This is a genomic window from Marininema halotolerans (genome assembly GCF_900116235.1).
Taxonomy (GTDB): Bacteria; Bacillota; Bacilli; order Thermoactinomycetales; family DSM-45169; genus Marininema; species Marininema halotolerans.
Genome location: NZ_FPAA01000017.1, coordinates 1 through 48,952, shown reverse-complemented (window position 1 = coordinate 48,952; position 48,952 = coordinate 1). Strand labels below are relative to the sequence as shown.

Sequence of the window (48,952 nt, the reverse complement as noted above, 5' to 3'; positions counted from 1 at the left end):
GCTAATTCCCCGCACTCTGATTTATCCCCGCTATATTCCATTGGGAGAGATTGTTCAATGACTTGTTTCATCTTACATTGAACGGGCTCACTCTTCACAGCGGATACCAGCGCACCACCCAAAGCAACCGCAAGACACATAATGATGACGTACTCAACCGTTTCTGCACCTTTTTTACTTCGAAATACATTCCATAATGATTTTAAAAACCTCAAATAACCACCTCTATTTCCTAAGAATTAGTCGGTGGTACTATTTTATCTGGTATGAACCTATAGAAAATATAGACTAAAAGGACTATTTTACATTTAAAGAGAGATGTATTCGTCACTTTACGTGTTCAGCATAGAAAAAACACCCGAAGGTGGCTACAAATAGCTATAGTATCGAGATTTAGTGTAACTTCAATCAAATTTATTTTAGTCACCTGAAACACAAATAGATCTCTTTTCGGAATTACTCTTGCCAATATGACATTCATTCTTTTAATTTATAGTTAAGGAGTGATTTATAATGAAAACCATATTTGAGACCACAATGAATCAGTATCTAAAAGAGCTTTCAAACCCATTTAAAAGTAACCCATTCATTAAATGGTATACAGGAGAAGCCATCGAGAACATTATATCTTCTGCTTCTATCGATCTAGAGAGATACATTGTATTAAGCTCCACTGGAAAAGGTAAATGGGCCGAAATACCCTGGGCAGCAATACTTGATAAAGATATCACCGAAACCCCCACCAAAGGTTATTATATCGTTTACCTTTTTAGAGCAGATATGAGTGGAGTCTACATTTCTTTGAATCAAGGTTGGACATATTATGAGAAAACCTATGGAGCTAAAGAAGGACGAGAAAAAATAAAAGAGTCCGTTCATATCTGGAGAGATGCACTCCGTTCATGTTTAAATGATTTCTCTTTTGAAAACATTGACCTGCATTGTAAACTAAACAGGGGAAAAGCATATGAACTGGGACATATATGCGGAAAATTTTATTCTCAAGAATTTCTACCTGATCAACCTACATTAATTAATGATCTCCGTAACTTACTTGGAGTTTATCGAGAAATGAAGGGTTATATGGGTAACCCACTTATTATAGAACCAAAAATAATTGAAAATCCCAATAGATTTAAGTTTAACAATGAATTAGATGACGTACATTATCAGGAAGAAATTCAAAGAGATCCTTTATCAAAATCTATCTCAGTACCACAACCTATACCCCATAGAATCACAGCGAATCACACATCTTGGGTTAGAAATCCTCAATTTGCAAAGGAAGCTTTATCAAAAGCACAATTTCAATGTGAGGTTGATTCTAGTCATGCAACATTTATTTCAAGGAGTTCAAGTTTGAATTTTGTAGAAGCTCACCACCTCATACCTCTGAATAAACAAGACCTATTCTCTTGTAGTTTAGATGTTCCAGGTAACATTATTTCTCTATGCCCGAATTGCCATAGGGCGATACATCATGCAGTTTTAAAAACTAAAGAAGAAATAATCAATAAGCTATACAATCAAAGAAAAGAAATACTGGCTACCTGGGGGTTAATTATTAGCTACTACGATCTTCTAAATTATTATGTTTAAGAATATCGGAAGGGAAGATAGGATAGCTTCCCTCACTATTAGTTGGCCATTGTATGACAATCTAAGTTTAAATTCAATCATTTTACTATGTCTATTTCTGATTTATATTATTTAATCTCGTGTTAACATTTATTTTCCCTGTTTCTACCAACTTAATTTTTGCATCCTCTTGTTTAATTAGCTTAATTTCTGATTCAACAGTAAGACTATTATCTTTTTTTATTTGCTTAATGGGCAATGTAATATACGAATCATTATAACTATCGACAACTAATCTGTTTTTATATTTATTCGGACTATCTATTATATAATGTTCACTTTCTGATGAAGATATATAACTATATCCATATAAATAAGCTGATGTACAAAGTAAACATATATAAAAAACAAACAAGCCAGTGTACTTAATAAAAACAGTAGTAGAACTCCCTCTTTCTATCAAAGCCTCTTTCACATGTCTTGATTTTACCAACGATTTTATGCTCTTATATTTCAAACTCCTCTTTCTGTGTTTGAATAAATAGTAAGTAAAGTGCAATACATAACTAGAACAATACGTATATAGAAATGTTAAAATAACTATAATTAAAAATTTTATATAATATTCCGTAAATTGATTAAGGTCATTAGTTGACATACTTAAAAAATACGGGGGCAATAATACATATACTATTATACTAGCAATGGATTTTGATATTTTCAATTTCCAACTTGATTTAACTTTAAAGTTATTAAAGGGGAGAAGTAATGTAGTGTAACTAAATATAAAGAAAATTACACACACACCCAGATATGTAAAGTAACCGAGTTCCGGAATGAATAACATTTTTAATTCAACATTAATAAAATTTGACGGTATATTATAATAAGCAAGAATACCAACTTGGTAATAATAGGAAAGAATGTACCACAGAACTATAATGCTCCCCATAATCAACTCTATGGATAAATATCTTTCAATATACGTTTCTAAATTATAAGTTCCACTTCTTTTTCCCATATTGTATCACCTCTATAATTATGATCTATATTATAGTAACATATTATATAGCGCGTATCACTTAGTGAAAATAGACAAAAAGAGACAAGCCTATCCCACAAGGAATAGGCTTGTCTCTTTTTGCCTCATCATCTTTTGCTCTGCCCTCTTCATCATAACCTGAACAGAACTCTTGCTATCCCCCATATATGCCACAATAGTCCCCATTGAAAAACCCTGGCCCACCTTCATCATATATTCATCCCGTTCCAACTTCGTCAGACCCGATAAAGCATCTTCGATTCGCCATTGTTTCCATTCACCAATCTCCTGAACTTCTTCTTTGTAAAATGCGGAGCGGAGCGCATATCTTTGAAAGTGATTCGGGTCAATCGGACGTTCACGTTGGTATGCTGCTCGCCTCTCTATCCCTCTTCTATTCCCTGGCTGCCGGCACTCCTGGACCAGATCCTCCATCAGTATCGCTCCTCCCGCTTCATGTCCAATGAATCATCACAACACGGAGTACACATCCCTGCCACTGATTCACTTTCAACTTCTACCCATCTAATCGACTTCCCAACTCCCATTTTGCGGACCCACCCAGCTGAATACTTCCAGTCACCTTATCTCTCCCTGCTAATCCAAGCATTCAGCATAGAAAAAACACCTGGCTTGAAATGCTCAAAAACGCCCCAAAGGAGCGTATTCATCGTCACAATCGGTTTTTTCATTATCGTTATGCTCACACACAAGAGCTCAATTCTTAACAACATTTAGAGATGATACCTTCATGGCTACTCTTCTTCAAAGGGAATCACGCTGACGGTGAACATACCGGTACTGGAATTGCCGTTGCTGTCGATGGCCGTACAAGTGACGGTCGTGGTACCGATGGGGAAGAAGGATCCGGAGGGGGGCGTACACTTAATGGTAATCGTTCCTGGGCAATTGTCGGTAGCGATAGGGACGGGGTAAGTGACGATCGTACCGATATTGTTATGAGCTTCGATATCGATATCATTGAGGCCCGAGAGAGTGGGGGGCTCCGTATCATTGACTGTGACGGTAAACGTACAGGTTTCTGTATTGCCAGGATCGATATCACTGGTAGCAGTACATGTAACCGACGTTGGAGTGCCGACTGTTACCGTCACAGGGGAGCAAACGGTAGTCACATTGGGGCATTGGGGGGTAGTTGGGAGGGGAACCGTCCCTTCACAGGTCCCGCGATCGTTTTCCAATGTGAGGTCGGGGCATGTGAGAGGGTTGACGCAGCTGTTAAGTAAGATGGAAACGGTATTTCTTTGTACATTGGCAACTGCCAAATCAAGGGTTCCGTCGCTATTAAAGTCCCCGGTGGTAATCCCAAACGGGGTCCCTTCAACAACAAAGGCGCTTTGCGTGCCAAAGGAGCCGGTCCCCTCCCCCAATAACACCGAGACGGTATTACTAAAAAAATTAGTCACCGCCAAATCGAGATTGCCATCGCAATTGAAATCCCCGGTGGTAATGATTTGGGGGATACTCCCAACGGCAAAAGTGATTTGGGGACCAAAGGAACCAGTTCCATCCCCCAATAACACTGAGACGGAATTATCAACCTGATTAACAACTGCCAAATCAAGGATTCCATCGTGATTAAAGTCCCCAGTTGTAATCCCAATTGGTCGATCCCCTGTTACAAAAGTGGTTTGGACACCAAATGAACCGCTTCCATCTCCCAATAACACCGAGAGGGTATCATCCTCCGAATTAGTCACTGCTAAATCCAGGTTCCCATCGTGGTTAAAGTCCCCGGTCGTGATACCCGCCGGGCCATCCCCTGTTCCAAAAGTGGTCTGGGCACCAAAGGAGCCGGTTCCATCTCCCAATAACACCGAGACGGTAGCATCATCAAAATTAGTCACTACTAAATCCAGGTTCCCGTCGTGGTTAAAGTCTCCAGTGATACACTCGAAGGGGTTATCTCCAACAGCAAAGGTGGTCTGAGTACCAAAGGAACCAGTTCCATCCCCTAATAATACCGAGACGGTATCATCACCCCGATTGGCTACTGCCAAATCAAGTTTTCCGTCGTGATTAAAGTCCCCAGTAGCGATCCCTTGTGGTCGAGTCCCTACTGCAAAGGTGGTCTGGGGACCAAAGGAGCCGGTCCCATCTCCCAATAACACCGAGACGGTATTACTAAAAAAATTAGTCACCACCAAATCAAGGGTTTCGTCATGATTAAAGTCTCCGGTAATGATCAAATCCGGAAAATTCTCAGTAACAAAAGTGGTTTGGACACCAAACGCTGGGCAGACCATTTTACTTCACCCTTCCCATTAAAAAACTCGACGGGCTATGTCTAGGGTAAGAGTAGGATCGAATCCCACCTCCGTCCCCGTATAAATCAGTATGGGTGATCAAATCATGCACAGATTGCCCCCTATAACGTATGCCAGGGTTCTAAAGGAGTGTCAGGCATGCGTATTTCGTATGATCTATCCTGCGGAGGAGAATCGCCTATGCGATGACAACGACAAGTATCAAATAAAAAAATAAAGGAACGGTAAAGATCACACACAAGAGGATCAAAACGATTCCCTCACAATTAAATGGCATGTAGAGACAAAAGTTAAAACTATCCTTAGCATACTAAAACCCCTACGAAACCCTAGGTACCCAGGTTTGCGTAGGGAAAAGTGTTTGATCCATATCGGGTCACCTCCCATGAAAAAGAATTCATTTGGGTTTCTTTTAACAATCAGGATCGTACATCATCCGGATTTCCCAATAGGATATCATCGTTACTCTCGCACGAAAATTCTAATTACTAACACAGTTTAGTACTATTATTCTCCTTGAAAAGGGATCACCATGACAGTAAACGTACCGGTACTGGAATTACCGTTGCTATCCGTTGCGGTACAAGTAACAGTGGTGGTACCAATGGGGAAGAAGGAGCCGGAGGGGGGCGTACAGGTAATGGTAATCGTTCCTGGGCAATTGTCCGTCGCAGTGGGATCAGGGTAAGTCACGATGATTCCAATCTGGTTATCGGCGATGATTTCGATATCATTGAGTCCGGAGAGAACCGGAGGTTCTGTATCATTGACCGTGACGGTAAACGTACACGCTTCGGAATTCGTCTGGTCGATATCGCTCGTGGCGGTACAAGTAACCGACGTAGGAGAGCCTACTTGAACCGTATCGGGATTACAAACAGTGATCACATTGGAACATTGTGCGCTCGTTGGCAAAGGGACTGTCGCTTCACAGGTCCCAGGATCATTTTCGAGTGTAAGATCGGGGCAGGTAAGCGGGTTGACACAGCTGTTAAGTAAGACAGAGATGTTACTATTATTTAAATTGGCAGTCGCCAAATCTAGGGCTCCGTCACTATTAAAGTCCCCAGTTGTGATTCCAAACGAAGCACCACCTGTTGCAAAGGTGGCCTGGGGACCAAAGGAGCCGGCTCCATCTCCCAATAACACTGATACGGTAGCATCATCAAAATTAGTCACCGCCAAATCAAAACTTCCGTCGCAATTAAAATCGCCGATCGTGATTATTTGCGGAAAAGTTCCTACGGCAAAGGTGACCTGGGTGCCAAAGGAACCCATCCCATCTCCCCATAATACTGAGACGCTAGCATCATTCTGATTGGCAACCGCCAAATCGAGGTTCCCATCGTGATTAAAGTCCCCAGTCGTGATCCCAACCGGGTTACCGCCTACGGTAAAAGTGGTCTGGGTGCCAAAGGAACCCGTCCCATCTCCCAGTAACACCGAGACGGTATCATCCCCATTATTGGTAACCGCCAGATCCAAATTTCCGTCGTGATTAAAGTCCCCAATCGTGATTCCAAACGGATTAGTCCCTGTCGCAAAGGTAGTCTGGGTGCCAAAGGAACCCGCTCCATCTCCCAATAACACCGAGACCGTAGCATCACCAGAATTGGTAACCGCCATATCCAGGTTCCCATCGTGATTAAAGTCCCCAGTCGTGATTCCAAGCGGGCTACTGCCTACGGAAAAGGTAGTCTGGGTACCAAAGGAACCCGCTCCATCTCCCAATAACACCGAGACCGTAGCATCACCAGAATTGGCAACCGCCAAATCGAGGTTTCCGTCGTGATTAAAGTCCCCAGTCGTGATTCCAACCGGGCCACTGCCTACGGAAAAGGTAGTCTGGGTACCAAAGGAACCCGCTCCATCCCCCAGTAACACGGATATACTAGTTTCACCACTATTCGTAACAGCCAGATCCAGGTTTCCGTCGTGATTAAAGTCCCCAGTCGTGATTCCCGCCGGGTTACTGCCTACGGGAAAAGTGGTTTGGGGACCATACGCAGGACAAACCATTTCACTTCATCCCTCCTATAAAATAAAATGTGTATGGGAATCGTAAGATCCAGAATGCCATCCCCGTTGAAACCATATGGATAATTAAACTGTGCGAATTCACCACTTCCTATAACGTATGATCAAAAGGAGTGTCTGGCATCACCTATTTGTTTGATCTCACTTCGGTATGAAGTTGCACTCGCAAGCAATGACAACTTCCACCCACCGTTAAAAATAAAGGCACAGGAGAAGAGGTGAGAGTAACGACCGCCTTCCACACAAGCCCCTCCCCCTAACTCCCCATAACCATCATACCGTCGGGAGTAAATAACTGACCATTACGCTTCTGACGCCAACTATATATAGTAATTCACCTTATCTATTCCAATTTATCTCCATGCTTCACTTTATGCGGGATATAATACCCACCCAACTTCCTCCGAAATGGCTCCATTGGCATAGGGGCTACGTACTTTGATTGACATCGAGTTACGCTCCATGAACAAAGGATTCATTTGGGTACGTTTAACCATCAGGATGGTACATTTTCTGTTTTTTTCGATAGGACTTTTGATCACCGTTACGTTCACGCGTCGATCTCAATTCGAACGAAGCTTAGAAATGCTTCCCTGACTACTACTCTTCTTGAAAAGGGATCACCATGATAGTAAACGTACCGGTACTGGAATTACCGTTGCTATCCGTTGCGGTACAAGTAACAGTGGTACCAATGGGGAGGAAGGAGCCGGAGGGGGGCGTACAGGTAATGGTAATCGTTCCTGGGCAATTGTCCGTCGCAGTGGGATCGGGATAAGTCACAATGGTTCCAATATCGTTATCGGCTGTGATTTCAGTATCATTGAGGCCTGAGAGAACTGGGGGTTCTATATCCTTGACTGTGACGGTAAACGTACACGCTTCGGAATTCGTCGGGTCGATATCGCTCGTGGCCGTACACGTAACCGGCGTAGGAGGGCCTACTTGAACCGTATCGGGATTACAAACAGTGGTCACATTGGGGCATTGCGTGGTGGTTGGAAGGGGAACCGTCGCTTCACAGGTCCCAGGATCATTTTCCAATGTGAGGTCGGAGCAGATAAACGGGTTGACACAACTGTTAAGTAGGACGGAGATGGTATCATCACCTATATTGGTAATTGCCAAATCAAGGGCTCCGTCGTGATTAAAGTCTCCAGTAGTAATTCCATTCGGACTATTCTCTGTTACAAAGGTGGTCTGGGTGCCAAAGGAACCCGCCCCATCTCCCAATAATACCGATACCGTATCATCTAAAATATTGGGGACCGCTAAATCAAGGTTTCCATCATGATTAAAAGTCTCCAGTAACGATAGTAACTGGGTTATTTCCCGTTGCAAAAGTGGTTTGGGGACCGAACGCTGGACAGACCATTTCACTTCATCCTTTCCACTAATAAAAAATCGATGGGCTATGAATGGGAGAGACAAGGCCTAGAATACCGTCCCCGTTGAACCAGTGTGGCTGATCAAACTATACGCCCATACGTATTCCCAATGTGAAAAATAAGTGTAAGACATCACGTAATTTGAATATTCTTACCTTGATATTTTCCGATATCCTCATGATTCTCAATGTCCATCACCCAACTTGTATATTACGATTTTGAGTGAGCAATCACTTGTAAATATATGGTACAATGATAGCGATTGCTTGCTTAGGAAAGGGGTTTTTCCATTGGTACATTCTGAACAAACGACGGATGTATTAATTGTTGGCGCTGGACCAACCGGGTTAATGGCTGCCAATGAGCTGTTGCACGGGGGGGTGGACTTTACCATCATCGAGAAAAGAGAGGCTCCCTCCATTTACTCCAAAGCACTCGGTATCCAACCCCGTTCCCTTGAGGCTTTGGATCGTTTGGGATTGGCTGAAACCTTTATTAAACAATCTTTTCTACTTCCAGGAGCGAAATTCCATTTAGAGAAGGCTGGGACCGTCACCGTAGAACTTTCCCAATTGGATAGCCGTTTCCCTTATTTATGTACCCTCCCACAATCGGAAACGGAACGCATTCTTGAAGAACATTTAAACCATCATGAGGTGACTGTCCAACGCCAATGGGAACTCAACCAACTTTCTCAAACAGAAGATGGGGTCACAGCTACTGTGAATCATGCAGAAGGAACCACACAAATCAAAGCACGGTATGTATTAGCATGCGACGGCTCCCATAGTCCCGTCCGCAAAGCACTGGGAATCTCCTTTCTAGGGAAGAAGGACAACATTTCCTTCGCACTAGGGGATGTATCCATTGAAGGACTCGAACACGGCTACTTAAACGCGTTTTTAACCGAACGGGGAATCGCCGCATTCTTCCCCTTTAAAGAAGGGCATTTCCGCGTCATTACCATTGACTTTTCCAAAATGGATCAATCCCATCATAAAGAACTACCCCTGGAAGAATTACAAAACCAAATCGATCATCTATTACCTGGACGTTTTCGCCTATCAAAACCCCGTTGGCTCGCTCGGTTTGGAACTGACCATCGCCAAATCCCATCCTACCGCACGGGCTCGACTTTCTTTTTGGGAGACGCCGCCCATATCCATAATCCCATCGGTGGTCAAGGGATGAATCTTGGACTACAAGATGCTTCCAATCTCGCCTGGAAACTGGCACTGGTTCTTTCCCACCAAGCGCCCCCCTCTCTCCTCGATACTTACCATACCGAACGCTACCCCGTTGCCCAGCAAATTATTAAAACAACCACACAAGCCCTGAAAACGATGACCATCAAACCCCCTTGGACGCTATTTCGCAATTGGCTTGGCATTGGTGCTTTATCCACCCCCATCGTGCAGAAAAAATTCATCAACAATTTGTCCAACCTATCGATCTCCTATCGATCGGCTCCTCACATTGCGACTCAAACGGATCATTCGCTTGCATTTACGGCTTTACAAGCAGGTGACCGCATTCCCCATATTCATTTTCTCGATAGAGACTATCAAGAAATACGCTTACACTCTCTCCTGCAACAACATCGCTTTCTTGCTCTTCTATATACCGAGGTAGCTGATCAATCGACCCTCTCCGATGCAAATGCTTGGGCACAAGCCATACGCGAGCAATTCGGCGATCTTATCACTCCTTTCTTAGTTGCCCGCGCAGGAAACCCTACCAACTATGACAATCAGCTCCCCACCCTTTTTGACTTAAAAAATGAAGCTGCTAACAAAATCGGCATGAGGGAGAGACATCTGATTGTCATCCGACCTGATGGGCATCTCGTATTTCATCAGTCGACCTTTGATATCCCTTCGAGCACCCATAAATTATCTACCTTTATTCAACTTAAAAAAATCTAACTCACCTCGCACAAAGAACCGTATCCTTTTCTCAAAAAGGATACGGTTCTTTCGATCCCACCGTCTTTTCATATAAACTAGAATCAAAGAAAGGTTTGATCAGTTATCCATACCCACGATCCCCTTTCAAAATACAATCGAACCACCAATCAAGTTCCGCCTAACGGGAAAGGAACACATTTATGAGCCATCTCATTGAAGTATCTTATGTCAAACTCCCTTTAATACCGATCCAGGATCTCATTCCCTACCTATCTTTATTAACAGATGAAGAGAAGGGGGTTTTCCATCGTTACAAAGTAGATCACAAGAAAGTAGAATTTCTACTTGGTCGGCTATTGCTCAAGTCCGCGCTAAGCTCACGACTCGGCATTCACCCTGAAGAAATCACGTTTTGTAAAAACGAATATGGCAAACTGTTTCTCACAAAAAATAGCCAACCTTCCGTCCATTTTAATCTCTCCCATACCCATGGCCTTTTAGCCTGTGCCGTGACAACCGAATGTGAAGTAGGCATTGATGTCGAGGGTACCCATGAAGATCATCTTGGCGTGATGAAAACCGTATTTGTTGAGAATGAGATCTCCTATATTCAACAGCAAAGGAGCGATGAAGAGAAACAAAAGGCTTTTTATCGCATCTGGACGCGAAAAGAGGCAGTGATGAAAGCCATAGGTAAAGGCTTTTCCCTCCCTCCTCTCTCCTTCTCTGTCCCTACTGAGACCGATGCGGATAGCCGCTTTTTCTTTTATACAGAATCACTCGCAGAAGGGTTTTTATTATCTGGAGCCATCAGCAACGTCGTCAATGACCCTACTTGGGAGATTGAAGAACTTACCTGGTCAACACTGCTCGAGCAATATCTCCCTTATGTATAATCATCCTATCATTCATTGAATCCGAAACCTCATCTCTTATTCTAGTAACACATTCCAATCCGATTCATATAATATGACATCCTATGAATGAATGGTACAAAGAGCCCGATGTTGTACCTGATGGTTGTGTAGGTTGAAGGAGAGGTTTTTTTGAAAAAGGAACCCATGAAAAAGAAAATAAAAATTAGCAGTGCGAACATAAAAGAGATTGCTCAATCTCTCGTTTGTGGGGTTGCTGTTGGCGTCGTTTATCTAAGTTCAACGGGTAGTACTGTCAATACCAACGGATTAGTGAGAGGGGTCTCAAGAGAAGCAATCCAAGTCTATCATTTAGACCCACAGGGAGTCTTCGCTGTAACGACGATCCCCATCAATAAGATTACCGCTTTACGAGTTTTAAATGTCACCTGCGATACCTAATCCTAATCGCGTTACGTATCAGGGAGATGGGTACAAAGCAGAGGCATTCCTGTCACCTTCTAAAAAATCACAGAGAGACAGATTTCCTCTAGGGAATCCGTCTCTTTTTGCGTTCATAGACAATTCCTTTACCATTCACGCCTTTGATTTACCGTAGAAAATGTAGTAATTAAAATCGGTCATTGGCGCATCCGTCAATCCGACATTCCGTCCCATCGTTACAATTTGTCCACGGTGGTATGTACCATGATTCATAATTTGAAGAACAAATTCACACAAGGGCTTTGTCTCATTAAACCAGGGTGTCTCCACATGACAATTTCGTCTGATTTCACTTTCCGTCAACCCATCTACATAACTGGCTAATTCCTTTGATTGTTGCATCAGGTTCGTATATAACGCTTCCATCGTGCCCGTATATTCTTCTTGGGTTAATTGGATCGGTTCTTGTTTTAACACCGACAGCCAAAAGGTTTCAACCTGAAGGATGTGATGCAATGTAAGCTTGATGGTCGGGAAACTCGATGGAACTTCCCGTTCCATTTTCTCTGCAGGCTTTGAACGCAGCCACGCAATCAACTGTGTATTGGCCCACAGATTATACGCTGCAAAATTTTTCGTCATCGATGCGAGTCCCATATCGCTGGTGTTCTTTTCATTCACCTTCATCTCTTCCTTCATCAATCCATCCCCTTTTTTGTATAAATTGACTCCGTTAGATAATTCACATAACTACTCCTGTTATCCTTCTATGTTATTCGCTTTTCTGGCTGACAAAGACCATTTCACCCCACAAATGAACCAAAATGCAGGCCGACACCCATCGCTGCATCGATCTCAACCGATGGCAATATTCCTCTTCAATCCTTTATCCTTCGCTGTCATCCTTACAGATCAATATCACCCTGCATATCCATGATGCCTGACACCCTTGTTACGCTACAACGTACCATAACGTATACCAGCAACGATCCTAATACTCATCTCTATGAGAATAACAACTAAAGTACCCCTCTCAATAGAAAAGGATGATGAAAAAATGGTTTGTCCTTCGTTTCTTACCCAAAGTACCTTTGCCGTTGGAAGTAGACCACAAGACCTTATCACCGGGGATTTTAATCAGGATGGCAATCTGGACCTGGCCGTTACCAATGGAAGTAATAGTACCGTATCCGTATTATTAGGCGATGGGATGGGTTCCTTTGGTACTCAGGCAACCTTTGCTGTTGGAGATTTCCCAGTTGGAATCTCCACTGGGGATTTTAATCACGATGGGAACCTGGATCTAGCGGTTGTCAATGGGCTTGATAATAACGTATCGGTACTATTGGGGGATGGAACCGGCTCTTTCGGCACTCAAACCACTTTTGACGTTGGTGGTGCCCCGAACCTGATCACGATCGGGGACTTTAATCACGATGGCAACTTGGATCTAGCCGTCGTTAATTTTAATGATAATAACGTATCGGTACTATTGGGAGATGGGACGGGTTCCTTCGGTACTCAAACCACTTTTGATGTGGGTGGATCCCCATTCGCTATTACTACTGGGGACTTTAATCAGGATGGGAACCTGGATCTAGCGGTTACCAATTTAAGTGATGATACGGTATCCATTCTATTAGGGGATGGGATGGGTTCCTTCGACACTCAGACCACCTTTCCCATCGGAGATACCGCCCAAGGAATTACGACAGGGGACTTTAATCACGACGGAAATCTCGATTTGGCAGTTGCTAGTAGTGACGATAATACTGTATCCGTGGTATTGGGCGATGGGACTGGAGGTTTTGGCACCCAAACTACCTTTGCCGCCGGCGATACCCCATATGGAATTACCACAGGGGACTTTAATTGCGATGGGAATCTGGATCTAGCCGTGACGAACAGTGGCGGCAATTCCGTATCCGCGTTATTAGGTGATGGAACCGGACTCTTTAGCACCCAGACCACCTTCGCTGTTGGAATGAGCCCTCAAGGAATTACCCTAGGGGACTTTAATCAGGATGGAAGCCTTGATGTGGCAGTTGCCAATAGTGATGATCTAATCATCTCTGTCTTACTTAACAGTTGCGTCAACCCGCTCACTTGCCCCAACCTTACCCTGGAAAATGATCCAGGCACCTGTAAAGGGACCGTCCCCCTTCCAACCACCGCGCAATGCACCAATGTAACCACCCTATGTACCCCTGATACAGTTCCTGTCGGCTCTCCAACTTTCGTTATGTGTTCCGCAACAAGTGATATCGACCCCACCAATATTGAAACGTGCACCTTTACCGTCACAGTCATCGATACCGAGCCCCCCGTTCTCTCGGGTCTCAATGATATTGAAGTCACCGCCGATAACCAGATTGGTACCATCGTGACTTACCCCGATCCCAACGCAACAGACAATTGCCCGGGCCCCATTACCATCACATGCACGCCCTCTTCCGGGACCTTCTTCCCTATTGGCTCCACGATCGTGACCTGTAACGCGATAGACACCAACCAAAATACCAGTACCGGTACCTTCACGGTTACCGTCATTCCCTTCCAAGAAGAGTAGAATAGCAAATTCAAGTTATGGAATGCACAACAAAAAACGAGCCCACTCGGACTCGTTTTTTCCAACCTATATGGTCGGGGTGACAGGATTCGAACCTGCGACCCCCTGCTCCCAAAGCAGGTGCTCTACCAAGCTGAGCCACACCCCGTAAAATTTGTGCGGTGTAGATATCAACCAAAATACATGTCGTTCGTTCAAGCACCCTAGCCGTTTCGATCACCGCAAGACCTATTATATACTGAGATCCATGAAAAACACAAGCCCTAAATAGCAGAAAATCAAATTTTTTTTGTTTGAATTTATTCTTTACACAAAAAAGGTAAACAGGAATAAATTGTTTCTCTTTATGACAGATCTACCTGTTACGGTTCCCACTCCTTGTGGTTTTGCTTCCTCTGTCTACAATTCCACCATTGGCACAGTCAGTGAAGGCATTCCCTAACAGGTTGTTCCGTTCAGAATTGGCATCCACATAAATTCCCGCTCCACCTGCACCTCGTACAACATTACCCACAATTGAATTTCCAAATGAACCGGTTAGAAGGATTCCATCTTTCTCCGGATACCGTATGCTATTCCCACCAATGGAGAAATAAGCGGAATCTCGTAGATGAATTCCCGTCTCCACTTTTGAGAAGGTATTCCCTTGGATGGAAACATGTCGATAGCGGTAAGCTTCGATTGCGGAGCCCGCCAAATATTCAAAATGGTTATTGATAATCCGGACATGTGCATGATAGACATCCTCCGCCTTTGAATGACTCCCGATTCCCCGATACCAATCACTGGTAAATGCACATCCTTCAATTAAGATGTTCCGACAATACGTATTGTCATAGGGACCAAACCAAGGAAAGGCATCCGTTGATATCATGATATCGAGCTGTATCGCTTCACTCCATTTTCGGGTGAGGGTAAAGCCGCTAAATAGACACCGGCTCACTTCTCCCCGATTCACCCCATTCAACTCAACCCCATGCCAATTGTACACATTCAGCACTTTTGTATCACGCACACGTACGTTAGTCGCATGTCCGATAGCGATCACGGTACATGAAATTGTATTGAGCTTCATATTGGCATCCCATGTCCCGCCAATGATTTCAATATCTTGACTTCCCAGATATCCACCTTGCCCATTGGTTCCATTTATAATCATGACACTGGCATCAGATTGACGACGAATCAGCGCATTTTTATCCAATTCCAGGGTAGTATGATCATAAATTTTAAGAAGGTTGCCCACATTATAGATACCACCTGGAACAAAAACAGTCCCTCCACCAGCCTCTCGCGCCGCCGTTAGCGCTTTTTGAATAGCAGGGGCATCATCTGCGGTGCCATTTCCCTTTGCACCAAAGGTTTTCACATTAAATTGAGTCATGACGGATTCCTCCTGTATTTTAAAAATTGTATGGAGTAGAACCATGCCGTCATTCAATTTTCAATTGATCATACCCATCTCCCACTCTAATACATAATATTACGATTATTGATCATAGGACAGGACTTTTTACCTGAAGGAGCCTAAAGCATGAATATTTGGATCCTCCGTCTCTTACTCTTAACGATACCGGGCCTTACTTTCCTTCCCACATTCCCTACTTCTACCGCGGTTGTAGCCACCAAAACACGAGCGACTTACTACACACCAACTAAGATCGCACATGCTCGACACAACATTAAGCGTTATAAATGGGCACAAAGAATCCGGGATAATGCGGTTCATGAGGCCAATCATTATCTGGGTTGGGGGTTCGAAAAGCTTTGGACAACCATCACTCCCCAAACGCTTCCCCGTAGCTATGCAGTCAATATGGAAAAAGGATCTCCCATCACAGGCAAAAAATTAAATGATCGCTATGGATACCGCGGATGGATCGCTGAGTCTGATCAAGATCCCTGGAAACTAAAGGATCCATCCAGTGGTTATCGTTTTCCTACCAACGATTTTGCCTCCTACTATATAAGCGGATTGGACGAGCATGGCATCTTCGACCGCAAGCGAGCAAACCCACATTTTTTAAAAAATGAACTTTACCCTGAAAAGGGCGAGAAGTGGGGAGTGGATGATGGGAGAGGATGGGTAGACGAACATGGTGACCGTTGGACCTTTATCGCCTACTATAATCATTGGCATATCTGGCATGGTGGCATGATTGATACTGCACTACGAGCATTTCGAGATGCTTACCTTTATACCGGGGATGACCAATATGCTGATGCGGGTATCATTCTTCTTGATCGAATCGCAGATGTCTATCCAGCAATGAATCTAGCTGACTACGATTCCTCCCTCTATTTAAATGCCAGTGGCGGCACGGGACAAGGCAAGATTAGAGGGAGCATTTGGGAAGCCACTGCTGTCACCGAATATGTCGCTGCCTATGATGCTTTTTTCCCCCATATGAATTCCCCTCGGGTCAAACATTTCTTATCGAAGAAAGCCAAACAATATCATCTCAAAAACCCCAAAAATTCCGGGGCACAAATTTGTAAAAATATCGAGGATGGTCTGGTTCGACAAATCTTTCTTGGGATTCAAAAAGCACAAATCCGCGGCAATTTTGGTATGCATCAACGCGCATTAGCCATGGCCGCTGTCGTTCTTGATGATCCGATAACATCAAAGACTTGGATTGACTGGATTTTTAAAGCCGGTTCATTTTCACCATGGCCATGGCCACATATAACCGGTGGGGATGTTTATCCAACCTTAATGAATCGTGTTGATCACGATGGATTCGGTGATGAGCCCTCGACCCAATACAATTCCTATTGGCTGACCCAGATCACCAGCATCGCCGAGATTCTCGAGGGGTATGACCGGTACCCTGAAGCTGACCTTTATCAGCACCTTAAATTTAAAAAAATGCATGATACTCGTTGGCCATTTATTCTTCAACATCATACACCGGCGATTGGCGATTCCTTTAAGACCGGAAACCCGGTATTACTTGGCTCAGCGGAAGAATATGTGAAAGCCTTTGCTAAATATCATCAGCCCCTCTATGCACAAGCCGCTCATTATTTGAACGGAAACTCTCTCGACGGATTACATGGCGATATTTTTTCTGGAAAACCCGATGAAACCATGCGCCAAATTCGCCATACCATCATGACTCAGGGGCCCTTTCACCCGAAAAGCGTCCAATTATCGGGATTTGGCTTTACCGCTCTACGTTCAGGAAAGGAGAGTGGTTCAACGACGGGAACTCAACTTCCCTTCAGTCACCTGCCGATTACAAAAAAAAGCGCAGAGATTATCCATCACCAAGGAGCATTGTATTTACGAAATGATTCTCTGGCTAAACATATTCCAGAAGCCTTCCATATACCCGAGAATTATTTCGACGATAGCGAAGGGGTTCAGATGCCTGCCGAGCACCCCGGTGCCCAAATCACCTTTTCTTTCTCAGTACCAAAAACCGGCAATCAATACCTAACGCTTTCCCTACTCCATGCCACCAATCAAGGCGTTTTCGACATCCGCTTAGATGGGAAGTCGATCAGGCAGATGGATTTTTATCGGAGTGATTCCCAAGTGATTACCCTCCCACTGGGATCCTTCGCTCTCACAAAAGGGCACCATTCCCTTACCTTTCACAACATCGGCAAAAACCCTTCTGCTTCAGGCTTTGGTCTAGGTCTCGACTGTTTAACCATTCAAGATCAGGCTTCGTCATACTCCTTTCCCCAACACAAGCATCAGGTTTGGATGTACTATGGCGAGAATGCCATTCATCGACATGGACATCGCGATACTTTAAATATCGGTATCCATGATAGTGGCCTTGATCTTTCCCCCGATCTTGGGTACCCGCTCAACCTAAAAAACCGTACCGAATGGGTAGCAAACACCATAAGTCACAATACCGTTATGGTTAATCAACAACCCCAAACCCAGCAAACTCATGGGATTACCCATCACTTCGATGGAAAACCACCCATTCAGTTAATTGATGTGGATGTTCCCAAAGCCTATCCGCAAACCAAGCGATATCGTCGAACACTGGCCATGGTCGACATCGATCCTACCCATTCGTATCTGATCGATTGGTTTAGGGTTAAAGGAGGGCATCGTCATCATTATAGTTTCCATGGAGCTGAAGGGCGCGTAACCACAGGGGGACTACACTTACAGCCCCAACATACTGGAAGCTATGCAGGCGCTGACATCCCCTATGGTCACAAAGAAAACAACCAGCCCTCCGGATGGAGCTATAAAGGAAGCGGGTTTCATTACCTTGATCGTGTCGCACGAGATCCAAAGCCGCGATCTCCTTATTTTATTGATTGGCAAATCAAGGATACTTGGCACATCCTCCCTAAAAAAGAAGATCATCACCTTCGACTCACCATGTTAACCCCAGTCCATGAAGTTGCCCTTGCGAATGGTTACCCTCCCCACTTACCCGGGAATCCAAACCATTTGCGTTATTTAATCGCTCAGCGTTGTGGAGATCCGTTAACCAGTCAATTTGTATCCGTCATCGAACCCTATACAAACCATCGACAAATCGAGCATATTCGGCCACTCACTATACGGAAGAATGGAAAACCCATTCAACATAGCTCAGTCACCTTTGCTCTTCAGATTCAACTGAGGAATGGACGCATCGATACCCTATTTAACTCACTCGATGCCCACTCCATCTATCAGGTGGGTCCCTTTACCTTCCGTGGATTTTTCGGCTATGTCTCGACCAAAAACGGACAACCGATTTACGCCTATATGAATGACGGCACGATTCTACAATGGCAGCATAAAAATTTACTCCACCTCCCCCATGCTGCCATTCAAGGTACTGTCCTTGATTTTACACACTCGTTAGCAGGAGCTAACGAACTCATTGTCAAAACAAGACACCCCATTCAGCATCCATCTTCTCTGATTGGACAATGGATCTATATTAATAACCACACAAAATCGAATACCACGTACCGCATCCATGGTGTCAACGTTCTTCATCCCAACCAATACTCCCTTAACATCGGAGACAACACCCTCATTCACAAGTACGAAGACCCTGCTGATTTTAGTAAAGGTTATCATTACGCGATCCAACCAGGGGCTACATGGAGGATTCCCCTTCAAAAAGAGGGGAGTTCGATCGCACCGATTTCTATAAGCGCACCCTTTTTTCCGTACTGGACAAACAACAAGAAGGCCACTGAATGAATGATTCAGCGGCCTTCTATTTAGATTTGGTGTACGGGTTGCTTCTCAATACCCATCTCCCTCAATTTCATCCATAAAGGCTCCAGTGCCTTTTCCGGGTCACGATAAAATTGACTGCCACAAATGCGCCAAAAGGTCCAGCCGGCTCGCTCTAAGGTTTTTTGCCGCATCCGATCATATCCAAAGGAATCGATGTCATCCCATTGATCACCATCACATTCCACAGCAAGGCGGGTATACTGACCCTCAATCACCAGATCAATAAAATATCGTTCATGCCCTACCTTTACATGAGGGGTTACACGGTACCCTTCTGCTACCACTCGTTGTAATACATCCCCTTCCAATTCGGATTGACCGTTCATTTCCATCGCGCTATTGATTTCATTTTCATGCATTGGATTCAGGCAATACGATAATAAACGATGTCGCAAATCCTGTGGATGCAGGTGATCCAAATCGATTGAGTGATAGAGGCGAAGTTGATTGCGAGCACGACTCACTGCGACATTTAACCGTTGCCGGGCATCGCTTTTTGTCAATGGCATAAACCGAACGTTGCTTCCAACCACCATCGAAAGAAAAATGATATCGCGTTCGTCTCCCTGAAAGGTGTATGCATCTCCACATAAAATCTTCCGTTGAACCATCTTCTCTTCCCCAATCCTATCTCGAAGCTTCTGCTCAATTAAAGGGGCTTGTTTCTGACCCAAAAGGGTTATGACACCCATACTTTGTCCTTGGAATACAGGATCATCTACCATTTGTGCAATATCATTCACAATCGCTGCCGCTTCCTCTTCGTTGACTTCCATATGCGGGTCCCGTATCCCCTTTACCCGTTTTGCCAATACAGGGGGATCTACCTGTTCTGAAAGAGTCGGTAGCCGAAGAGGAACCATCTCACGATTGTAACTAAGATCATTGGAAAAACCTACGATCTCCGGTACACTGCGAAAATGCTCTTTGAGCATCACATGATTGCCGAAGACACGGATTGCCATATCATATAAGGAGGTGAGAGAATCGAAGCTCGTCGATTGGGGAAGTCCTTGTAAGTTATGGTTAATCAGCGTCCGTACGATTTCTTGACTCACACCAACCGCCTGTGGACTAATTTGCTGATCATCCCCAACAACGATGGCTCGGTCTGCACGCATTAATGCCACGAGTGAAAAGATATCACATTGACTGCTCTCATCCACAATCACCACATCAAAACGCTCCTGAGTCAAACTGAGGTTTTCAATGACACGCTGGATGGGCATAATCCACACCGGAATCGCGGATTGACATTGCTCCATCTCTTCTCTAGCTTCTCGCCGATACTTGTCGGCATATTTGCCTGTTCCTTTCCCAATACGTTTGATCTTCTGTTTCCAACCATGAAGGGCCCGTCGCTCTTGTTCAGTGATACGGAGTAGTTGTTCTCGCCAGGATGAGTCCGTCACAGTCTCTTCAATTAATCGCCTTTCGGCTTCCTCTGCATCATGAATCTCCGCTTGTATTTTCTCAAGATCCTGTTCAAGATGGTGATCCAGGTGGGTTTGAACTCGCTTCCAATGCCAAGCTTCCTGCCACCTTTCCGGAAAGGGTCCAGGATTACCAAGGCGTTCCAATATGTATCGGGTCCAAAGAGGAGCCTTGTCTTCCATCGGTTTTAGCATGGTTAACAGTTCGTGATAACGATCCTGAATATCAATGAGTCGTTCCGCCTCATCATAGGCTTCATACCATTGATCAAAATCCTGGGCTCTCCATGCTTCTGCTAAAAGATCACATACAGGATGAGTTCCAACGGTTCGCGAGAGAGCCATCCAACTCTCTGCTTCCTGCTCAAAATCCGATATCCACTGCTGAAAACGAAACTCTCGTAGCGCTGCCCCTACCGCATTGGCCCATTCCTCCAGCACTCCAGGATTACTCCATGAAAAGGAACGCACTGAAAACTTTTCTTCTACCCATTCTCGTAACGGTACAAGAGAATCGGCGAAGGCCAGCACTTTTTCAATCGAGTAGCGATGGTCATCCAATTGCGGAAGAAGACGCACCTCATCCATTTGAAAAGTAGGACCTTCAATTTCTTTTGTTACCTCATTCCACTTTTGTACTAAACGCGCCCTTTTTTCACGATAATTGACCAGACGTTGTAAGAGTTTCGTATCCTCTGTTGTCCGTATTTTTCGCCCATCGACGAAAGTCTCCTCATAGAGTAAACGAACCTTTCTTCCCGATGTCACGAAAAACATCGTTCCTAAGCCTTTGCCTGATGTCAATCGCTCCCCCATCAAATGGATCCCTTCCCTTAACTCAACAGGGGGCTTATCTGGGAGGTCCAAACGGTGTTCTGTCAAGGGGCCATACAAATCCGCCAACTCTTTTGCCATCGCCTCAATGGTCACTATCAATTCAGACCAACCTCGACGTCGCTCACCCCCAGCCAGCGCATCTTCCAGGACGCGTCGTAACCACTGAGCTTCAAGAATTCCTTTTTGTTGGAGTGCTGGATTTAATAATTGTGAGAATCGCGCACATTCTTCTGCATCCCGAAGTACTGGGTAACGATTAAGTAACCCTTGGGATACTTCCGCCTTCCGTTTAAGTTCTTCCCCCTTCTTCATCCGATCCAAAAAGGTTGACGGGGATAACAACTTCTCCTTTGCTGGTAAACGGTAGCGTGCAACCTCAGGAGCATCCCGAGGAACTGTCGATGCTAATTGCCACAAACGGAAAAGATCCGCATCGGTAATGGGGGGATCTCCTGTTACCTTATCAGGAAACCAGCCATGCTCTTTCTCTTCCTTCTCTAATACACGAGCCGCCACCATGGGCTTCAACTTTTCACCCTTCCACGTTATTGGCTCATGATTCTTTATGGCAAAGCGTTGTAAAGCTTCTTCCCCCTTGGCAATCCGCTCCCTTACCCTTTGCAGCTTTTGCCGATGACGTTCAATTTGCTCCGCCAAACGATTCGTATCCATCCGGTCCATCTGTTGTGAGATCGATTCAATCGAAGCCTCTACTTCTCGCAATGAGTGAGAATCCCCACCTAATACCGAGACACACAAACGACGAATATCGGGGGGAAGCTTATCTGCAAGGACACGTAGGGCGGGTTCCTTTTGACTGGTTACCAACACTTTTTTCCCATGAGCCAGTAAGTGAGCGATCAGATTGGCGATGGTATGGCTTTTTCCTGTTCCAGGTGGACCCTGAACAACCACCCCGTGTTTTTGAGCCAGTTTTTTTACGACCCCGCGTTGTTCCTCATTGCTAGGCAAGGGAAAATATAGTTCTTCCCCGATTGGAGACCATTTCTTGGTCTCTTCTTCCGTAGGCTGAATCGTTTCCACTTGCAATAGCGCTTGGACGGGTGCAGGTACCTTCAACCCCTCCTTTAACGCTTGAATCATGCGATTCAATTCATCGATCCACAACTTCCCCGATTGTTTCCGTATCAACCAAACCGGCCCCTCAATAATGACAGGGTCAACATCCTCCTTGGCATATCCTCGCCGCTTAAGAAAAGATCCCTTCGGATGTAAAAGGGCCGCAATCTCCTGATACAAAGGATGTGTCTTGGTTTCATCCCTTGGATCAATCAAATTCTCCTTCTGATAGGATTGAAGCTTCATGAACAGTTCATCTTCACAAGGAATGTCTAGCCCTTGCAACACATCGACTTCCATCGCCGTACCCTTTTGTGTAGGTTTTAAAATGAAACTCCCTTTACTGGCATCAAAGAAAATTTCCATGCGAGTCATCAAAAGTGGATGCACAATTGGTTCCTTGGGATGAGACCAACTCAACACCCCATGGCCAATTACGATCTCGTAAGTTTCATCTCCCCGTTCAAGTTGGTTGTAAATGAAAAAAAGCTGATCATAGATCTCCTGAATTACTTTACGGCGCTTCGTCTCTGCCGCCCACGGTTGCCAGCGATTCATCCAATCGGAATAAGCTTTCACTCGCTCAATGTCCTCTTCAAAACGGATGAGATTGCGTTCTTCCGAACCATTTACTTTATCACCAATAAATTCCATATCCTTATGTACCGATGGCACTGTCCATTCCGTAGCAGGGCTTCCCTTTAACCATGTATGAAAAAGTGGATCCGGCTCAGGCATCGGTTCTGGCTCCATCCATTTCACTTCGATCCAAGCATCTGGATCACTTCCCGTGCCAAATAGCCAGCAACCGACTCCCTCCGGAAAATCATCCATGTAACGATACTCTTGGTAATTTTTTATATGGCGAATGGATCGATGCTCCATTTGTTTCATAGCAAGAAGATATTGAAAAAGTTGCTCCGCTCGGGTATCCATGTGCATCATCCTTTCTCCAAAACTAACTGACGAGACCGAAATTCATGGGAACCTCTTCGACAAGCATGGACAAAAATCCCCCACTTGTCCATCCTCTCTTTATCGCTTATCTACCCATCCACTATCATACTGAACCCTTCACCCACACGCACATATCCACGCAATACGAAAAGCAGTCATCCAATGGATGACTGCTTTTCTGTGGTACCAAAGGTGGGACTCGAACCCACACTCCCGAAGGAACACGATTTTGAGTCGTGCGCGTCTGCCAGTTCCGCCACTTTGGCTCGTTGAGTAAGTAAAAATACGGGTTTCGTTTCCCCTAGGTATACGTGATATTTCCAGGATTGTTAGTCGCTCTTGCCTAAGATCCTGCGCATCTGACAAAAAATAATATATCATGATTCGACACTAGGGGTCAATAGTTTTATTTTATTTTTTTCGTTAGCCGCATCCCACCTCTACAGTGTATGGCGATATCTTTCCCTTTCAATGTATGATGGATGCTGTTGGCTATCATCATCTAGGAGGTCTATCCATGGACAAGATAAGCGTTAAGCTAGTAGGAAGTGGGGGAGATTGGCGCGTAGAAGAAATGTATCTTAGGCCACAGGAGTTTCAAAAAATAGAGGGAGAAAAAGAGGACACCATCATCACAGAGTTTCATACCTTTGAGGAGGTCTACAACGATTATTACGAGGAAGCAATCCAACTGGGTAAGGTAGCGGGGGGATGGAGAGAGATCCCCACTCCTAAAACTATCAATGAACTGAATGGAATCGCTTATGACTACGATGATAATTATACATCCATCATCGTTGACGGCAAGGTGATCAGACGGACAAATGGGGATGACTTATTAAACTTCTTAGAAGATGTATAAAGCATCTTGAAAACTTGAGTTTTCAGTTAAGAGTTCTCCTTATTCGCAGAAGTGACTCCACTAATATTAACGCGAGAGTGGCGTTTTCTCATACATAATGATTTTTCTCGTTTACTTTTCCAATGATCCTACATTCTTCGGAATCTATTTTCACTTAAAAAAGCCGTCCTTTGTTAGCGACGGTTGTGTCTGCTCTATGTTGACCTATGACTACTACTACTTTAATTTATGCAACCAATCCATTGATTACTTTCTTACTTCTTGCATTTGGCGAACCGCTCTCAGTTGCATTTTTTTCGGAACAAAATTCAACATAGGAAATAGGATTTTCTGCAAAGTAGTCAGTCCGGATATCACATTCATTTTACCTTCTAACATTCCATTATATCCATCCTCAGCCACTTTTTTAGCGCTTGCCGATTTATCAAATAATGCAGTGTTATCTAGATTCGCAGTGCTTTTAAACCCAGTGTCTGTAGCACCTGGTAAGAGTGTTGTTACTGTAATCTGTGTTTCAGCTAACTCTTCAGCGATAGCATTGCTAAGTGACGTTACAAAAGCCTTTGTAGCAAAGTAGGTAGCTTGCAATGGACCCGGCATCAGACTTGCTGTAGAAGAAACATTGAGGATTTTCCCCTCATTACGCTTTACGAAATCGGGTAAGAACAATCGAGTCAACGCTGATAATGCGATAACATTCAAATGAATCATGGATAAATCTTGCTCCCAAGGACGCTCGTGAAATTTACCTTGTCCACCAAAGCCTGCGTTGTTGATCAGATAGTCTACTTGCACACCCGCCCGCTTCACTTCCTCATATACTTCTGAAGGTGCATGAGGCAAGCTTAGATCTTTCGCAATAACCATTACATCAATCTTATATTTTCTTTCTAATTCTTCTTTGAGTGAGATTAGCTCTTCTTGTCGCCTCGCGACAATCACCAGATTACCACCTTTTGCTGCATGAATATGTGCCAATTCATATCCAATACCACTTGACGCTCCTGTAATGAGGGCTGTTTTATTACTTTGCATGATTTCTCTACTCCTTTTTGATCATTGTTATCATCTAGTAAAATAAATAATGCATATCCAGTTTCAAACTGGTTATGTTCATTACATATTAAATTATTTTTATATATTTATAATTTCATATCAGTGCTGCAAGTTAGCGACGGACTATCGCTACGATTAATAATAAACGACGCTGTGTCGTTTGTCAATGAATTAAATTTTTTGATCAGTCCGTATTTTCGTTTAATATTTTAGTGCATGAACAATGCGTTTTTAATGGTCCTTACACATTGATGAGAAAATAGAGAGACCCAATGGGTCTCTCTATTTTCTCATCAGATATGAAATGTCATCATTTCTCTAAGATGCCTTGTAACAATTGAATGCTCGCTTTTAAATAAGAATCGCGGAAATTAGGCGGAACATAACCCAATGCACAATTTTCAATTGCTTTCATTTGAACTTTAGTCAAACGCGTCATGGGATATAACCCTTGCGCCAATGCAAACGAACTCAGCAAAAATTGTTGAAGTTCATCGTCAGGAGCAGATGGAAAAAGCCCTTGTAACAACTGATAACACTTTAGTTGAATCTCCAACAGATCTTCTTTGAATTTAGTAAGTGCTTCAACCGTTACATTTTTCTCTAGTACAGTAAACAAAATCGAAAGTAAGCTAAGATGTCGTTCATTCTGAACCAGAGCATCTGTCCATACCTCCATGGTCTCTTCGATTGTATAAGACCTTCTCACATGAAAAGATGATTCTATTTGTTCATACCATGATTGCATGTCACAGATTAAGATATGGAGTAAAATTTCTTCTTTACTAGAAAAATATATATAGAGATTGGATCTAGCAAAGCCAGTCTCCTTTGCAATAGCAGCAAACGTAATCTCTTCATAAGGCAATGTATCGTATAAATAAGCTGTAGCTTTTGCCACATCTTCTATTCTTTGTTGTTTCTGCTCGTTTGTTCGAGCTCGCGAAAACTCCATTTCTAACACTCCTCGACGACATGACTCTTTTATTGAATCTCTCCACCTACTCTAACGCGAAGAGATCGGGATTCTTGGAAATTCCCATCGACTGACAGGATATATCCCTAGCTTAGACCGTTTTCCCAACGGCAAGTAATTAGAGTCCTTCTTGCAAGATCCTCTTGGATGTTGGTTTGATATCTCGGTCATGGAGAGTGTGACACATAGGACGTGTCCACGCTCGCAGTTGAGGTTCTTTACTTCCCTGTTATAATAACCGCAAGAAGAACACAGCTCAAGAAGGGAACCGTTTCCCCACTTTCACCACGTTTCGTACATCAAGCTACCTTGTAGGTGGGAGTATACTCAACTTTATTAGATAAAAATAACACATATCCTTGATTTCAGGAAATGTGTCATTTTACTAATCTACTTCTAGATGAGAAAAAACTGGAGTTAGCTGGTTATGTGGACACTTCTCTCAACCTCAAAGAAAGAAGATTCACACCAATTTGATTCCTCTTTAAATAAGACAATCCTAATCGAATTAATAAAAATACAGTATTCCCATAAACAGTTATTATCGTGTAGAATTATAGGCGGTAAGTCCGTTAAGTAAGGAGTGTTATAATGGATTCTTCAAATATGAAAGACATTGGTGAAGTTATACGAAGGGTCAGAAAATCGAAAAGCCTTCGTCTTGAAGACTTAGCTGATGAGAATATCTCCCCAGCAACCATAAGTAATATTGAGAGGGGGATCTCCCATGTTAATTTATCAAAAATCCACTACCTACTTAATAAGCTGAAAATAAACTTAGACGAAGTTCCTGGCATCCTCATGAAGCAGGAAAAAGAAGCAAAAGAAATGCATTTCATCTTTCAAACAATAGATATCATGATTGATCTAGGAAGACCTGAAGATGCACTGACGATGCTGGATGAACTTCAGATTGAAGACAATCACCACAGTGCAGCACGGGTTCAACACCTGAAAGGAAAAGCTTTTCTTACGTTAAAAAAATGGAACCGTGCGGAAAGGTACTTGGCACAAGCGATTAGTTTAAGTAATCAAAATCAAAATAAAGATAATATTGAAGCTGGCGCCTTTCTCGATTTAAGTTTATGTTTATATCATCAAAATGAAATTGAGAAAGCATTGGAGATTGCTCGTAGTGGATTAGACGCTTATGTTGAAGGACCCGGTCAAGAGTTTTATAAACATACACTGATCAGAAATCAAGCCATCTTCCTTATGCGGCTTGGAAGAAATGTCGAAGCCCTCAAAGTTGTGCAAGATATATGGGATGGCATGGACGATATGAAGGACATGGATACCGTTATTACCTTTTACAAATTACGAGCGGAGATTCTTAGAAAAACCGGATTGGTGGATGAGTCCATCAAATTTGCCACCCAGGGTTTAGAATTGGCTAAAATAAACAGAGATTTTAAAAATATTTTCCTACTACTCATCGAGTTAGGTCATGCGTATACTACTAAACAACAGTGGAAACAAGCTGAACATTGTTTTAACACTGGATTAGCATTACAAAAGTATATAACCGATGGAAACTATTTAACATACGTGTACACAGGTCTTGGGATACTTTTTGTCCAACAAGGTAGAAATGAAGAAGCGAAGGGATTATTTCAACAGGCCATTTCTAAGGCAGAAGAATACAATAACGCCCCTAGGCTAACCTATGCGTTACGTTTGATGGGTGACTACTGTAAAAGTATAGAGTCAAAACAAAATGCGATCCCATATTACCAACGAGCCTTGGAGATTGCTCAAAAATTCAACTATAAGCGCGCCGAGCACCAGTTACATTTGAGACTTTCTCAGTGTCACCAGGAAAATAATCAGCAGGAATTCGAGAAATCTCTACTGAATATATATAAAACACAAATTGCAATACGAGGTGAGGAAAATGGGATTCTTGAAGATGAATAAAGTTGTTACTCTTCTATTGGCAATTGGGTTAACTATGGGATTCCTTTCCCATTCTAACACAGTGACTGAGCATTCAAATATTAACAAAACTAACATTGAAAAAACTTTTCCTAAGGGAACCTAATCAAAAATTCAGCCGTCGACCTGACGGCTTTTTCTTTTGGCTTGAAAGTATTCCTTGACCTTGACCATGTTATTCTCCATAGTACATCCATTAAAAATAAATTTATAATCGTTATTTACACTATAATAGTCATAAAACATAAATATGTAATATTTATTTATTTTAAATCATAAAAAAATAGGAATACCCACATAATCAATTCGATTCCCCTCCCCTCTTTCCTGTATATTCCCATAAAATAATGAATTTCTCTGTACTCAAAAAAAAATACTGCCCTCATTCCAAACCATTAATACTTTTTGGTTTATAGTTAAAATTAAAAAAATAGTGCATCTAATTAAAAAGAAACTTTTCCATTATAAAAGAGGCTTGACCATCACACAATTCGTTATGTATCGGCTAGCAGAGTAGCATTTATATCACCCAGCATTTCCACATTACAAAGAGAACGATCAGGAGGAATTCGATAATTTTCTACTGAATATATATAAAGCACAGAATGCTTTAACGAGGTGATGAAAGTGAGATTTTTAAAGATGACTAAAGTTTTAGCACTCCTTCTATCTATTGGATTTACCCTAGGCGTCCTCTCCACACCGAGCATGATTACTGATCCAACGGCAGCAAACGAAACGAATGACGATATTGCACAACCAAGAGGATCCTGATGAACCGTCATTTTGACGGTTTTTTTTTGCGATTTTTCCTTGAGAAGAATCTTCTTATCCATCTTGATCGCTCTTTCTTTACGAATAGAAAACGACTCGTCGGGCACTATAATACAGACATTATTGAACAAAACGCTCCTGGATCCCCTGAAAAAAGGAGGAAGATTCTTGAGTAAGCGACCCTATTATGTAGCGATCCATTCTGGTGAAAAGGCGGGTGCCCTCTTGCAAGAAAAAAGTTCGGATCAATATGTATTTGAAATTGAAGCCACTCCAGAAGAAGCCCGTGAGCTAAGTTATTTTCTCGAACAACTTGCAAGGAGTGATATCGCAAGTTTCTGGAACGCCCATACTCCGTTTATTCAGGATAAACAGAATCCGGAAAACGAACAGTATGATTCCAGTTTAGTCACCATGTATGAACATATCCACCGTCTCGGGACCCCTGAGACCAAGGAACAAATTGAATCCATGAACATTCTTGAGCAGTAAATCCATTGACAATCAGCGTCAAAAATTCATGCAGGTTGATCCGCTTTTTGAGGAAGCCGGTTCTCTTTGCAATCACCCAACGATACGACTTGTCCAACCGATCCACTCAAGGATTTAGGGTAGAAAATACAAATACGCAAATAAAAAGAGGTTGGGAATGTTCCCAACCTCTTTTTATTCACTTTTTAATTAAGTATTTTTCAATGTCATCCAAAAGCAAATTGGCCGCTTTCACACCACCAGCTGTGGTCCAAATGATGTCATCCACTTTATAAGCATGGTCACTCTTTACCGCTTGAAGCTTTTTCCACAAGGCATCATGGGTCCACTCTTTTTCAACTTCGCTTCCTTCATTACTTCCACCCGTCTCTTGATAGGTAAAGTAGAAGAGAGCATCTCCATCCATATCCGGAATTCGTTCTTTGGTAACTTCCTGGGCAAATTCGTTTTTATCTTGGCTTTTTGGGCGCTTTAAACCCACCTGATCTAGAATCACACCTGGGAAGGAATCTTTATAGTAAATACGAGTTTGACCTGGCAGGAAACGAACGACAGAAACCTTGGTGTCTTGTTTTCCTTGTTCCTTCAATTGATCTTGAATGTGGTTAACACGCTTATCAAAATCAGCAATCACCTTTTCTCCTGCTTCTTTTTTACCCACAGCAGTGGTATACAATTTTAAATTGTTTTGCCAATCTCCACTCAATTGTTCCGCAAACACCGTGGGGGCAATTGCTGATAAGTGGTTATATACTTTTTCTTGACGCACCTTATTCCCAATAATTAAATCCGGTTTTAAAGCAGCAATCGCTTCGAGATTGGGCTGGGTTTCCAGTCCAACATCTTTAACCCCTTTCATCTCCGCTTTCAAATGAGGATACCATGTCCCGCCACCTGAAAACGCTCGCACTGCACCGACTGGTTTCACCCCAACAGAAAGTAAAGCCTCTAAGCCTTCATTGGTTAGAACCACGACGCGTTTCGGTTTACCTGCCACCTTTGTTTCACCCATTGCATGTTTGACAACGGTCGTTTGCCCTTTATTATTCGACGCTTTATCCTCACTCGATTGCGCACCGCAACCGGCTGTAATAAGCAATGCTGCTGATAAAATACCACTTATCAACAGGCGTAGCCTCTTCTGAGCTGGTTTCTTAAACATGATGTCCTCTCCCTATCACTGATAATGATTTTCAATATCATCGTTATCATAGCGTTCATAGGGAACTGTGTCAACGGTTCTACCGAAAATCTTCGATAGGAATTGATAAAGGATCCAACCGAGAGCCATCCTTTGGACTTTCAGCAAATAGCTCCAACGTCAGCGTCCCATTGGTTGGGAGTTGAGAATGTGGAATTGATATTTCGAAATCGAAGGGGCTCCACAGAGGTGCTCCCCCTACCTGAAGTACACCTTCTGTTAAATAACGATGGCCGTCACTTACAGCGTAATGAAAAACCCCTTCAAAAACACGTGTTTCCCCTTGCACATGATACAAACCCGCTTGTCCTGTGACCTGAATCCTGCGAAAAGACACATTCTCTTGTTCCCCAGGCAATGTAATTGAAGGGATCCGTGGTTTACGCGGTCGATTCGTTACCGTCCAAGTCGTTTGTTTACGCAAATATCCTTCGTTTACAACCGCTCCATTGATTGTAGTGATTAACACATCCGCTGTCACATGATAAGTCCCTTCCATGACCGGCTCATTATGCAAGGAAGGGTCCCAGGTTGCGGACCAATTTAATTGATCCTCTGGTTCTAAGCGTACACGGGTCGACCCCTTCGAAAAAGACGATTTCGGCCAGCGATAGATCACCCTTCCCTTTGGATCTGTCACAGTTAATTCTGTTTGTTGACCGGAAGCAAAGGTCAACTTCGCCTCGTCCTTCCCTCGGTTAACAATGCCCCAGTGAAACTGTGCCACCCCTTTCTTCTCTTCCATCTGTAACCCCATATCCAATTGGATAGAAGGAGATCGATGGGTGGGTGCTTCCTTTTTATTGAAACATCCTCCACTTATCCATACGAGAGCGATGATCAGCACTCCCCCTGACCATACAATCCACCGACGCTCTTTCATGAGTATCCCCCCTTACTCCATTGAATTCCATGAAGTTCGGCCAATATGACCAATACCCCACCGATAGTAAGAGGGACATAAAAAAATAGCTACGAGTATCACTCGTAGCTATTTTTCACTTCATCTCTTGAATGCGTTGATACAGTTTTTCTACAGGCAGAATGACTTGATGGAAAGTACCTTCTCCAACTAGCGATTTATCGTGCTCCGCCTTTACCTCACAGATGACTCGATTGGAAGTAACTTCGACGACCGTTGAGGTAAAGGTAACGACCTTTCCAACAGGAGCGGGAGCCATATGTTCAAGTGTAATGGCCCCACCCACTCCCTCCTCCCCATTCTCTAGATAGGGAAGAATGATTTTTCGACTTACCCATTCCATGTAATAAACCATGGTGACGGTAGACAAAACCGGATGGATTTCCACTCCCCCGAAGGAGGCAGTCATCTCCCCAGCAACAGTGACTACCATCTGCTCTTCGATGCCTGGTTGAAGCCCTGGTTTCATCGGACTCCTCCCCTATCTACGCAGATTCTCCACCAACACTGCCATCCCCTGACCAACGCCTACACACATGGTTGCTAATCCCCAACGCCGCTTTTGTCGTTGCAGTTCATAAAGTAATGTGGTCATGATTCGGGCACCGCTTGCGCCTAGTGGGTGCCCGAATGCGATCGCCCCACCATTGACATTGACCTTTTCAGGTTCAAAATCCAGCTCCTTCATACAAGCAATTGCCTGTGCTGCAAAAGCTTCATTGAGCTCCACTAGATCAATATCTCGAATGGACAATCCCGTGCGAGCTAATAATTTACGAACAGCAAGTACTGGACCGATTCCCATATAGGCAGGGTCACAGCCGGATACTGCCACCGCATGAATCCGTGCCATCGGTTCCATTCCAGCAGCTTCTGCTTGCTTTCGCTCACCGATTAATAATGCAGCTGCTCCATCATTTATTCCGGAAGCATTCCCAGCAGTGACTGTCCCCTCCTTTCGAAAGGACGGCGTCAAAGAAGAGAGTTTTTCAAGTGTGGTATCCGGTCGTAGATGTTCGTCTTTCTGAATAAGTACGGGTGCCCCTTTTTTCGGGACGTACGAAACAGGAACGATCTCTTCTACAAACCGCTTCTCTTTCCAAGCACTCCCTGCTCGATGTTGACTCATTAACGCAAAGGAATCCTGCTCTTCCCTTGAAACACCATATTTCTCAGCAACATTCTCTGCAGTCTCGCCCATGCTGTATGGATAATGAATCGCCGCCAATCGAGGATTGATAAAACGCCACCCGAGGGTCGAATCGACTAAAGTATGATCCCCTCGAGAAAGGCCTCCCTCGGGTTTCATCATGACAAGGGGCGCACGCGACATGCTTTCCACGCCACCCGCGATGAAAAAATCACCATTCCCCATTAAAAGGGAAGCTGTCGCTTGATGAATGGCTTCTAGTCCAGAAGCACAAAGTCGATTGACAGTAACTCCTGCCACTTCGACAGGAAGCCCCGCCAATAAACCTGCCATACGGGCTACATTTCGATTATCCTCGCCAGCTTGATTCACGCACCCCAATACCACATCTTCAATGCGGTCGGGATCTACACGAGAATTTCGCTTCAATAACGCTCGAATGACGCCAGCGGCTAAGTCATCCGGTCGAACTCCCGCTAACACGCCTCTATAACGACCGATGGGTGTCCGAACTGCATCGAGGATCACCGCTTCACGCATTCTCATTCCCTACTTCCACCGGCTCATATTGATAAAATCCACGACCGACACTTTGTCCCAATCGTCCTGCATATACCATCCGTCGAATCAACGGGGCTGGACGATAACGATCCTCACCCAATTCATCAAACAATCCTTGTAGGATCCATAGGACTTGATCTACACCGATGCGATCCGCCCACTCCAATGGACCAAAGGGGTGACGGGTACCTGTTTTCATGGCCTTATCAATGTCAGGCCCTGCTGCTCCTCCTTCAGTTAGCAACCAAGCCGCCTCATTGACCATTAGCGCCATTGTTCGTGGGAAAACTAACCCCGGTTCATCGCCGATCATTTCGACTTCTTTTCCCCAAAACTCCCATAAACGAATGCCTCTCTGCCATGCAGCATGATCTTCCGCTTGTAAAGGTTGACTGATCTCAACTATTTTTGAATCCTGTAATTGCAACGGAGAAAAACCGCAAAGCCGTTCTGGATGCTCAAGATGCGACGCTAATCGTGTGGCACAAAATGCGAGGGTAGAGGAAAATATGGGCACTTGTGCCGCAACTAAACGTTCAGCCATCTGTAAATCCATTATTTTCGCTTCCAGGGGTCCCGTTGTTACATCGATCACAGCAACAACTCTTGCACTTTCATGGGGCGGCACATCATTCAATGCCCGAACATTGATCCGTTTGTTCCGAAAAAACTGACGGACTTCCTTGTCTAAGGGAGCTTTCCCGATTAGCAAGACTTCATTCGTCATAGGAATAATGCCCCCTCCCTGACTTTCGACCCAGTGCACCACTTGTCACCAATTGACGCTGGGAAGGATGTGGGCGAAACCGAGGGTCATGGGAAAAACCTTCATAGACAGCCATCGAAGCTGCATAATTAATATCGATTCCAATCAGATCCTGTAACTCAAAGGGCCCCATCGGAAAACCCGCTTCGCGTAAAATGCGATCCACTTGGCTTTTTTCAGCCACGCCATCTCCTACAAGCCGGTACGCTTCATTATGAAAAGGACGTGCCACACGGTTTACCAAAAAACCAGGGCGATCTTTAACCGTCACAGCCTCTTTTCCCAGACATTGAATCCATTCAGCAACCTTTGATAAGACCTTTGGATTCGTCCGCTCACCCTGCACAACTTCTACTAACGGCATAATCGGTGCAGGATTAAAAAAGTGTAGACCCAACATACGTTGTGGAAGACGAAGGGCACCTGCTATTTCCGTAACAGAGAGCGAAGAGGTATTCGTAGCAAGCCATGTCTGATCACCAACAATCGGCTCCACGGCTTTAAACAACTCTTGTTTAACATCGATACGCTCTAGGACTGCTTCAATGACTCCTGTCACCACGGATAAACGAGTAAGGTCTGTCACTGGATGAATACGATCGATAATCGCCTTCCTTTCTTCGCTACGGATCGTACCCTTCTTTTCTTGACGTAAAAGGCGAGTGCGAATCGATTCAAGTCCCTTCGCAAGCGCTTTTTCATCGAGATCATATAAAAGGATATCGCATCCCGCTGAAGCGAGAAATTGGGCGATGCCGCCCCCCATTGTTCCTGCCCCAAGAATCGCGTAGGTTTCAGCTGTGTTCACGTTTAATTCTCCCGGGCCACTTCACCAATCATCATGGTAACCAGTGGTCCTGCAAATCCCATGAGATCCTTTGCAGAAGCGCGACCTTCAGGGGAGCTCATCGCAGCATCCAAAGCGGCTCGATCTTCGAAATACATCGCCGCTTCCATGTAAAATTTCGCATCGCCTCCCATTGGCGTCCCTTGCATTCGTGTCACTTCCAGTTTTTTTAGCCCAGGCATTTTTTCTACCAAGGGAGTGTGCACTTCTTCATAATGTTTATCAAATTCTTCATGTGCCTCAGGATGCTTGTACAATGCCACTAATTTGACCATGGTGAATCTCTCCTTTTTTTCAAAAATGAAGGATCATTCTTTCACTACCCGCAAATCTCACTAATTAACCCGGTTGAAAAAGGTTTCGTTGATCGATGACACGAACGGCCTTTCCTTCACTACGCGGAAGCGCCGATGGTTCCATCAACCTTACGTTTGTCGTCACACCCAAACTTTCCTTTAAACGCTGACTCAACTTCCTGCGTAGATGTAAACCGTCATCATCCCTCCCCGTCGTATCACATTCTTTAGCAGCAAAATACGCTGAATTCACCTCCACTTCTAAGGTAAGGGTATCGAGTGTACCTTCCCTACTGACAATCAACCGGTAGTGAGGAGTCAATTCTTCCATACCAAGAACAACTGGTTCCATCTCAGAGGGAAATACGTTGACCCCACGAATAATCAACATATCATCGATCCGACCTTTAATCCTTGACATGCGAGCATGTGTGCGTCCACAACAACATGCCTCTCGTGTCAAACTAGCAATATCCCCCGTTCGATAGCGAAGGAGAGGGAAGGCTTCTTTCGTTAATGAGGTAAATACCAGTTCACCTTCCTGACCTTCTGACAAAGGTTCTCCTGTATGGGGATCAATTACCTCAGGCAAGAAATGATCCTCCGCAATATGAAGGCCATTTTTTCCTTCGCGGCACTCCATGGAGACACCTGGACCGATCACCTCGGATAACCCATAAATATCAAGGGCATCGATCCCCCAAACACCTTCCAGAGTTTGTCGCATCTCTTCGGACCAAGGTTCGGCACCAAAGATCCCATATTGAAGCGATGAATCCAAAGGGTTCACACCCTCCGCCATCATCGCTTCCCCCAAACTGAGTATGAAGGAGGGCGTTCCCGCAATGCCCCTCGGTGCAAAATCCTTAATGAGCGTGATTTGTCGTGAGCGGTTGCCTCCCGATACAGGGACTGTGATGGCACCTAATCCTTCCGCACCGTAGTGCATACCTAATCCACCGGTAAATAACCCATATCCGTATGCATTGTGAAAAACATCCCCCGGTCGACCTCCTGCCGTCATAATCGAACGGGCGCAGATTTCAGCCCATCGTTCAATGTCTCCCTTTGTATAACCGACTACCGTCGGCTTTCCCCTCGTCCCAGAAGAAGCATGTAATCGAAGGATTTCTTGGCGATCCACAGCAAATAAACCAAAGGGATATTGATCCCGCAGGTCTTTTTTAGAAGTAAAGGGAAGACGATAAACATCCTCCCACCTTTGAATCGATGACGGGTATACACCCATCGATTCTAGCTTCTCTCGATAAAAGGGAACTCGTTGCCAAACTCGCTCTACGGTTTCGCGCAACCTTTGTTCTTGTAGGCTGAGAATCTCACTCCGCGACAACGTCTCTAGCTCCCGTTGATACAAGAAAGTACCCTCCTCTATCTTTTTACTTAAACCGGTTTCATGCCCTCAAAGGGCTCTTTACAGCGACGGCAATAAAAAATGGCTCGACAAGCCGTCGGACCAAACAGGTTGTGAACATCTCCTTCTTCTCCGCCACAATAGGGACAAGGAGGTGCCTGTATCCATTGCTCCTCCGACTGACTGATGGGTGGAGCAATTCCAAATTCAATTAACTTTTTTCTACCCTCTGACGTGATACGATCACTCGTCCACGGTGGGCTCATGACATACTGAACGGATACCTTCTCCACACCATCGACCTTGGAAAGTCGATTCTCTACTTCTGAACGAATCATATCCAAAGCAGGACAACCTACAAACGTTGGCGTCAACTCTACATATGCCAACTTCTCTCTTCTCTCCGCCACGGTCACAATCCCTAACTCCACAATACTAATCGTTGGAATTTCAGGATCTTTTACCTCCTGAAGAGCTTTCATCAATTCAGGATCAGAAATGGCCACCGTTATCCTCTCCTTACCATCGAGCGGCTGGATCCAGGGCGTACACAGAGGAAAGCTCCCCCAGGAGATGGTTCAATTCTGGAAAATGATCACCTAAACGACCCTTCTTCACTGGCTCAGGCATTGCCTCAATCCATTCTATGCCCGCCTCAGCAAATACAGGACGAATCCTTTCTTCCCATTGCTGTTGCAACACAAGAGAGGAAGTATGAATCACCTGCCGTTGAAGGAGCTCTTCTTCCCAAGCGCCCCAAGAAAATAAACCACTAATATCCGGCCATACTTTCCAGATTGCCGTTTCCATTCGCTTACGTGCTTCTCCTCCCGCTAAACACAAGCGCACAAACCAAAGGTGCATATGAAGTAAATGATATCGCTCTTCACGCTGAATTTTAGCAACTCCCTCTGCCAAAGGAGGATACGATGACTTAGCTAATGCCTCCAAACGGAGCGCATCAAAGGTATCATAGAAAAAATGACGAACAATGGAATACGCCCAGTCGCCATTTTCTCTCTCGGTTAAGCACGCATTTCTTCTCTCATGGGAACCCCGTCCAAATGCCAATGTATCAGAATCTTGTTCACCGATTTCTGCTAACCGTTCATAATAGAAGGTCGCATGTCCTACTTCATCCTGAGCAATCGAGCTAAAAGCAACATCTTCTTCAATATCCGGGGCGAGCCCCAACCATTCCGAATCTCGATGACCGATACACAATTCATCATCAGCAAGTTGAAAGAGTAAATCCTTCAGCGCTTTTTGGTAGATTGGATCGGAAATATCCATACCCCTTGATAATTGATTCATTCCATAACCCCCACTTCATCAACTGGAAGCGCTTTCATTATTTTTGTCACCTTTACCATGTAAATCTTCAACAATCTCCTCTAATTGCAACACTTTTTCCTTATACATCTTCCATAAGCGTCCGTTCTCTGGATATCCCCCAGCTTCACGATATTTTCGGTCAAATTCACGTGCAAACCAATCCCCTTCAGAATCATAGGGAGTTGCTGTCACACACTGACGGGGAACCACCCAAAGATTCACACCCAGATCGCGGCGCAGAAAATTTTCACGAGCATTCATTAACGCCACGTCTGGGGAAGGTGCAACAACACTTCCCACATGGGTGTGAAAGTCCGCTTGCGTCTTTTGGACAAACACTTCAAATACGCCAAACCCTTCTTGTACGTTACCTTCACTCATCCCCTCTCCCCCTTTCACACAACCACCGAACCCTTCAGGCGTGAACGGATCATTGCCTCCCGAACCCACGCTTGCTCCTCATGAGCAAAACGCCTTAAATTTAACCGTTCTTGGGATTTAGGTCCTTGATTATCCCGTACGATTTTCCTGAATTTTTCCCAATCAGGTAATGTCCAACTCCAGCGTTTCGTTGTTTCATTGTATGAAAGGTTAGGATCAGGTATGGTCAGTCCTAAGGAACGAATACGCGGTACATATTTGGAGAAGAACTGCTGTCGTAATTCTTCATTGGTCTTCGTACGAATACCATAATCAATCATTTGTTGTGCAGATTCTGTAACTTCCATCGGTCCAAAAAAGAACAGAAGCGATTCCCACCAACGATTTAGCGAATCTTGCAACATTTTCCGCTGTGCATCCGTTCCCCCCGCCAACGCCAAAATAATGCTTTCGCCGTGTTGCATGTGAAAGCTCTCCTCCGCACAAATCCGTTTAAGAACCCGTGCGTAAGGACCATAGGAGGTATGAAGGAGTGCTGCTTGATTGATAATGGCGGCACCATCGACTAGCCAACCAATTACTCCAGCATCCGCCCATGTAGGAGCTTCCATATGAAAAACATTATGAAATTTTACGCGTCCATGAATGACATCGGCTACAAGATCCTCCCGTGTACGTCCAAAGGGTTCTGCTAAATCCTCTGCCACCCTTAGCAGGAGTTGACCATGACCCATTTCATCTTGCACCTTCGCCATAATGGCAAGTTTGCGCTTCAACGTAGGCGCTTTGGGCACCCACTCCTTCTCGGGTAAAGCCCCCATAATCTCACTAATCCCGTGCATGTGAATTAACTTAAGCAGCAGTTTCCGATAGGTATCCGGCATCCAATCCGTCGCTTCAATCTTCATGCCTGCCTTTATCCGCTCAATAAATCGCGTTTCTTTCTCCTCTCGATTCACAAGGCACTCCCCTCTCGATGAGCCAAACCTGCTAATAGAATTGACGCATACCGCTCCGCTACCTCAATCGGCGTCTGTTCCCCATCGGGCTGATACCATTGATAGAGGCCATTCATCGCCGATAAAATTAATAGACGGGCAAACTTCTCATCCACTTTACGAAAGCAACCCTCGTTCATTCCCTCGACCAAGAGTTGCGCCCAGAGCCCCTCGTATTCATCCCGTTTGGTTTGAATCATGTGTCTTCGTTCATCAGTCAAGGATTTCCATTCATGAAAAAAAACCGTTGCCGCTTCGAGATGATCGGTAATGACTTGCACATGGGCTACCATGGCTTTTCGTAATTTCGTGATGGCATCCCCCTCACCCTCGATAATGGGACGAACCGATTGTAAAAAATGTTCAGCCCCTCGATCGGTAATTTCAAATAATAAATCTTCTTTTGAACGAATATGAGCATAGAGACTGCCTGATAAGATCCCACTCGCTTCAGAAATATCACGAATTGTTGTCCCATGATATCCTTTATTACGAAAAAGCCCACTCGCCTTCTCCAATATTTTCTCTTTCCGAGCCACCTTCGGCATCACATATCTCCTTTTCAGCACCATCAAAAAAACAAGCGCTTGCTTGTTTTTAGCATATAGAAAAATACGCAAGGTTGTCAATGATCTGAATAATTATTGATTGAGTAAAAAAAGGATTGTCAACCCCCTATCCGATCTGTTAAGGTAGAGACATCACCATAATGTCACGGAATGTTCACCGATTGATCATCAGTTGTTCACTAATTTCGCGGAAAGGGTGTTATAGATGCCTGGCTCACTCATTCTATTTGGAGTTGTCCTCTATCTGTTCTTCTTTACATTCATGGCCTTCGTATTGGGGCGTGCAGTTCTTGCCGAACACCGTCAACAAGTTGCCCTGGAAGCCGAAGCCCAATGGCACACTCCATCTGCGTCTGCACAATCGTCTATCAAAAATGAAAGCGTTTCCATAAAGTCGCATCAAACACGGCTCACCACTACTTAATTGGTTGTTTGATTTTGCTAACCACCCCCCATTTCAACACCCGCCCTTTTCGGGCTTTTTTTTATGGATTGATCCTCATTTGAACTGACGAATTTTTCTAATAATGAATCGGAAATGGTTGGTTTTTCTGCTCTTTTCATAGAAATCGAACCGACTGGATAATACATCCAATTTAACTCACTTTTCAAAGTGATTTTAATTTTACATCTTATTCCAATTGTATAGACTCAAGGATAAGAAGCGGTTACAATTACCACCGAAAACAATTTTTGGAGGCGATGATAATGAAAACGTTACGTGTAGGGTTAACCGTTTTAGCTGCTACGGTCGTTGCATTGGGATTCAACACAAGCGCTTTTGCCGCTACCGAAAAATCACAAACGCAATCCCACTCCCCAGTTGCTAAAGCTTCCTCTTTCCAAAGTGAAACCCTCAAAAACTTGCCTAACAACGTCAAGGAGCAGGTCAACCTTCTTCAAACAAAGCAAGAAAAAGGACTCATTACCTTAAAATCCGATGGTCGAACTTACATCATTCTCTCTCTCGGTACGCGTCCTTCCTCTGGTTATCAATTTGCTGTCGAGTATTTTACACAATGGGGTTCTAAGGTCTTTCTCACTACGCATGAAACCACTCCAGCTAGCGGTCAAATGGTAAGCCCGATGATCACCAATCCCATTTCTGTGATCTCCGTCGATGGAGAAAAAGACCTTGACGTTTATTGGCTATCCGCCCACTAAACGAAAACCCGCCATTGTGGCGGTTTTTTTTTGCCTACATTTCATTGATTTTGTCATCGATCATTTCTTCAATCCAGCGAGCAATCGATGAATGAGGAAGAAAAGCTTCGCCTCGATAGTAATGAGGAATCCCTTCTAGTTCTTTAGGAACCACAACCTCTGTAAAATATCCGCAACTTAAAAAGATAGGAAGAGCAAGTAGTCGACCTCTCTTTGCAAGCGCTTCTGCCTTCGGCTTCACGTCCTTTGTACGCAGCATCGCAAAGTCAATACGGGGAAATCCAAAACGTTCCACCATCGCTGCAGCCAGTTCAGCCAAACCTTGTTCCCATCGTTCTTGAAATCCACTTTTTTCACTACCGTGAGCGATCAATAAAAGGGATTCTTCTTCTGGGATCGTCGACAAGTCAGTGACTCGCTCTTCGATAATCTCAATAATACGGTGATGGGCATCCATCCCCTGACAAGGAATTACTTCTGCTTGGGGGCGGATACGTGACAAATGAGTGGGTAGACGTGGATGTTGAATCACACCCAATGAATACCATATTTCTTCTAAGTGCGTACTCCCTGAGCTTACAAACAACGGAATGGCTAAAATCTGTTTCACACCCTGTTCTTCCAACGCCTTTACCCCATCTGGGATCAATCGACCTGGTACTAACTCCAAAAAACCAACCACGATTGGATAATCTACCTGTACTTGGTTAATCGCTTCATCGACAAGGCGATTCCATTGTTCATTACGCGATCCATGGGCAATTACCAAGATACCAATTGGTTTTGAAGGATGCATCGCAATCACCTCATTGTAGAAACATTGTTCCCACTTTACCATTTTCCATTGATAAGACCAAGATGGATACCACCTTCATTAATAAACCAACCCTTCGTTTTCAACGACAAAAATGAGCCCGATTCTCCATTACAGTCCTCTCTGTCCCGCCGAAACCACCTTCTTCCCATTAAACGATGTTAGATTTTATTACACAATGCATCAAGGTAATCGTTTCTCTTTTGCTCATGTCAACTATCTTTACAAATCGAGCATCTTGTTATAAGATGGAATTCATTAGAAATGGTACCAGGGGGGATTCTTCATGGCGCTTACCCTGCTCATCGTTAATAACGACCATCCATGTGATCATCATTTAACCAACCTATATAAAGAGTTACTGCCCGCCGATCAATATCACGTGGAATCATCTTCGTTGGATCATTGCATGAGGATCCCACCACACGCTCACGCCTTAATTTTACCCACTTCCATTGCAACTTCCCTTACCACCAAGGAATTACGATCCCTTTCCCATTTTCCTCTTCTCCGCTATGAGGAAGGGCCTATGAGGGAAGTCTTTTCAAAGAATCATCACGCCTATGATGGACTCCTCTTTCCAGAGATGTCCTCCACATCGATCCAAATAACCTGTTTAAACGCCATGAATAGCTATCATTTGCGAAAGAACTTGCAACAAGAGATCGAAAAATTAACCCATCAATTAGAGGAAAGAAGATGGGTTGAACAAGCAAAGTCCATCCTCCAAGAAGCTCGGAACATCTCAGAGCAAGAAGCTTATCGTTTTTTGCGAAAGCGGGCAATGGATGAACGACGACGGCTCCCAGAAGTCGCTGTATCCCTCATCCAATTTCACAAGATGTTAGAAGATCCAAAGGAAGCAGAACCTATCCGCTAGTCCTTGATGGATTCCAAGCCTACCAAAATTAGGCGCTTACTTTGTGATGAAACGGGTACATAACCTAGTAGATCGATCTACTGGGTTATTTTGTATGGGGGATAAGATGCCCTTGTCTAAATTTTTCAAGGTTGACACGGGATATGACGGACTCAGGATGCACATGATACCATCAGAGTACCCTGAATGATATGTTGTCAAGCCCTAATATCCTGTTAAATAGCAAGGATTCCCTGCCTTTTTTCCGTAAATCTCCATGCATATGATACCATTAATAATGTTTTCATCCTTCCCACACAAAAACACATCGGGGGAAAAACAAAATCGGGAGGACATTCCGTGGAATTTTATAATCGTCTCAAGGATTACTTTCCAGAAGAAGAGTTAAAGAAATATGCACATCTTCGTGACCTGCTAACCAATCAAGACACGTATCACAAAGCTGAAACTGAGGATTATTTACTCCTCTATAGTGAATTTGACACCTTTATCTTTGTTGATTACCTTCTTGTGAGTGGAAAAACTCGCGGTAAAGGGGTAGGAACCAAAGTCCTGAACATGCTAAAAGAGAAAAATAAAGCCATTATTCTTGAAGTAGAACCTCCAGATCCATCGGTTCCGGATACAGAAAAACGTATTCGCTTTTATAAAAAGAATGGTTTTGAATTGGCGGATCTCATTCAGTATAATCGAGAAACTGAGGATGGAAGTGCTCTGAAGTTAGATATTTACTTTTGGAGTTCAACCCCACTCACACAGGAGGAAGTAATGGATAAAATGGCTACTGCCTGTGATGAAGTGCACAACTTCCGGTCCATGCTTCATTATGGGAGAATCCAAGCAGATCCCGAAGAAGTATTAGAGCTTAAAGAACCAGCTATTCATTAACTTCTCGCCCGAGGAACCTCACGGACTTTCTTTCCGCGAGGTTCTTCGAGTTTTCACCTTGAAATGATCTGCTTTCCCTATGCAGTACCTAATGTGGTAAGATAACAAGGAATCGATTTCAAAGGAGGTAGTCTCATGGCCACCAAAGGTAGTATTGAATTAGGAAACGGAGATGTGCTTGAACTGGAATTTTATCCAGAAGCGGCACCTCAAACCGTAGAAAACTTTAAAAAACTAGCCAACGAAGGCTTTTATAACGGGCTCTCTTTCCATCGTGTAATTCCGGGCTTTGTTAGCCAAGGCGGTTGCCCTATCGGAAACGGCACAGGTGGAGCAGGATATACCATTAAGTGCGAAACCGAAAACAACTCGCACAAACACGAGCCAGGCTCCTTATCAATGGCCCATGCGGGTAAAGATACCGGCTCCAGTCAATTCTTTATTGTCCATGAGTCACAGCCTCACCTCAACGGGGTACATACCGTTTTTGGTAAAGTAACGAATGGGCTGGAATCTGCACGTAGTATGAACGCAGGTGACCGTATGACTCACGTACGCGTTTGGGAAGATTAAGTCACACATCGAATAAGTTACACACAAAAAGATGAGTCAGATGACTCATCTTTTTGTGTTAAGACTATCCATCCCTCTTTTACCCTTATCCAGCGATACGTTTTGTGGGTAACACCTCTGCGAAGGTCGATAGGATCTCCGTCACGTGGGCATGATGAGACTCTTCCCCAAATCGATCCATCTTCTTTGCGTTAGAAGCATCATGAACAAAAACCATTTGAAATCCACGATGGTATCCCTCCACAATCGTCGAGAGACAACACATCGTCGAGCCATATCCGATTACATGAATGCGGTACTCCTGTAGCCGCTCCATCATCTGAGAAAACTCTGGGGATGAAAAACACGAGAATTGGTTCTTTACAATCTCCCGCTCACCAATTCGAGGTTCAAAACCAGAAACAAAATCACTAAATTCAGAATTATCATTGAATATTTTCCCTTCTTGCAAATGTCGAACATGAGCAATCGCCCACCCCTCTGTACGAGCATTCTCTAGTAATTTCTTCGCATTTTCTAGGGATGGGCCAATGGATCGAATATGAAAAGGCCTTCCTTCCGTCACATATTCCCTTTGGATATCGATTAATACCAATGCATTTCTTTCATGCATTCGTTATCCCCCTCTTCTCCAGCCACAATTTTTCCGACTATGAATGCCTACGCACTAATTCTTCATCACCCAATCATCCTCCTTTAATGAGGCCCTAATATCACCCTATTATTTCCACTATGTATTTTTCATTATCTATTTTTTCAATAAAATGGTTTTTTGCCCCATCAAAAAACTCCCTCCGATATTGGAGAGAGCCTTTCAACGAAATTAATATAACAGGTCCAAAAACTGCTCTTTCGTTAACTTCCCAAAATGCGCTTCAATGTCGACTTCGGCAAGGGTTTTTTTCAAATCCTCCTGGTCATAACGTCGACCGACTAGCAACGCCTCAACTTCTTGAACCTCTCGCATCCCAAAAAAGTCTCCAAATATCGCACATTGACGAATGACTCCTTTTTCTACAAAAAGGCGAACATCAACGCTTCCAACCCCTTCAAAGCGACGAGAATGTTCAACGTTAAATTTAGGAGATCGCCCAACATTCCATTCCCAATTACGGTATCGTTCTTGTGAAATTTGTTCGATGGCATTCCAATCATCCGTTGTTAAGTGATATTGAGGAATCTCCTCAACCTCCTCAAAGATATAACGAAGCAGTGTCTCACGAAATTGCTCGATGGTGATTGCTGTATCCAAATAATCACGGATATTCGCAACACGACTCCGCACCGATTTTGTACTCTTTGATTGAAATTTCTCCTGTTTTACCTTGAGTGCATTGGCAACCGCATCTAAATCAACATCAAACATCAAGGTCCCATGACTAAACATCCGACCTTTGGTAGAGAACTGAGCATTTCCCGAAATCTTCTTCTCCCCCACTTGCAAATCATTGCGCCCTGTCAATTCCGCTTCCACACCTAAACGACGTAGCGCTTTGACTACCGGCTCGGTAAACTTACGGAAATTAAGAAAACTCTCCCCATCATCCTTTGTGATAAAGCTAAAATTCAAATTTCCACGGTCATGATACACTGCCCCACCGCCAGAAAGGCGGCGCACTACATGGATCCCGTTTTCACGGCAGTAATCCACATGGATTTCCTCCACCGTATTTTGATTCCTTCCAATGATAATGGAGGGATCATTGATATAAAACAAAAGGTAATCCTCATCAATATCAAGGTGCTTTAGAATATATTCCTCAATCGCCAGGTTCACTCTGGGATCATAATTTTTTTGATTATCAATGAATAGCAAGGTCTTGTCCACTCCTCATCGCATGCCATGTCTTTCTATTGTAGACAAGTGACAAAGACGAAGCAAACCATGACTCTTGCACTGTTCGTTTAGCATGCATTCACCAACCACATTATTAACAAGGAGGCATTATCATTTATAATACCCCCCTCTTCTAATTTAATTGCGATGATTCGGGAACCATGTAAGTATTCCTTACTCACGCGACCCCATGAACCCACCCTGACTCAATCTGGTTTTCCCCATCCCACTGTGGTATAATTTCCTTTTGGAAGCATCTTTTCGGCGAACCGTTGCTTACCCGGCCAATAAGAAGCCGGTTGCTTTTTTATGAACATTTACAGCGTGAAGGAGGCCAGGGGCGCGATTGGCGCCCGGTCAAATGAATCCTCAAGATATCCGCAACATTGCGATCATCGCCCACGTAGACCACGGAAAAACAACCCTCGTGGATGCGATGTTAAAACAAGCTCATATTTTCCGTGAAAATCAGCAAGTCGCTGATCGTGTGATGGACTCCAATGACTTAGAGAGGGAACGTGGGATCACGATCCTATCCAAGAACACTTCCATCACCTATAAAGGCGTCAAAATGAACATCATTGATACACCAGGTCATGCTGACTTTGGTGGTGAAGTGGAACGGGTCATGAACATGGTGGATGGCGTTCTTCTATTGGTCGATTCAGTGGAAGGTCCCATGCCACAAACTAAATTCGTATTACGACAAGCCTTAGAACGGGGACACAAAGCCATCGTCGTAGTCAATAAAATTGACCGCCCAAACGCTCGTCCCGACTATGTCGTTGATACAACCTTTGATCTCTTCGTTGACCTTGGTGCCAATGAAGAGCAAGCCGAATTCCCTGTGATCTACACAAATGCCCTTACAGGGCAATCGGGTCTCGATCCTGCGGAGATGCAGGATAATATGGAATCTTTGTTTGAAGAAGTGTTAAACACGATTCCTTCACCTAAGGTTGAACCTGAGGGTCCCACTCAGATGCAAGCTACCTTGATGGGGTATGATGACTATAAAGGAAAGATTGTGATCGGACGTCTCAATAGCGGTACGATCCAAAAGAACCAAAATGTCCTTCATATCCTCGCTGATGGAAGTCAGAAACCGTTAAAAGTGGCTCAAGTTTTCACCCACCAAGGACTTGGCCGGGTAGAAGTTGAGCAAGCCACTGCAGGGGATATTATCGCCTTGACCGGTCTTGGTAATGTCGGAATTGGTGATACCATTACGGATCCAGAAGACCCCCGTCCACTTCCGCCAATCAAGGTGGAAGAGCCGACGCTACGAATTACCTTTGGGGTGAATACCAGTCCCTTTGCAGGCCGGGAAGGTGATTTTGTCACTTCACGTAAACTGCGGGAGCGTCTCTTTATTGAATCCGAACGGGATGTAGCCCTCAAAGTAGATGAGACAGAATCCCCTGATACCTTCCTTGTTGCTGGTCGTGGTGAACTCCACCTCGGTATTTTGATCGAAAATATGCGTCGGGAAGGGTATGAATTTGAAGTATCCAAACCCGAAGTGATTTTGAAGAAAATCGATGATACATGGCATGAACCGATTGAATCCGTCGAAGTTGAGGTATCTGCTGAATACCAAGGCGCTGTCGTTGAACTGCTTGGACAACGCAAAGGACAAATGACCGATATGGAAATACGAGATGATGGGAGTATTCACTACACCTATCTCGTTCCCACTCGTGGATTAATCGGTTTCCGTCAACAATTTATGACGGCTACGCGAGGAGAAGGGTTAATTAATACCCTGTTCGCTGGGTTCCAACCCCATGCTGGTGAAATTCAAACACGGGATCACGGTTCACTTGTCGCTTGGGAACCCGGTACCGCATCCAGCTATGGTCTCCATGCCGCCCAAGAACGAGGAACGCTATTCATTCCATCCAATACGGATGTCTATGAAGGTATGGTAGTTGGTCAACATATCCGGGAAGGTGACCTGGATGTAAACGTCTGTAAAAAGAAACAGTTAACCAACTTCCGTGCTTCAGGTTCTGATGACGCACTACGGTTAGAGCCCCCTCGAAACCTATCCTTGGATGATGCCTTAGAATATTTATCCGATGATGAATTACTTGAGGTCACGCCCAAGGGATTCCGAATCCGCAAACGGATCTTGCCAAAAAATGAACGACGTAAGTATCAAAAATACGGTGGCAAGATCAAGCAATAGATCGGTAACCACAGGAAACATTGAACCTCCCCCACCTACGCTAACGCTAAGAGGTGGGGGATTCTTGGAAGCTCCCATCGACTGACAGGATCAAATCCAAGCTTAAACCGTCGTCCCAACGGCAAGTAATCGAAGTCCTTCTTGCAAAATGTTCTTCGATGCATTGATGTCTCGATCATGATAGGAGTGGCACGTAGGACATGTCCATTCTCGTAGGTTGAGGTTTTTTACGTCCTTATTGCGGTAGCCACAGGAAGAGCATAGCTGACTGGAAGGGAACTGTTTCCCCACCTTCACCACGTTTCGTCCATGCCATGCTGCCTTGTAGGTGAGCATGGCAACAAACTCCGACCAGGATGCATCCGTGATCGATTTGGCTAACTTGTGATTCTTTACCATGTTCTTGACACCAAGATCTTCGATGCAGATCGTTTGGTTTTCACGAATCAGCTTCGAAGACAGTTTATGGAGAAAGTC

43 protein-coding genes and 2 tRNA genes are annotated in these 48,952 nt (G+C 44.2%); 14 read left to right on the top strand and 31 right to left on the bottom strand.

Annotated features, from left to right (window positions below):
- The coding region (locus tag CHX35_RS16280; RefSeq protein ID WP_140413642.1) for a DUF4244 domain-containing protein at positions 1 to 215 on the bottom strand (215 nt) is incomplete at its 3' end.
- Between the two features lie 298 nt (positions 216 to 513).
- Between CHX35_RS16280 and CHX35_RS16275 the strand changes: the two genes are divergently transcribed.
- Positions 514 to 1,599, top strand: coding sequence for a DUF3578 domain-containing protein (locus CHX35_RS16275; RefSeq protein WP_091839546.1), 1,086 nt, complete (start codon positions 514 to 516; stop codon positions 1,597 to 1,599).
- 91 nt (positions 1,600 to 1,690) lie between these two features.
- Here the strand turns inward: CHX35_RS16275 and CHX35_RS16270 are convergent, their stop codons facing one another.
- From CHX35_RS16270 to CHX35_RS16245, 5 genes are all read right to left on the bottom strand, one after another.
- Positions 1,691 to 2,599 (bottom strand): hypothetical protein, encoded by a 909-nt coding sequence (locus CHX35_RS16270; RefSeq protein ID WP_091839544.1) that lies wholly within the window; start codon positions 2,597 to 2,599, stop codon positions 1,691 to 1,693.
- 90 nt (positions 2,600 to 2,689) lie between these two features.
- Positions 2,690 to 3,055, bottom strand: coding sequence for a hypothetical protein (locus CHX35_RS16265; RefSeq protein ID WP_091839541.1), 366 nt, complete (start codon positions 3,053 to 3,055; stop codon positions 2,690 to 2,692).
- Positions 3,056 to 3,375: 320 nt separating this feature from the next.
- Positions 3,376 to 4,887 (bottom strand): FG-GAP-like repeat-containing protein, encoded by a 1,512-nt coding sequence (locus tag CHX35_RS16260; protein ID WP_091839538.1) that lies wholly within the window; start codon positions 4,885 to 4,887, stop codon positions 3,376 to 3,378.
- A 528-nt stretch (positions 4,888 to 5,415) separates the two neighbouring features.
- Positions 5,416 to 6,927, bottom strand: coding sequence for an FG-GAP-like repeat-containing protein (locus CHX35_RS16255; RefSeq protein WP_091839534.1), 1,512 nt, complete (start codon positions 6,925 to 6,927; stop codon positions 5,416 to 5,418).
- A gap of 618 nt (positions 6,928 to 7,545) precedes the next feature.
- Complete coding sequence (locus tag CHX35_RS16245; RefSeq protein WP_176392150.1) at positions 7,546 to 8,325, bottom strand: HYR domain-containing protein; 780 nt, start codon at positions 8,323 to 8,325, stop codon at positions 7,546 to 7,548.
- 298 nt (positions 8,326 to 8,623) lie between these two features.
- On the opposite strand from CHX35_RS16245, the gene CHX35_RS16240 reads away from it, so the two are divergent.
- From CHX35_RS16240 to CHX35_RS16230, 3 genes are all read left to right on the top strand, one after another.
- On the top strand, positions 8,624 to 10,258 hold the full coding sequence (locus tag CHX35_RS16240; RefSeq protein WP_091839526.1) for an FAD-dependent monooxygenase: 1,635 nt from the start codon (positions 8,624 to 8,626) through the stop codon (positions 10,256 to 10,258).
- A gap of 182 nt (positions 10,259 to 10,440) precedes the next feature.
- Positions 10,441 to 11,136, top strand: coding sequence for a 4'-phosphopantetheinyl transferase family protein (locus CHX35_RS16235; RefSeq protein WP_091839523.1), 696 nt, complete (start codon positions 10,441 to 10,443; stop codon positions 11,134 to 11,136).
- A gap of 150 nt (positions 11,137 to 11,286) precedes the next feature.
- Positions 11,287 to 11,556 (top strand): hypothetical protein, encoded by a 270-nt coding sequence (locus CHX35_RS16230; RefSeq protein ID WP_091839520.1) that lies wholly within the window; start codon positions 11,287 to 11,289, stop codon positions 11,554 to 11,556.
- A gap of 135 nt (positions 11,557 to 11,691) precedes the next feature.
- Here CHX35_RS16230 and CHX35_RS16225 read toward each other — a convergent pair whose 3' ends face one another.
- Positions 11,692 to 12,237: a DinB family protein gene (locus CHX35_RS16225; protein WP_217895894.1), complete on the bottom strand. Its 546-nt coding sequence runs from the start codon at positions 12,235 to 12,237 to the stop codon at positions 11,692 to 11,694.
- A gap of 358 nt (positions 12,238 to 12,595) precedes the next feature.
- Here CHX35_RS16225 and CHX35_RS16220 point away from each other — a divergent pair, with 358 nt between their 5' ends.
- Complete coding sequence (locus CHX35_RS16220) at positions 12,596 to 14,107, top strand: FG-GAP-like repeat-containing protein (RefSeq protein ID WP_176392149.1); 1,512 nt, start codon at positions 12,596 to 12,598, stop codon at positions 14,105 to 14,107.
- A 71-nt stretch (positions 14,108 to 14,178) separates the two neighbouring features.
- On the opposite strand, the gene CHX35_RS16215 is transcribed toward CHX35_RS16220, so the two are convergent.
- Positions 14,179 to 14,255, bottom strand: a tRNA-Pro gene (locus CHX35_RS16215).
- A gap of 207 nt (positions 14,256 to 14,462) precedes the next feature.
- Positions 14,463 to 15,491, bottom strand: a complete 1,029-nt coding sequence (locus CHX35_RS16210) for a right-handed parallel beta-helix repeat-containing protein (protein WP_176392148.1) — start codon at positions 15,489 to 15,491, stop codon at positions 14,463 to 14,465.
- Between the two features lie 150 nt (positions 15,492 to 15,641).
- Between CHX35_RS16210 and CHX35_RS16205 the strand changes: the two genes are divergently transcribed.
- Complete coding sequence (locus CHX35_RS16205; RefSeq protein ID WP_091839512.1) at positions 15,642 to 19,289, top strand: heparinase II/III domain-containing protein; 3,648 nt, start codon at positions 15,642 to 15,644, stop codon at positions 19,287 to 19,289.
- Between the two features lie 20 nt (positions 19,290 to 19,309).
- On the opposite strand, the gene CHX35_RS16200 is transcribed toward CHX35_RS16205, so the two are convergent.
- Both CHX35_RS16200 and CHX35_RS16195 read right to left on the bottom strand, forming a co-directional pair.
- Positions 19,310 to 23,620, bottom strand: a complete 4,311-nt coding sequence (locus CHX35_RS16200) for an AAA domain-containing protein (RefSeq protein ID WP_176392147.1) — start codon at positions 23,618 to 23,620, stop codon at positions 19,310 to 19,312.
- Between the two features lie 196 nt (positions 23,621 to 23,816).
- Positions 23,817 to 23,901, bottom strand: a tRNA-Leu gene (locus CHX35_RS16195).
- 251 nt (positions 23,902 to 24,152) lie between these two features.
- On the opposite strand from CHX35_RS16195, the gene CHX35_RS16190 reads away from it, so the two are divergent.
- Entirely contained in the window at positions 24,153 to 24,497 is a 345-nt protein-coding gene (locus tag CHX35_RS16190; RefSeq protein ID WP_091839506.1) for a hypothetical protein, read from the top strand.
- A 246-nt stretch (positions 24,498 to 24,743) separates the two neighbouring features.
- On the opposite strand, the gene CHX35_RS16185 is transcribed toward CHX35_RS16190, so the two are convergent.
- The gene (locus CHX35_RS16185) at positions 24,744 to 25,532 is read right to left on the bottom strand and encodes an SDR family NAD(P)-dependent oxidoreductase (RefSeq protein WP_091839504.1); all 789 of its coding nucleotides are present in this window, start codon (positions 25,530 to 25,532) and stop codon (positions 24,744 to 24,746) included.
- A gap of 331 nt (positions 25,533 to 25,863) precedes the next feature.
- Complete coding sequence (locus tag CHX35_RS16180; RefSeq protein WP_091839502.1) at positions 25,864 to 26,508, bottom strand: TetR/AcrR family transcriptional regulator; 645 nt, start codon at positions 26,506 to 26,508, stop codon at positions 25,864 to 25,866.
- 612 nt (positions 26,509 to 27,120) lie between these two features.
- On the opposite strand from CHX35_RS16180, the gene CHX35_RS16175 reads away from it, so the two are divergent.
- A complete protein-coding gene (locus CHX35_RS16175) occupies positions 27,121 to 28,446 on the top strand; it encodes a tetratricopeptide repeat protein (protein ID WP_091839500.1) in 1,326 nt (441 codons plus the stop codon).
- Positions 28,447 to 28,958: 512 nt separating this feature from the next.
- Here CHX35_RS16175 and CHX35_RS16170 read toward each other — a convergent pair.
- On the bottom strand, positions 28,959 to 29,300 hold the full coding sequence (locus CHX35_RS16170) for a hypothetical protein (RefSeq protein ID WP_140413640.1): 342 nt from the start codon (positions 29,298 to 29,300) through the stop codon (positions 28,959 to 28,961).
- 106 nt (positions 29,301 to 29,406) lie between these two features.
- On the opposite strand from CHX35_RS16170, the gene CHX35_RS16165 reads away from it, so the two are divergent.
- A complete protein-coding gene (locus CHX35_RS16165; protein WP_091839493.1) occupies positions 29,407 to 29,730 on the top strand; it encodes a hypothetical protein in 324 nt (107 codons plus the stop codon).
- A 178-nt stretch (positions 29,731 to 29,908) separates the two neighbouring features.
- Here CHX35_RS16165 and CHX35_RS16160 read toward each other — a convergent pair whose 3' ends face one another.
- The 13 genes from CHX35_RS16160 to CHX35_RS16100 form a co-directional block, all read right to left on the bottom strand.
- Complete coding sequence (locus tag CHX35_RS16160; protein ID WP_091839490.1) at positions 29,909 to 30,892, bottom strand: ABC transporter substrate-binding protein; 984 nt, start codon at positions 30,890 to 30,892, stop codon at positions 29,909 to 29,911.
- 79 nt (positions 30,893 to 30,971) lie between these two features.
- On the bottom strand, positions 30,972 to 31,814 hold the full coding sequence (locus CHX35_RS16155; RefSeq protein ID WP_091839487.1) for a BsuPI-related putative proteinase inhibitor: 843 nt from the start codon (positions 31,812 to 31,814) through the stop codon (positions 30,972 to 30,974).
- A 115-nt stretch (positions 31,815 to 31,929) separates the two neighbouring features.
- On the bottom strand, positions 31,930 to 32,322 hold the full coding sequence (locus CHX35_RS16150) for a thioesterase family protein (RefSeq protein WP_091839484.1): 393 nt from the start codon (positions 32,320 to 32,322) through the stop codon (positions 31,930 to 31,932).
- Positions 32,323 to 32,334: 12 nt separating this feature from the next.
- Entirely contained in the window at positions 32,335 to 33,543 is a 1,209-nt protein-coding gene (locus tag CHX35_RS16145; protein ID WP_091839481.1) for a thiolase family protein, read from the bottom strand.
- Positions 33,536 to 34,291 carry a 3-hydroxyacyl-CoA dehydrogenase family protein gene (locus CHX35_RS16140; RefSeq protein WP_091839478.1) on the bottom strand — a complete coding sequence of 252 codons (756 nt, stop codon included), beginning with the start codon at positions 34,289 to 34,291 and terminating at the stop codon, positions 33,536 to 33,538. The genes CHX35_RS16145 and CHX35_RS16140 overlap by 8 nt, the downstream gene beginning before the upstream one ends.
- On the bottom strand, positions 34,281 to 35,138 hold the full coding sequence (locus CHX35_RS16135) for a 3-hydroxyacyl-CoA dehydrogenase family protein (protein WP_245838895.1): 858 nt from the start codon (positions 35,136 to 35,138) through the stop codon (positions 34,281 to 34,283). The genes CHX35_RS16140 and CHX35_RS16135 overlap by 11 nt, the downstream gene beginning before the upstream one ends.
- Positions 35,139 to 35,140: 2 nt before the next feature.
- The gene (locus CHX35_RS16130) at positions 35,141 to 35,452 is read right to left on the bottom strand and encodes an EthD family reductase (protein ID WP_091839476.1); all 312 of its coding nucleotides are present in this window, start codon (positions 35,450 to 35,452) and stop codon (positions 35,141 to 35,143) included.
- Positions 35,453 to 35,516: 64 nt separating this feature from the next.
- Positions 35,517 to 36,848 (bottom strand): phenylacetate--CoA ligase family protein, encoded by a 1,332-nt coding sequence (locus tag CHX35_RS16125; RefSeq protein ID WP_091839474.1) that lies wholly within the window; start codon positions 36,846 to 36,848, stop codon positions 35,517 to 35,519.
- A 26-nt stretch (positions 36,849 to 36,874) separates the two neighbouring features.
- Entirely contained in the window at positions 36,875 to 37,351 is a 477-nt protein-coding gene (gene paaD, locus CHX35_RS16120) for a 1,2-phenylacetyl-CoA epoxidase subunit PaaD (protein WP_342743143.1), read from the bottom strand.
- Positions 37,352 to 37,364: 13 nt separating this feature from the next.
- Complete coding sequence (gene paaC, locus CHX35_RS16115) at positions 37,365 to 38,159, bottom strand: 1,2-phenylacetyl-CoA epoxidase subunit PaaC (RefSeq protein WP_091839471.1); 795 nt, start codon at positions 38,157 to 38,159, stop codon at positions 37,365 to 37,367.
- An 18-nt stretch (positions 38,160 to 38,177) separates the two neighbouring features.
- Positions 38,178 to 38,561 carry a phenylacetic acid degradation protein gene (locus CHX35_RS16110; protein ID WP_091839468.1) on the bottom strand — a complete coding sequence of 128 codons (384 nt, stop codon included), beginning with the start codon at positions 38,559 to 38,561 and terminating at the stop codon, positions 38,178 to 38,180.
- Positions 38,562 to 38,575: 14 nt separating this feature from the next.
- Positions 38,576 to 39,520, bottom strand: a complete 945-nt coding sequence (paaA, locus tag CHX35_RS16105; protein WP_091839466.1) for a 1,2-phenylacetyl-CoA epoxidase subunit PaaA — start codon at positions 39,518 to 39,520, stop codon at positions 38,576 to 38,578.
- A complete protein-coding gene (locus CHX35_RS16100; protein WP_091839463.1) occupies positions 39,517 to 40,107 on the bottom strand; it encodes a TetR/AcrR family transcriptional regulator in 591 nt (196 codons plus the stop codon). Before CHX35_RS16100 ends, paaA begins: the two co-directional genes overlap by 4 nt.
- Positions 40,108 to 40,836: 729 nt before the next feature.
- Between CHX35_RS16100 and CHX35_RS16090 the strand changes: the two genes are divergently transcribed.
- Positions 40,837 to 41,292 (top strand): protease complex subunit PrcB family protein, encoded by a 456-nt coding sequence (locus CHX35_RS16090; protein WP_176392146.1) that lies wholly within the window; start codon positions 40,837 to 40,839, stop codon positions 41,290 to 41,292.
- 34 nt (positions 41,293 to 41,326) lie between these two features.
- Here CHX35_RS16090 and CHX35_RS16085 read toward each other — a convergent pair whose 3' ends face one another.
- Positions 41,327 to 42,088 (bottom strand): sirohydrochlorin chelatase, encoded by a 762-nt coding sequence (locus CHX35_RS16085; RefSeq protein ID WP_176392145.1) that lies wholly within the window; start codon positions 42,086 to 42,088, stop codon positions 41,327 to 41,329.
- A gap of 304 nt (positions 42,089 to 42,392) precedes the next feature.
- On the opposite strand from CHX35_RS16085, the gene CHX35_RS16080 reads away from it, so the two are divergent.
- The 3 genes from CHX35_RS16080 to CHX35_RS16070 all read left to right on the top strand — a co-directional run bounded on the left by CHX35_RS16080 (position 42,393) and on the right by CHX35_RS16070 (position 44,447).
- Positions 42,393 to 42,986: an ANTAR domain-containing response regulator gene (locus tag CHX35_RS16080; RefSeq protein ID WP_091839450.1), complete on the top strand. Its 594-nt coding sequence runs from the start codon at positions 42,393 to 42,395 to the stop codon at positions 42,984 to 42,986.
- Positions 42,987 to 43,325: 339 nt separating this feature from the next.
- Positions 43,326 to 43,874, top strand: a complete 549-nt coding sequence (locus CHX35_RS16075; RefSeq protein WP_091839448.1) for a GNAT family N-acetyltransferase — start codon at positions 43,326 to 43,328, stop codon at positions 43,872 to 43,874.
- 135 nt (positions 43,875 to 44,009) lie between these two features.
- Positions 44,010 to 44,447, top strand: coding sequence for a peptidylprolyl isomerase (locus CHX35_RS16070; RefSeq protein WP_091839445.1), 438 nt, complete (start codon positions 44,010 to 44,012; stop codon positions 44,445 to 44,447).
- Positions 44,448 to 44,532: 85 nt separating this feature from the next.
- On the opposite strand, the gene CHX35_RS16065 is transcribed toward CHX35_RS16070, so the two are convergent.
- Positions 44,533 to 45,060, bottom strand: coding sequence for a cysteine hydrolase family protein (locus CHX35_RS16065; RefSeq protein ID WP_091839442.1), 528 nt, complete (start codon positions 45,058 to 45,060; stop codon positions 44,533 to 44,535).
- A 210-nt stretch (positions 45,061 to 45,270) separates the two neighbouring features.
- Complete coding sequence (lplA, locus tag CHX35_RS16060; protein ID WP_091839438.1) at positions 45,271 to 46,263, bottom strand: lipoate--protein ligase; 993 nt, start codon at positions 46,261 to 46,263, stop codon at positions 45,271 to 45,273.
- 382 nt (positions 46,264 to 46,645) lie between these two features.
- Here lplA and typA point away from each other — a divergent pair, with 382 nt between their 5' ends.
- Entirely contained in the window at positions 46,646 to 48,475 is a 1,830-nt protein-coding gene (gene typA / locus CHX35_RS16055; protein WP_091839548.1) for a translational GTPase TypA, read from the top strand.
- 102 nt (positions 48,476 to 48,577) lie between these two features.
- Here typA and CHX35_RS16050 read toward each other — a convergent pair.
- On the bottom strand, positions 48,578 to 48,952 hold a 375-nt coding region (locus CHX35_RS16050; RefSeq protein ID WP_140413639.1), incomplete at its 5' end, for an RNA-guided endonuclease TnpB family protein.

Coding starts and splice junctions, on each gene's coding strand:
- CHX35_RS16275 (WP_091839546.1), top strand. CDS start 514: ATGAAAACCATATTTGAGACCACAATGAATCAGTATCTAAAAGAGCTT.
- CHX35_RS16270 (WP_091839544.1), bottom strand. CDS start 2,599: ATGGGAAAAAGAAGTGGAACTTATAATTTAGAAACGTATATTGAAAGA.
- CHX35_RS16265 (WP_091839541.1), bottom strand. CDS start 3,055: ATGGAGGATCTGGTCCAGGAGTGCCGGCAGCCAGGGAATAGAAGAGGG.
- CHX35_RS16260 (WP_091839538.1), bottom strand. CDS start 4,887: ATGGTCTGCCCAGCGTTTGGTGTCCAAACCACTTTTGTTACTGAGAAT.
- CHX35_RS16255 (WP_091839534.1), bottom strand. CDS start 6,927: ATGGTTTGTCCTGCGTATGGTCCCCAAACCACTTTTCCCGTAGGCAGT.
- CHX35_RS16235 (WP_091839523.1), top strand. CDS start 10,441: ATGAGCCATCTCATTGAAGTATCTTATGTCAAACTCCCTTTAATACCG.
- CHX35_RS16225 (WP_217895894.1), bottom strand. CDS start 12,237: ATGAAGGAAGAGATGAAGGTGAATGAAAAGAACACCAGCGATATGGGA.
- CHX35_RS16220 (WP_176392149.1), top strand. CDS start 12,596: ATGGTTTGTCCTTCGTTTCTTACCCAAAGTACCTTTGCCGTTGGAAGT.
- CHX35_RS16210 (WP_176392148.1), bottom strand. CDS start 15,491: ATGACTCAATTTAATGTGAAAACCTTTGGTGCAAAGGGAAATGGCACC.
- CHX35_RS16205 (WP_091839512.1), top strand. CDS start 15,642: ATGAATATTTGGATCCTCCGTCTCTTACTCTTAACGATACCGGGCCTT.
- CHX35_RS16200 (WP_176392147.1), bottom strand. CDS start 23,620: ATGCACATGGATACCCGAGCGGAGCAACTTTTTCAATATCTTCTTGCT.
- CHX35_RS16190 (WP_091839506.1), top strand. CDS start 24,153: ATGGACAAGATAAGCGTTAAGCTAGTAGGAAGTGGGGGAGATTGGCGC.
- CHX35_RS16185 (WP_091839504.1), bottom strand. CDS start 25,532: ATGCAAAGTAATAAAACAGCCCTCATTACAGGAGCGTCAAGTGGTATT.
- CHX35_RS16180 (WP_091839502.1), bottom strand. CDS start 26,508: ATGGAGTTTTCGCGAGCTCGAACAAACGAGCAGAAACAACAAAGAATA.
- CHX35_RS16175 (WP_091839500.1), top strand. CDS start 27,121: ATGGATTCTTCAAATATGAAAGACATTGGTGAAGTTATACGAAGGGTC.
- CHX35_RS16170 (WP_140413640.1), bottom strand. CDS start 29,300: ATGGATAAGAAGATTCTTCTCAAGGAAAAATCGCAAAAAAAAACCGTC.
- CHX35_RS16160 (WP_091839490.1), bottom strand. CDS start 30,892: ATGTTTAAGAAACCAGCTCAGAAGAGGCTACGCCTGTTGATAAGTGGT.
- CHX35_RS16155 (WP_091839487.1), bottom strand. CDS start 31,814: ATGAAAGAGCGTCGGTGGATTGTATGGTCAGGGGGAGTGCTGATCATC.
- CHX35_RS16150 (WP_091839484.1), bottom strand. CDS start 32,322: ATGAAACCAGGGCTTCAACCAGGCATCGAAGAGCAGATGGTAGTCACT.
- CHX35_RS16145 (WP_091839481.1), bottom strand. CDS start 33,543: ATGCGTGAAGCGGTGATCCTCGATGCAGTTCGGACACCCATCGGTCGT.
- CHX35_RS16140 (WP_091839478.1), bottom strand. CDS start 34,291: ATGACGAATGAAGTCTTGCTAATCGGGAAAGCTCCCTTAGACAAGGAA.
- CHX35_RS16130 (WP_091839476.1), bottom strand. CDS start 35,452: ATGGTCAAATTAGTGGCATTGTACAAGCATCCTGAGGCACATGAAGAA.
- paaC (WP_091839471.1), bottom strand. CDS start 38,159: ATGAATCAATTATCAAGGGGTATGGATATTTCCGATCCAATCTACCAA.
- CHX35_RS16110 (WP_091839468.1), bottom strand. CDS start 38,561: ATGAGTGAAGGTAACGTACAAGAAGGGTTTGGCGTATTTGAAGTGTTT.
- CHX35_RS16100 (WP_091839463.1), bottom strand. CDS start 40,107: ATGCCGAAGGTGGCTCGGAAAGAGAAAATATTGGAGAAGGCGAGTGGG.
- CHX35_RS16090 (WP_176392146.1), top strand. CDS start 40,837: ATGAAAACGTTACGTGTAGGGTTAACCGTTTTAGCTGCTACGGTCGTT.
- CHX35_RS16085 (WP_176392145.1), bottom strand. CDS start 42,088: ATGCATCCTTCAAAACCAATTGGTATCTTGGTAATTGCCCATGGATCG.
- CHX35_RS16080 (WP_091839450.1), top strand. CDS start 42,393: ATGGCGCTTACCCTGCTCATCGTTAATAACGACCATCCATGTGATCAT.
- CHX35_RS16070 (WP_091839445.1), top strand. CDS start 44,010: ATGGCCACCAAAGGTAGTATTGAATTAGGAAACGGAGATGTGCTTGAA.
- CHX35_RS16065 (WP_091839442.1), bottom strand. CDS start 45,060: ATGCATGAAAGAAATGCATTGGTATTAATCGATATCCAAAGGGAATAT.
- typA (WP_091839548.1), top strand. CDS start 46,646: ATGAATCCTCAAGATATCCGCAACATTGCGATCATCGCCCACGTAGAC.